This window comes from Cupriavidus sp. 01T418 (assembly GCF_056398885.1).
Genome location: NZ_JBFTQG010000015.1, coordinates 57,672 through 115,342, shown reverse-complemented (window position 1 = coordinate 115,342; position 57,671 = coordinate 57,672). Strand labels below are relative to the sequence as shown.

The 57,671-nt window shown below is 62.1% G+C and carries 36 protein-coding genes and 2 pseudogenes (2 of these 38 cut by a window edge); 17 read left to right on the top strand and 21 right to left on the bottom strand.

Annotation, left to right across the window (positions count from 1 at the left end):
- Positions 1–1,053 carry the 3' portion of an acyl-CoA dehydrogenase family protein gene (locus tag AC1DQ3_RS17195; protein WP_477121374.1) on the top strand. It extends 744 nt beyond the left edge of the window, so only the last 1,053 of its 1,797 coding nucleotides appear in the window; the start codon falls outside the window, past its left edge; the stop codon is at positions 1,051–1,053.
- A 99-nt stretch (positions 1,054–1,152) separates the two neighbouring features.
- Here the strand turns inward: AC1DQ3_RS17195 and AC1DQ3_RS17190 are convergent, their stop codons facing one another.
- Entirely contained in the window at positions 1,153–2,337 is a 1,185-nt protein-coding gene (locus AC1DQ3_RS17190) for an acetyl-CoA C-acyltransferase (RefSeq protein WP_477121373.1), read from the bottom strand.
- Positions 2,338–2,568: 231 nt separating this feature from the next.
- On the opposite strand from AC1DQ3_RS17190, the gene AC1DQ3_RS17185 reads away from it, so the two are divergent.
- On the top strand, positions 2,569–3,165 hold the full coding sequence (locus AC1DQ3_RS17185; protein WP_477121372.1) for a flavin reductase family protein: 597 nt from the start codon (positions 2,569–2,571) through the stop codon (positions 3,163–3,165).
- A gap of 121 nt (positions 3,166–3,286) precedes the next feature.
- Here the strand turns inward: AC1DQ3_RS17185 and AC1DQ3_RS17180 are convergent, their stop codons facing one another.
- From AC1DQ3_RS17180 to AC1DQ3_RS17160, 5 genes are all read right to left on the bottom strand, one after another.
- The gene (locus tag AC1DQ3_RS17180) at positions 3,287–4,075 is read right to left on the bottom strand and encodes an enoyl-CoA hydratase-related protein (protein ID WP_477121371.1); all 789 of its coding nucleotides are present in this window, start codon (positions 4,073–4,075) and stop codon (positions 3,287–3,289) included.
- Positions 4,072–4,755 (bottom strand): 3-oxoacid CoA-transferase subunit B, encoded by a 684-nt coding sequence (locus AC1DQ3_RS17175; RefSeq protein WP_477121370.1) that lies wholly within the window; start codon positions 4,753–4,755, stop codon positions 4,072–4,074. Before AC1DQ3_RS17175 ends, AC1DQ3_RS17180 begins: the two co-directional genes overlap by 4 nt.
- Entirely contained in the window at positions 4,752–5,414 is a 663-nt protein-coding gene (locus tag AC1DQ3_RS17170; RefSeq protein WP_477121369.1) for a 3-oxoacid CoA-transferase subunit A, read from the bottom strand. Before AC1DQ3_RS17170 ends, AC1DQ3_RS17175 begins: the two co-directional genes overlap by 4 nt.
- 165 nt (positions 5,415–5,579) lie before the next feature.
- Positions 5,580–6,227, bottom strand: coding sequence for a glutathione S-transferase family protein (locus tag AC1DQ3_RS17165; RefSeq protein ID WP_477121368.1), 648 nt, complete (start codon positions 6,225–6,227; stop codon positions 5,580–5,582).
- Positions 6,228–6,235: 8 nt separating this feature from the next.
- A complete protein-coding gene (locus tag AC1DQ3_RS17160; protein ID WP_477121367.1) occupies positions 6,236–7,879 on the bottom strand; it encodes a class I adenylate-forming enzyme family protein in 1,644 nt (547 codons plus the stop codon).
- A gap of 565 nt (positions 7,880–8,444) precedes the next feature.
- Here AC1DQ3_RS17160 and AC1DQ3_RS17155 point away from each other — a divergent pair.
- Positions 8,445–9,458, top strand: coding sequence for a Bug family tripartite tricarboxylate transporter substrate binding protein (locus tag AC1DQ3_RS17155; protein ID WP_477121384.1), 1,014 nt, complete (start codon positions 8,445–8,447; stop codon positions 9,456–9,458).
- 132 nt (positions 9,459–9,590) lie between these two features.
- Here the strand turns inward: AC1DQ3_RS17155 and AC1DQ3_RS17150 are convergent, their stop codons facing one another.
- From AC1DQ3_RS17150 to AC1DQ3_RS17135, 4 genes and pseudogenes are all read right to left on the bottom strand, one after another.
- A complete protein-coding gene (locus AC1DQ3_RS17150; RefSeq protein ID WP_477121366.1) occupies positions 9,591–13,079 on the bottom strand; it encodes an SNF2-related protein in 3,489 nt (1,162 codons plus the stop codon).
- Positions 13,080–13,646: 567 nt separating this feature from the next.
- A complete protein-coding gene (gene hfq, locus AC1DQ3_RS17145; protein ID WP_477121365.1) occupies positions 13,647–13,994 on the bottom strand; it encodes an RNA chaperone Hfq in 348 nt (115 codons plus the stop codon).
- Between the two features lie 825 nt (positions 13,995–14,819).
- Complete coding sequence (locus tag AC1DQ3_RS17140) at positions 14,820–14,999, bottom strand: hypothetical protein (RefSeq protein WP_477121364.1); 180 nt, start codon at positions 14,997–14,999, stop codon at positions 14,820–14,822.
- Between the two features lie 306 nt (positions 15,000–15,305).
- Positions 15,306–15,458: pseudogene (locus AC1DQ3_RS17135) on the bottom strand (IS6 family transposase); the annotation flags it as partial.
- Between AC1DQ3_RS17135 and AC1DQ3_RS17130 the strand changes: the two are divergent.
- Complete coding sequence (locus AC1DQ3_RS17130) at positions 15,414–15,791, top strand: hypothetical protein (RefSeq protein ID WP_477121387.1); 378 nt, start codon at positions 15,414–15,416, stop codon at positions 15,789–15,791. The pseudogene AC1DQ3_RS17135 and the gene AC1DQ3_RS17130 sit on opposite strands and share 45 nt — an antisense overlap.
- Positions 15,792–16,083: 292 nt before the next feature.
- Here AC1DQ3_RS17130 and AC1DQ3_RS17125 read toward each other — a convergent pair.
- A pseudogene (locus AC1DQ3_RS17125) lies at positions 16,084–16,242 on the bottom strand (IS110 family RNA-guided transposase); the annotation flags it as partial.
- A gap of 153 nt (positions 16,243–16,395) precedes the next feature.
- On the opposite strand from AC1DQ3_RS17125, the gene AC1DQ3_RS17120 reads away from it, so the two are divergent.
- Positions 16,396–17,313, top strand: coding sequence for a DUF1120 domain-containing protein (locus AC1DQ3_RS17120; protein ID WP_477121363.1), 918 nt, complete (start codon positions 16,396–16,398; stop codon positions 17,311–17,313).
- Positions 17,314–17,397: 84 nt separating this feature from the next.
- Here the strand turns inward: AC1DQ3_RS17120 and AC1DQ3_RS17115 are convergent, their stop codons facing one another.
- The gene (locus AC1DQ3_RS17115) at positions 17,398–18,054 is read right to left on the bottom strand and encodes a response regulator (RefSeq protein ID WP_477121362.1); all 657 of its coding nucleotides are present in this window, start codon (positions 18,052–18,054) and stop codon (positions 17,398–17,400) included.
- A gap of 832 nt (positions 18,055–18,886) precedes the next feature.
- Here AC1DQ3_RS17115 and AC1DQ3_RS17110 point away from each other — a divergent pair.
- From AC1DQ3_RS17110 to AC1DQ3_RS17085, 6 genes are all read left to right on the top strand, one after another.
- Positions 18,887–19,666 (top strand): DUF1120 domain-containing protein, encoded by a 780-nt coding sequence (locus AC1DQ3_RS17110; protein ID WP_477121361.1) that lies wholly within the window; start codon positions 18,887–18,889, stop codon positions 19,664–19,666.
- 156 nt (positions 19,667–19,822) lie between these two features.
- A complete protein-coding gene (locus AC1DQ3_RS17105) occupies positions 19,823–20,698 on the top strand; it encodes a fimbria/pilus chaperone family protein (RefSeq protein WP_477121360.1) in 876 nt (291 codons plus the stop codon).
- Positions 20,699–20,830: 132 nt separating this feature from the next.
- Positions 20,831–23,386, top strand: coding sequence for a fimbria/pilus outer membrane usher protein (locus tag AC1DQ3_RS17100; protein WP_477121359.1), 2,556 nt, complete (start codon positions 20,831–20,833; stop codon positions 23,384–23,386).
- 65 nt (positions 23,387–23,451) lie between these two features.
- On the top strand, positions 23,452–23,976 hold the full coding sequence (locus AC1DQ3_RS17095; protein ID WP_477121358.1) for a hypothetical protein: 525 nt from the start codon (positions 23,452–23,454) through the stop codon (positions 23,974–23,976).
- 543 nt (positions 23,977–24,519) lie between these two features.
- Positions 24,520–25,848: a FliC/FljB family flagellin gene (locus AC1DQ3_RS17090; protein WP_477121357.1), complete on the top strand. Its 1,329-nt coding sequence runs from the start codon at positions 24,520–24,522 to the stop codon at positions 25,846–25,848.
- 118 nt (positions 25,849–25,966) lie between these two features.
- Positions 25,967–26,656, top strand: coding sequence for a DUF1120 domain-containing protein (locus tag AC1DQ3_RS17085; protein WP_477121356.1), 690 nt, complete (start codon positions 25,967–25,969; stop codon positions 26,654–26,656).
- A gap of 274 nt (positions 26,657–26,930) precedes the next feature.
- Here AC1DQ3_RS17085 and AC1DQ3_RS17080 read toward each other — a convergent pair whose 3' ends face one another.
- The 9 genes from AC1DQ3_RS17080 to AC1DQ3_RS17040 form a co-directional block, all read right to left on the bottom strand.
- Complete coding sequence (locus tag AC1DQ3_RS17080) at positions 26,931–27,155, bottom strand: DUF1653 domain-containing protein (protein WP_477121355.1); 225 nt, start codon at positions 27,153–27,155, stop codon at positions 26,931–26,933.
- A gap of 50 nt (positions 27,156–27,205) precedes the next feature.
- Entirely contained in the window at positions 27,206–27,841 is a 636-nt protein-coding gene (locus tag AC1DQ3_RS17075) for a peroxiredoxin (protein ID WP_477121354.1), read from the bottom strand.
- Positions 27,842–27,871: 30 nt separating this feature from the next.
- Positions 27,872–28,522 carry a GTP cyclohydrolase I FolE gene (gene folE, locus AC1DQ3_RS17070; RefSeq protein ID WP_477121353.1) on the bottom strand — a complete coding sequence of 217 codons (651 nt, stop codon included), beginning with the start codon at positions 28,520–28,522 and terminating at the stop codon, positions 27,872–27,874.
- A gap of 682 nt (positions 28,523–29,204) precedes the next feature.
- Positions 29,205–30,230, bottom strand: a complete 1,026-nt coding sequence (locus tag AC1DQ3_RS17065; protein WP_477121352.1) for a glycerophosphodiester phosphodiesterase family protein — start codon at positions 30,228–30,230, stop codon at positions 29,205–29,207.
- Between the two features lie 86 nt (positions 30,231–30,316).
- Complete coding sequence (locus tag AC1DQ3_RS17060; protein WP_477121351.1) at positions 30,317–31,510, bottom strand: MFS transporter; 1,194 nt, start codon at positions 31,508–31,510, stop codon at positions 30,317–30,319.
- Between the two features lie 80 nt (positions 31,511–31,590).
- Entirely contained in the window at positions 31,591–35,985 is a 4,395-nt protein-coding gene (locus AC1DQ3_RS17055; protein ID WP_477121350.1) for a thioester reductase domain-containing protein, read from the bottom strand.
- Entirely contained in the window at positions 35,982–39,086 is a 3,105-nt protein-coding gene (locus AC1DQ3_RS17050; protein WP_477121383.1) for a type I polyketide synthase, read from the bottom strand. The genes AC1DQ3_RS17055 and AC1DQ3_RS17050 overlap by 4 nt, the downstream gene beginning before the upstream one ends.
- 17 nt (positions 39,087–39,103) lie before the next feature.
- The gene (locus AC1DQ3_RS17045; protein WP_477121349.1) at positions 39,104–45,580 is read right to left on the bottom strand and encodes an amino acid adenylation domain-containing protein; all 6,477 of its coding nucleotides are present in this window, start codon (positions 45,578–45,580) and stop codon (positions 39,104–39,106) included.
- A 156-nt stretch (positions 45,581–45,736) separates the two neighbouring features.
- Positions 45,737–46,600: a helix-turn-helix transcriptional regulator gene (locus AC1DQ3_RS17040; RefSeq protein WP_477121348.1), complete on the bottom strand. Its 864-nt coding sequence runs from the start codon at positions 46,598–46,600 to the stop codon at positions 45,737–45,739.
- Between the two features lie 317 nt (positions 46,601–46,917).
- Here AC1DQ3_RS17040 and AC1DQ3_RS17035 point away from each other — a divergent pair, with 317 nt between their 5' ends.
- The 6 genes in view from AC1DQ3_RS17035 to AC1DQ3_RS17010 are tightly spaced (at most 11 nt apart) and all read left to right on the top strand, a layout consistent with a single transcriptional unit that may run on beyond the window.
- Complete coding sequence (locus AC1DQ3_RS17035; RefSeq protein ID WP_477121347.1) at positions 46,918–49,011, top strand: TonB-dependent receptor; 2,094 nt, start codon at positions 46,918–46,920, stop codon at positions 49,009–49,011.
- Positions 49,012–49,022: 11 nt separating this feature from the next.
- Positions 49,023–50,786, top strand: coding sequence for an ABC transporter ATP-binding protein (locus tag AC1DQ3_RS17030; protein ID WP_477121346.1), 1,764 nt, complete (start codon positions 49,023–49,025; stop codon positions 50,784–50,786).
- Entirely contained in the window at positions 50,783–52,627 is a 1,845-nt protein-coding gene (locus tag AC1DQ3_RS17025; RefSeq protein WP_477121345.1) for an ABC transporter ATP-binding protein, read from the top strand. The genes AC1DQ3_RS17030 and AC1DQ3_RS17025 overlap by 4 nt, the downstream gene beginning before the upstream one ends.
- A complete protein-coding gene (locus AC1DQ3_RS17020) occupies positions 52,578–54,623 on the top strand; it encodes an AMP-binding protein (RefSeq protein WP_477121344.1) in 2,046 nt (681 codons plus the stop codon). The genes AC1DQ3_RS17025 and AC1DQ3_RS17020 overlap by 50 nt, the downstream gene beginning before the upstream one ends.
- The gene (locus AC1DQ3_RS17015; protein ID WP_477121343.1) at positions 54,620–57,565 is read left to right on the top strand and encodes a type I polyketide synthase; all 2,946 of its coding nucleotides are present in this window, start codon (positions 54,620–54,622) and stop codon (positions 57,563–57,565) included. Before AC1DQ3_RS17020 ends, AC1DQ3_RS17015 begins: the two co-directional genes overlap by 4 nt.
- A protein-coding gene (locus AC1DQ3_RS17010) for an amino acid adenylation domain-containing protein (protein ID WP_477121342.1) crosses the window boundary here: on the top strand, positions 57,562–57,671 show its start. The gene runs 6,355 nt beyond the window's last position; only the first 110 of its 6,465 coding nucleotides appear in the window; its start codon is at positions 57,562–57,564; its stop codon lies beyond the right edge, outside the window. The genes AC1DQ3_RS17015 and AC1DQ3_RS17010 overlap by 4 nt, the downstream gene beginning before the upstream one ends.

Below are 57,671 nucleotides of genomic sequence, written 5' to 3'. Positions count from 1 at the left end.
GACAACGGCGTCTCCTGCACGTCCATCGAGCACAAGATGGGCATCCGTGCGTCCGCCACAGCCGCGCTCGCCTTCGACGATGCGCTGGGCTGGCTGGTGGGCGAGCCGAACGGCGGCCTGAAGGCGATGTTCACGATGATGAATTCGTCCCGCATCGGCGTGGCCGTGCAGAGCATCGGCGTCGCCGAACTCTCACTGCAGAATGCGCGCCTCTACGCGCTGGAGCGCCGCCAGGGCCGGGCACCGGGCGGCGTGCGCACGGCGGGCGAAGGCGCCGACCCCATCGTGCAACACCCCGACGTGCGCAAGAACCTGTTGACGATGAAGGCCCTCACCGAAGGCGCGCGTGCCCTGTACACGAACGCGGCGATCGGGCTGGACATTCGCAGCCGCCATCCCGATCCGCAAGTGCGGGCACGTGCGGAGAACCGCCTCGCGCTGCTCACGCCGGTGATCAAAAGCTTTCTCAGCGATAGCGCGGTGGAGGTGACCCGTCTCGGTATGACGATCTTCGGCGGGCATGGCTACATCCACGAAAACGGGATGGAGCAACTGTTGCGCGACGCGCAGATCGTGCCTCTCTACGAAGGAACCAACGCGATCCAGGCACTGGATCTGGTGCACCGCAAGCTGTCCCTCGAGGAAGGCAAGGTGGTCGCAGACTGGCTGGAAGAAGCCATTGCGCTGGTGAGCCAACATGAGAAGCAGGCCGAGTTGCGATCGCTCTGCGAGGCCTTGGCCATCTCGGCGCGCCACCTGGAGGATTCGACCGTGCTGATGCAGCGGCGCAGCCGCGAGGACGCCGTAGCCGCCGCTGCGGCCGCGAGCGACTACCTCCGCCTGTTTGGCCTGGTGGCACTCGGCGTTGCCTGGTTGCAGATGGGTGCCGCCGCCCTCGCTGCCAAGGGCGACGAATCCCCTGCCTTCTATGCCGGCAAGATCAAGACAGCGCAATTCTATGGTGAATACCTGCTTGCGCAGACCGGCTCGCTGCGCCTGGGCATCCACGCGAATGCCTCGGTGCTGATGGGCCACACCACCGAGGAATTGTGAGGACCGGAAGCTCCGGCCAGCCGCTTGCCTGAGGTCTCGAAGCTGAGAGACCGGCGGCCCGCGCCGTCGGTCTTCCTGGCCTGCCTGAGTCGATGGATCTCAGTAGATCTCGAACAGGCCTGCAGCACCCATGCCGCCGGCGATGCACATCGTCACGACGGCATACTTCACGCCGCGGCGCTTGCCCTCGATCAGGACATGGCCCGCCAGGCGAGCGCCCGTCATGCCAAAAGGATGGCCAATCGAAATCGCGCCACCGTTGACATTCAGGATTTCGTCGGGAATACCCAATCTGTCACGGCAGTAGATGGACTGCGAAGCAAAGGCTTCATTGAGCTCCCACAGGCCGATGTCCTGCACCTTGAGGCCGTGCCGCGCCAGCAGCTTGGGCACCGCGTAGACCGGGCCTATGCCCATCTCGTCAGGCTCCAGGCCCGCCACCGCCATGCCGCGGAAGGCGCCCAGCGGGGTGATGCCAGCGCGCGCAGCCTCGCCCGCCTCCATCATCACGCAGGCCGAGGCACCGTCGGATAGCTGCGATGCATTGCCGGCGGTGATGAAGTGCTCCTTGCCGCGCACCGGTTCGAGCTTGGCCAAGCCTTCGTAAGCGGTACCGGGGCGGTTGCAATTGTCGGCTTCCACCGTCACTTCACGGCGAGTCACGGCGCCGGTCGCCTTGTCGGTGACGGACATGACGGTTGTGCACGGCACGATTTCCGCCTTGTAGCGGCCTTCGGCCTGCGCTGCAGCAGTCCGCCGCTGGCTTTCCAGCGAGAAGCGGTCCTGCGCCTCCCGGCTGATGCCATAGCGTTTCGCGACGATGTCGGCGGTCTCGATCATCGACATGTAGAGATCGGGCTTGTACTCGGAGATCCAGCCGTCTATGCCATTCTCGCCATCCTCGCGGGTGCGGATGCGTGAGATGCTTTCCACGCCGCCGGCGATCATGGCTGGCACACCCTCGCTGACGATGCGGCCCGCCGCGATGCTGATCGCATTCAAGCCCGAAGCGCAGAACCGGCTGATGGTAGTACCGGCGATGCCGATCGGCAGGCCTGCGCGAACCACGGTCTGGCGCGCCACATTACGGCCCGTGGTGCCCTCAGGATAGCCGCAGCCCATGACCAGGTCCTCGATCATTGCCGGATCGATGCCGGCGCGATCCACCGCCGCGCGCACGGCGAAGGCGGCCAGCGTCGGGCCATCGGTGATGTTGAACTCGCCTCGGTGCGATTTGGCAAGGGGCGTACGTGCAGTGGAGACGAAGACGGCTTCTCGGGTCATTTCAGTTTTTCCTTTCCGGCAGGAGGTTGAATGCCGATGTTAACGCTAGTAACATAACTTCCGCAAGTTACGAAAGATGGCCTGCGAACCGAGGTATCCCTCAAGCCTCAAAGGCCAGGGCGCAGACAGCACGGTCTATCGAGCACTAGCGTAAATCCTTATTTTTCTATAAATTAACACCGTTAATATATAGTACGACATGGTCACCGGACCAGCATGAAGGAACTTCGAATGGAACAGTCAGTGTCGGAACTGTCGAGGGCTGAGATCTACAAGCTCATGAACTGCATGATCGTGCCCCGACCCATTGCATGGGTTACGACGATTTCGGACGAGGGTCTTGTCAACCTCGCTCCCTTCAGCACCTTCAACATCATTTGCTACAACCCGCCGCTGCTGGGCATCAACATGGCCTTCAACGTGGACGGGTCACGCAAGGACTCCGCGCGCAACGCCATCGCCAACCGCGAACTGGTGGTACACATCGCCGACGAAACCCAGGTCGATGCGCTGCACGCCAGCGCTTTCCCGCATCCGCCGCACATCAGCGAGGCCGACCTGCTCGGCCTGCCCCTGCTGCCCAGCGTGGACATCTCGGTGCCGCGGCTGCGCGATGCACCGCTGGCCCTGGAGTGCAGGTTGTCGCAGACCATCCAGTTCGGCCCCACCTCGGACTTCATCGTGGCCGAATTGGTCCGCATCCATTCGCGCGACGGGCTGATTAACGAAAACAAAATCGACAGCAAGGTGTTGCGTCCCTTGTCCCGGCTGGCCGGCCCGGTCTACGGCGCCATTGGCCCTGTGATCGTCAAGGCCCCCGCCGGCTGAGGCCGCGCAGGCAGCAATGACGCGACATGGCCGCAATGGGGGTGCAGCCGTTTGACGAAATCAAGTCAGATGGCATCGCACCCGTCCGTCGGTCATTGAACCCCTTGCAGCCGCGCAGCGCTCATGGCTTGCTCGCGAACACGGGCTTGCGCTTTTCCGCGAAGGCCAAACGGGCCTCGGCGTGGTCTGCGCTGCGGATGCAGGTGCGCTGGTACTCAACCTCGCGCTGCATCTGCACGCCGATATCGTTCTGGAAGGCCTGGCGCAACAGCTGCTTGATGAGCGTGTGGCTGAGCTGCGCGCCGCCCGCGAACTTCTCTGCCACGGCCTTGACCTCGGTGGACAGCGCATCGTCGCTGACGCACTTCCAGACCAGCCCCCATTCGGCCGCGGTCTTCGCAGGCAGCCGCTCGCCCAGCAGCATGAGCCCCGCCGCCCGCGACTTGCCAACCATGTGCGGCAGGAACCAGCTCGAGCCCAGGTCAGGCACGAGACCGATGTTGGCGAAGGGCTGCAGGAAGTAGGAGGACTCAGCCGCGATGACGATGTCACAGGTCAGCGCCAGGCTCATGCCGGCACCGGCCGCGGGGCCATTTACAGCGGCGATGGTGGGAATGCCGAGCGACGCGAGCAACTGGTAGGGAGGGATGAAATAGTCGCGCAGGAACTCGTCAGGGTCGCCCGGGTTGAGGCCGACGCGCTCGGCTGTCAGGTCGACACCCGTGCAGAAGCCGCGCCCCGCGCCGGTGAGAACGAGGCAGCGGACATCGGGCGAGCCCGCTACCAGCTTGAGCGCCGCGCGCAGTTCGACCAGCATTTGCATCGAGAGCGCGTTGAGCGCGGCCGGCCGGTTGAGGGTCAGTGCGGCGATGCCGTCGGCGACAGTGAGGGAAAGGGTGTCGTAGTTCATGCGCTTGCTTGCTCCATTGGCGATAGGCCGTGTGTATCCGCCGCGCCCAGGCGCAGCGGCGCGCCGGTCAGGCTCTGGAGCCGCTCGAAGCTGACGCCCCGCGCGAGTTCGCGCACCGTCAGTCCGTGCGGGCCGACGTCAATCACCGCGAGCTCGGTGTAGATGCGCTTGACTACGCCCGCCGCGGTGAGCGGATAGCTGCAGCGCGGCACGATGCGCGGCTTGCCGTCCTTGGTGCAATGTTCCATCAGCACCCATACAGCGCTCGCGCCGGCGGCCAGGTCCATCGCCCCGCCGACTGCCGGCAGCTTGGTGTCGTTGCCGGTCGACCAGTTGGCGAGGTCGCCGTTGGCGGCGACTTCGAACGCCCCAAGCAATGCGTAGTCGATATGGCCCCCGCGGATCATCATGAACGAGTCGTTGTGATGAAATATCGACGCGCCCGGCAGCAGCGTGACGGGCAACTTGCCGGCGTTGATCAGATCCGGGTCTTCCTGTCCGGGTGCTGGTGCGGGGCCCACTCCCAGCAGGCCGTTCTCGCTGTGAAAGATGATCTCGCGCCCGGCCGGGATGTGGTCGGCCACCATGGTGGGCAGGCCGATCCCGAGATTCACGCATGCGCCTTCGGGAAGGTCGGCGGCGACCCGCTTCGCGATTTGCTGACGAAGGTCCGAGCTCATGCTTGGCTCCATACGCGGCTGACGAAAATGCCCGGCGTGACGACCTCTTCGGGCCCGATCTCCCCGAGCGCGACTACCTCACGCACCTGCGCGATGGTCAGCGGCGCAGCGGGCGCCATCACCGGCGCGAAGTTGCGCGCCGACAGGCGATAGGTCAGGTTGCCCCAGCGGTCCGCGCGATCGGCCCGGATCAGGGCCACGTCACACTTGAAGGGCTCTTCATAGACATGGGTCTGCCCGTCGATCTGGCGCGTTTCCTTGCCCTCGCTGAGTTGCGTGCCGGCGCCTGTCTTCACGAAAAACCCGCCAATGCCCGCCGCGGCGGCGCGGATGCGCTCGCTCAGCGTGCCCTGCGGCACCAGTTCCAGCTCGACCTTGCCCTCCGCGTAAAGCGTGTCGAATACCGATACACCAAGGGTACGTGGAAAGGAACACACGAGCTTGCGGACCCGGCCAGCCGCCAGCAGCGCACCAAGTCCCGTGTTGCCGCCGCCGGCGTTATTCGTGATGATGATGAGGTCCCGGGCACCCTGCGTCACCAGCGCGTCGAGCAGCGCATGCGGCGTGCCGGCATCGCCGAATCCGCTGACGAGGATGGTGGCGCCATCGCGGATGCCCTGCACCGCGGCTTGCGCATGGTGGACGATCTTGTCGATCATTCTCTTGTCTCGTTGAATGTGGAGAGTACCCGGCGCCATCGACATCCGAGCGGCAAGTTTTATCTTAACACCGTTATTTTTTATGCACATCATGTCCGGCCAACCGAGCGGCCCGTTTTGCGCAGCGGCGGCTCGCGGCAGGGCTCCTTGCGCACTACCGGCGCCTCAAGGCTGCTCCTTCCCTTCCTGATTTTCCGCCGTGGCTTCGACAAGCAGTGCGCGTTGGTACCCAGCCCTGGTTTTCAGGCGCGCATGATAACGGGCGACGGATTCCGGGAATTCATCCTGCAGCCCATTCATGGCGGCGAACTGGAGGGCATATGCGATCGATATGTCCGCAGCCGTGAAGCGGTCGCCACAGACATACTCCTCATTGGCGACAACGGCATCAACACCTCGCAATCTCCCCAGGAAGAAGCGCTTGTAGTCAGTCGCGGCCTGCGGCAGCTTCCGTTCATCCGGCTCCAGGCGGGAGTAGCGCATGAAGATGGCCACGGGAAAGGTGAGCGTTGCTTCTCCGAAACTCAGAAAATTGAGATACCGTGAGTACGTGGCTTCCTGAGGACGAATGCTGAACTGTCCCGGTGCATAGACCTCCGCCAGGTACTGGCAGATTGCACTCGACTCAGTCATTCTGGCACTACCGTCGATGAGGTACGGCACCGTTCCGAGCGGGTTGATAGCAAGATACTCCCTGGCCCGAATGCGCGGTGGAAAGGGAAGCAGATGAAGCGCATAGGGGAGCTGCAGCTCCTCAAGCATCCACAGGGGCCGAAAGGACCGGGATCTCGCGCAGTGATAGAGTTCGATCATGCTGGCGCTCACTCGCTTTCAAGCGCCGATTGCGGGGCGCCGTGCCCGGATCTCTCGGCCCCGCTCGACGATGCCCACTCCCTCAAGGTAGCCTTGGCAAGCTTGCCAATGCCGATACGCGGTAGCTTCGCAACCAGATGGATTTCAGTGGGGATCTTGAACTGAGCGAGATTGCGAGCACAGTGCTCGCGAATGGCCTCAGGTAGTGCTTCCATCTGTTGATCCGAAAGCGCCGACAAATGGCCAACGAATGCCACCACGACCTCGCCTTGCATTGGGCACGGCTTGCCAACCACTGCAACCTCCCGGACACCCGGGACCTTCAAGACGGCAGCTTCCACTTCGGCTGCTGAAACGTTCTCACCACGAACCTTGATCACATCCTTGACACGGTCGGTGAACGCAAACCACCCATCCTCATGGAGGCGAATGCGGTCTCCCGTCATAAAGAAGCCCTGGTCGTCAAACGATGCATCGGTCGCTGCGATATCGCCATCGTATTCACTGAAGATCGACATCCCGCGAAGACCCTTCACCAGCAGGTTTCCGGCTTCGCCTGGCCGAACCGGGCGCCCATCATCATCGACTACCTTGACATCATAGTAGAGGCTCGGTCGCCCAATTCCTCCCGCAAGCGTACCCTGCTCTGGCCGAGATACGAGGACTTGGGTAAGCACCTCTGTCATCCCCCAGCCTGCGACCAGATCGACCCCATAGTGGGCCGCCGCGGCGTGATCATGCATGGCGGTGACCCAGCGGCGAAAAGAGTGCGCCGCCACTTGCTCGCTTCGCAGGGCCGCGAGCGTAAAGTGAACATGCGAGCCGACCGTAGCCTTGTGTTTCAGTGCCACCGGCCAGTATCTGCTGCGGGAGAAGCGTGGTTGAAGAACGATCGTCCCGCCTGCCCACATGGTGGAGAAGAAGCACCACGAGAGCCCAACGACATGGAACAAGGGAAGAAACAGCAAGTGCGTGTCGTCTTCTCGAAGCGCTTGCTGCCGGGCATTCACTTCGGCCGCCCAGAGCACGTTGGCGTGCGTCCACACGACGCCTTTAGGCCGGGACGTTGAACCCGTAGTGAACATCACTGAGGCCGGAGCAGACGGATCTGCCGCTCGCTGCGGCAGCGCTTCGCCAATCAGCGAGGAAAAGGTCGCGTACCAATCCGTTGAGCCATGGGACGCCAGACTCACCGGTTCGTCATCGACAATGGCGACCCACGACAGACCGGGGCAGTGCTCCGCGAACATTTCCGCGAACTTCAACTGCGTTACGGCGCATACCGCTCCGGAGGACCGCGCAAAATACGCCAGCTCCGGTCCTGCAGCGAGAGGATTTGTGGCAACACATACTGCTCCCGCCCAAGCACAGGCAAAGCGCATGAGAATGGACTCTGGACAGTTCTCCATATGCACGATGACCCGGTCTCCGGGCTTCACGCCACGACGCGCGAGGCCGCCAGCGAGCTTACGGACCAGGTCAAGGAAAGACTGATAAGTGTAGATTCGCGGCTGTCCCTCGAACGGCTCCCAGACAAGAAAGGGATGCGCGCCGCGGCGACGCGCAAGTTCAACTATCCAGGTCGCAATGTCGTAGCCGTGGTATGGATTTGCCAAATCCGCCGCCGGCTGACCGACCGCCAATGACGCCATGATGATCTCCTCGTGCTTCCAGTAGGTACTGGGCGGGTGTTTCAGTCTCTGCTACTTCGTCTCGCGGCCCATCTCATTTAGTAGGGGCTTGCGCATCTTTGCCGTTACCGCTGCCGGGCACGCGTCGACGCGGCGGCATTTCCGCGAGGCCGTAGCTGTTCTGTAGAAGCACGCCAGACGGTGACCCAATAAACGCCGCCCGCTCTAGTGCGGGCGGCGAGCCAACCGAGAAACACGCGCCTGTCCCGATGAACAGTTGGTCACATGGCATTGGCCGGTTCCCAGTGCGCGCAACAAGACTGCAATGCAGTTCAATATACTGCGTGGCGGTCTTCATGACAAGCATGTATCGCGCTGCCAATCCGGGGATCAAATCCGGCGGCTGCAGGTCACGCACGGTGGAAGGGAGGCCGATGAGACAAAGCTGCGCCAGGGGTCGCGCACATTGAACCGCAGTGCGGTTCAATCACACACAATTTGCGGTTTGATATCGGGTAAACGCGAATGCAACGGACTGCATAGCAGTATATTGTTCCATAACTCAGAGGCGTGGTACGGCCTCTTGATGGCGGAACAACGATGGAGACATGAAATGCTCAGGAAAGCATGCATCAGCTGCATGGGAGTCGCAGTCTTTGGACTCCTTTCACACCCTCTACTGGCAGCTGACAAGAACTACCCCAATAAGCCTATTCGGCTTGTTGTTCCTTTCTCCGCGGGAGGCGCGCTTGACACGACGGCGCGAGTGCTGGCGGAACGCATGTCCTCCCACATGGGCCAACCCGTTGTCGTGGACAACCGCACAGGCGCAGGGGGCATCATCGGCGTGGATAACGTTGCAAAGGCTGCGCCCGACGGCTATACCCTGTCCATCTCTCAAAGCTCCCAGTTGCTGATCAATCAGTTCCTCTACAAGAAGCTTCCCTACAACCCGAAGCGAGACCTCGTCCTTGTAGCAAAGATCGCAGACTCTCCGCTTGTACTGCTGGTCAACGAGAAGATCCCCGCCAAGGACGGCAAGGAGTTGCGCGCATACCTGAAAGCAAACCAGGGCAAACTCTCATACGGCTCCTGGGGTGTTGGAACGGTTGGCCATCTGAGCGGCAACAAGCTCAATGAGGTGACTGGCGCGCAAATGACGCATGTCTCCTATCGAGGCGAAGCACCGATGGTGCAGGACCTTGTCGCTGGAAACGTGCAATTGGGCTTCGCGACAGGGCTGCAAGCGGGCATGTTTCTCTCCAGTGGCAAGGTCAAGGCCATCGGCGTAACCGGCACATCCCGCCTGCCGACATTGCCCAACGTGCCTACCCTGGCGGAGCAAGGCTTCGACGATAAGGTGTTCAAGACTGTAGGTTGGTCGGGCATTGCCGCCCCGGCCGGTACTCCCAAGCAGGTTGTTCAACGCTTGGCAGAGGAGGTCCAGCTTGCAGCCAACCTGCCAGAATTCAAGAACCGAGTCAGCAATCTTGGCTTTACGGCGAACTACGCGGATTCTGCCGAATTTGCTGCCATCTACCAGAGAGACCTGCCGGTATGGCAGGCCGTCGTGAAGGAATCGGGTGCCACACTGGATTGAGCGCATGCTCGCCGGCTTGAATCACTGCCCGGAGGACCGGTGCCGGCGGCTTGACCAATGCATGGCCGACGCCCGCAACCAGGGCGAAGGGCAGTGCCCCGCAATATCAACCCCAGTCCCCTGCACTCGGCGTTACGCCAGGCTGAACAGTGTCTTGAGTTCATCCCCGCTGAGATTGCCGATCCACTGTTCGCCGGTGCCAACCGTCAAGTCGGCCAGCTCCCGCTTGGCGCGAATCATGTCGTTGATACGCTCTTCAAACGTTGCGCGGGTGATGAATCGGTGGACCTGAACGTTGCGCTGTTGGCCAATGCGATAGGCCCGGTCCGTTGCCTGCGCTTCCACGGCGGGATTCCACCATAGATCGTAGTGGATGACGTTGGAGGCTGCGGTCAGATTCAGCCCGGTCCCGCCGGCTTTGAGCGACAGTATGAAAACGCGCTCGGTACGATCGTTCTGGAAACGCTCGACCATCGCATCTCGCTTGGTTCGCGCGACACTCCCATGCAGAAATAGCGGATCGCGGCCATATCGTTGTCGCGTCCAACGGCAGAGCAGATCCCCCATCTCCCGGAACTGGGTGAATACCAGCACCTTTTCGTGGCTGGCGTGGATATCGTCGATGAGTTCAAAGAAACGCTCCGCTTTGCCAGATGCCGCCACGTCGGCCAGCCCCTGTTTCAAATATTGCGCCGGATGGTTGCAGATCTGCTTCAATGCCAGAATCATCTGCAGCACCAGCCCTTGGCGCTTGAACGTGTCGGATTCTCCCGAAATGGCTCGCAATCCTTCCTGAACCACCGATTCGTACAGCGCCGTCTGGGCCTTGGTCAGCGTGCAGTATTGATCCTGTTCGATCTTGTCGGGCAGATCCGCGATGATGGCTTTGTCGGATTTCAGGCGTCGCAGCAGGAAAGGGGCCGTCACCCGCTTGAAGCGCTGCACGACGTGCTGATCGCGCTGGATCTGAATAGGCGTTGCATATTCCCGCGCGAATTGGCTGAGGTTTCCAAGATATCCCCGGTTGGCAAAATCCAGGATGCTCCAGTACTCGGACAAGCGGTTCTCCACCGGGGTGCCACTCATGGCGATAAAACAGGTGGCCGGGATCGCCTTCACGGCCTTGGTCTGGGCGGCAGCCGGATTCTTGATATTCTGGGCCTCATCCAGCACGACCACACGCCACGCCAATGCATGGAGGGCAGCGGCAGCCGTACGCGCGATGCCGTAGGTCGTCAGCAGGACATCGGGCCGAACGGCCGCGAGTTCCCGCTTGCTTCCGTGGAAGATACCAACGCTCAGGGTGGCCGCGAAACGGCCAATTTCCTTTTGCCAGTTGGTCAACAGACTGGTGGGCACGATCACAAGGGCCTTGCCGTTGTCAAGCGCACCTTCCTCCTTGAGCTTTTGCAGTGTAGCAATGACCTGCAATGTCTTGCCCAACCCCATGTCATCTGCGATCACGCTGCCCAAACCGATGCGCGCGTTGCGATACAGCCAGGCGTAGCCGCGCTGCTGGTAAGGGCGTAAGGTGGCGTTGATACCACGCGGCAATGGCACCTTGCCCGCTTTCACCAGGTCCTGAATGACCTTCCGGGCCTTCGCATCAAGGCCCACGGTCGTCCCCGCGAACTCGCCCGCGAGGGCGACCCGCAACAACTCGGCGCCGGAAGGCGCCGATGGATTAGCCAATTGGGCACGCAGGCGCTCAATCTCGTTTGGATCCAGATAGACGTACGCCCCCTTGAAACGTATGGCGCCCGTGGCATCCTTGACCAATCTTTCGAACTCCGCGCGTGTCAGCAGATGATCGCCGACGGCCACTTTCCAGTCGAAGGCAAGAATATCGTCAGCGTGAAAGAATCCTCCGGCGTCAGCCGCCTTGCCTCTGATCTGCATGGACAGGCGGGGCCGCAGCAGATGGTCGAGCGCCTTCGGTAACAGCGCACGAATTCCCAGCAAACGGATCACCGGCAGCGTGTCAAACAGCAAGGCCGGCAGCTCATTCGCAGCAATCTTGATGGAAGCCTTGGCCCCCGCTCGGATATAGGCATTGAGCGGTGGGAAAAACTCGGCCAGGAGAGCGATCGTTTGCAGAATGCCAAAACGGGCCTTCGACCAGGCCTGATCGGTGAGAACGGAGACCAGCGGTACTGGTTTCTCCAGCGCCGCCGAACGATGCTCGACCGCGAGCGCCAGTCCGAAATGGCCCGCTTTCGCCTCCTCGATGCACAGCACCGGTGCAAGTTCCCGCTGCGCCAGATGGAATCGGGATAGCCAGGTGTGAATGCCAGCGGCAATCTCCCCCTCTCCCGGACCGTCGTAGCGTGCCCGCCCGATGCAAAAGAACAAAGCCAGCGTTTTATTTCCGATGGGATTTTCCCTGGCGCCATCTGACAATTCGTGGATGAAGTGATTCAGAAACAGGGAGCATAGGAATGTTGCCTGAGCCTCCCTGGCGAGCACCACCCGTTTTCTGCCCTTCCCCATCTCGACCAGGCCGGACGGCAATCCAGCGGCGAGGCGCTGCATCAGATCGCTTACGACACCATCGAGTGTGGCCGGAAGCCAGCGCAGCACGACGGTGTCGGTATCCTCCAGGAGGATCTGGGGGACCACCGCGCCACGTGCGATCAACTGCAGCGCCATCAGCCTCACGTGGAAAAGCGCAGCCACCTCGGGCTGCAGGTCCGGCAAGCGGCTGGCTTCCACGTGAGCCAGTGCTGTTTCCAGAGCATCGACGGTGGTGATGTCCTCCGTACCAGACACCGAAGCGTGAAATCTCGTGTCCAGCGTAATCGTCGGCCGATCATCGGCAGAAAACGTGACGCTCCCAGCGCCGACGGCGCCGGCATCCATTGCCTGTCGCGCCCCCTTGCCCACCCGGACTAACAGACGCCGCAACGTCTCGCGAAAATCTCCATTGGGGAAGAACGTGGGTTGGGCCGGCAGCACATGCAGAAGTGGACCGGTCAGGTCCGGAATCCCGGACAGATCGAGCTGATCAAGCGCAGCAAGATCCCCCGCATCAACGGATGTGTCAGCTTCTGTGGGGAGCAGCTCGGTCAATGTGGGCAACGCAGCCCCAGCTTCCGGATCCAGATGGATGTCTCGCGATTTCAGGGCTTCGACCAGATCGAGACCCCGCAATGCAAACACCAGGAACGGATTGCCATCGATTTCCCGGCTCAAGAGATAGATCGCCGCAGCCAGGTGTTTGCAAGGCACCGCCCAGTCTGGGCAGGAGCATTGCATATCGAGGTCCTTCCATTGTGCGGGAAAGACGGCAATGCCCAGTCTGCTTGCGTGATCCAGCACCGCTGAATCCAGTTCCCGGTTGAGCATCCGGGCGATCAGGGCGGGTTCGGTCGCGATTTCATCCAGAAGCCGTGCCGAATCCCCGGCGGAGAGCGGCGGCACCGCAATCGTGACCGCGTAGGGGCGCGGCCTGGAGCCCTGTACCCGGGCGTGAATCGTTCCATCCCTGACGACCAGATCCTTGACCGCCCCTTTGTTCGCATAGGTCCGTCCGCGCGGCAAGCGATTGTCGTGGTCGATATGTGTCAGGGCATTGAGCCACTGCTCGCCCCACCATGTTCTGCCGAAAGATTGTCTTGCCACTGTGCCCAAACTCCATCAACGCTGCGCGGATTCTCTCAGGTTCCGGGCATTGGGGAAATGGGGTCGGTCGGAAACGGTCCACGCCGATCCGAACACTTGATGCTCGGTTCCCGGTTGGCTGGATGACTGAGGCGACATCTACCTTGACGCACGCCGATCCTCTGGAGGTGGCATCGGTTGCCAAGCCCCGATTTAGTGTTGGGGCGGGATCTGGGCGATTAATTGCATTTTTACTTGCCTGGAGAACGGCTTCCTCCGGAATTTCGCTCTTCCAAGATGGAAGAGCCCGACCGGATCGGATCGCTAAGCGCGAACTGCCCCGTTGGCAAACCGCTGCAGGCGGTGGTTCTCAGCACGCTCTTCGGCCAACAACCGATTCCAATCGTCTGGAGATTGGACGTTTCCGGCATCGTGCGAAGCACCCCGTAGGCATCATCGCTGCTTTCCTATGCGCGCCTCGGGATTCGGGATTCGTGGTACGGGGAGCAATGGAATAGCCAACCGACTTAAGTCTCCGCTTCCATTGGTCCAAGTATTTGGAGGTGGATCAATGTAGCGTACCGACTTTCAGCTGTCCGGGTTGAACTTTCCGCCATCGGCCCCTAAGACACGGCGCCTTCGCGTGACAACAAGACAACCCGTCGATTCACTGCCGAACTTCGTGCGCCCTTCGCGAGGAGCGCCTGAACGCACCTGACGGACACCGGTCGGCTCCTGGATGGTCGATATTGCTTGCTTGTAGACAACTTGCATGCCGCCGGGCCCTCTTAGCATCACCACAAACTGGTCGAATGACGCGATCGAACCGATCAGCCTGATTCCGCTTACGAGGTACACCTCGACGCGCTTCTGCTCCTTGCGTGCTGCGGTTAGGAAATCGTTCTGCGAATTGGAGAAAGAGAGTGATGACTGCATGTGATGTGAGTAGAGGGACGAGGTCGGATGGACTAATGTTTCGATGACGCCACAGTATGATCCTGGGGACCGTTCGCCAAAATAGGAATTCTCCGATATTGAGCGACAACGTGCCCAGCTCGTGGATACCTCGGGGTCGTCGCCGCAACAAGCTAGTGCGGGCGTGACGAGATGCCTATCGCACGAGGCAGTTCGCTCGGTCAGGTACGGCCTTCACAATCCTGACACCGGATGCTGATTCCTAAGCGCTTACCATCGAATGTGACTGCCTATCAGAAAAAAACCCCTCGCAAAGGAGGGGAAAGTCGATGCCCGTGAGCAAAGCCAATTATCCGTAAACTGAACACAAGCAAAGCCGGAAAATAACGCCATAGACGCATTCATTTCGCTCTCAAGCTCGCTTCGCAGTCAATTTATCACCGATCAGCGATAGCGCTCTTTCCACCGAATTCAGTTCGACTGGCATAACAAAGAAAGACGGCCCGCGCTAAGACGGGCCGTGATAGGTAGACGACAACCTAATGTTGCCAGGTAGAAGGATACTGCCGCGAGCCCAACCCATTCTCGATGAATAGAGTGGGATTTCCCATGTTATTCAGCAGCCCGACGATGTCGATTCCAATCTGCTCGCGCAGATTTGTTACTACAAATTCAAATGCGACGGCATTGAACGCACGTGTGCGTCGAATACCCGTTGCGTGCCACTCTCCAAGGGGAGAAGGAATATGATCACGCCGATTTGAAGAAGACATAGGGAGTACCGATTGTGATGCGTGGCTGAGGATCGTCGTTCCCCTCGGCCGTCCTGCGCACGATCTGTCCATTTCATTCCGTGCCCGCTTCGAGCACCGAGACCGCGACTATCACGCCAATCACCGTGCCAATCACTGCGCCAATCAGCATGCCTTCCGGGATGTGCTCGGCGCCGGCAAAAAAACCTCCGATAGCGGCTGCCACGAGCAGGCAGGCACCGATCAGGCCGAGGTGAAAGCGCTCGAATGGCATTGCTTACTCGACGCGCACGGTAGAGAAACGTGGCTTGGCGACGCCATGGCTGGGTTCCCTCACGATAGGCCTGCTGGACAATGCGCTCCATAGAACGCACGATTTATGAAGCCGGCGAATTGAATTTCCGCGCGGCGAACAAGGGGATTCCTTTGGAGCATTTCATCTGTCCCCTGGAAATCACGTGCATGATCTCAATTCCACCGACAGTAATGCGTGCGCACCGAAGAGCATTGAACCACCTATGGGCCGCGGTACTTGCCTTAAGGATTGCCGATAGGGATCTCGCGTTGCGAGCTCACCGCGTGTATCAGGCCGCCAGAATGGCGCCGACTTTGTCCACGGTGACAGTCTCCGGTGCACCGTTGCGTGCGATCGTCTTTCGAAGCAGCGACGGGATGCGGTGTTTCCGCGGTGCGCTCGCAGCAGGAAGTCGGCAGTGTTCCCGGCCTTTTTCAGGACGAAATATACCGCGGCGCCTTGCTGCCGAAGAAGCTATTTATAGCTAACGACGACATTTTAGAATTATTTCTATTTTGCATCGCTATCGTGGTTATCCACGAGGCAATGCACTTCCGCCTCCCGATCAAGAAGGGCTGCCTCGCCTTCCCTCGAGGGTTGTTGTCCACCTGGCCCAGGCCCCATTCTCAACGAAACGCACAGCATTCGGCCATTGCCCGCACAGGTAGTGCAGCGGCTTGCCTGGCTGCTCAACGCATTGCTGCTGGCGAAACCGCCAACGATTACGATACTGTGCATCCGTGGAAAATGGCCCTGCCTTCGCAATCCTGACGCAAACACCGGACGCTGATTCTTGAGCGCTTATCATCGAATGTGACTGCCTCTTAAAAAAATCCCCCTCGCGACGGAGGGGGAATCTGATGCCGGGGAGAGTGGCATGCAGGGGCCAGCAAGACCAATTATCCGGAAACCGAGCACAAGCAAAGCCGGAAAATAGAGCCCTAGATGGTTTCATTTCGCTTGCAATCCGGCTTTGCAGCCGATCTATCACCGCTCAACGATAGCGCGCTTTCCGCCGGATGCTGCATCGACTCGTATAACGGAAAGTCAAACGGGCTCCGCTGAGGCCGGCCGCGGCTTGGGGCTGCGTGACCGTATGCACGGCCCGGTGGTCGCGCAGGCCATCATGCAGCGCAACTTTCCATTTGCTGGCGGCCAGTTCCAGTGACGCCGCCAGCACGACCTCTTCGGAATGCGTCCGGTATGCCTGCTCAAGGCCCACACGCTCATTTTAGGCCTCAGTTCGCCGACCGCCTGGAGGCCTCATAGGATCTTGACCCGCGTAGGACGAATCTTGCCAATAGTCCGCCCCCGTAAAATGGAATTTTTACGATCTCAATGGCGCGGCGGTGCGTCTAATATCTTTTTATAGGTAGTGCATGCCACCCGCTCGGGGTGGCGCTTTCCTAAGGCCGGGCATGCGGTGCTATCACATCCACGCCAAAAAATTCATGGCATTTCCAGCGCTGCAACGAAATTAAATGGAAGCCTGTGTTTGGTATTCCCGTACTTTATAGCCGCAGCCGCCGAACTTCGAGTATTTTTTACGCTTCCTGAATACAAAATATATTATTTCATAATTTTCTCAGGAGATTTACTCATGGTAAAAAAGATCCTTACTGGTGTACTGTATTGCGTTGCGACCGTCAACGCGCAGGCACAGCCGTCTGCCGGCTTTACCATCAACGGCACGGTCAGCCCACCTCCCTGCACTATCGTCCTCGGGGATGGTGGAGTTATTGATTTTGGCACGTTACAGGTCTCGGATATGACTAGCTCGGATTCCTGGTATCAAATTACTGTGCCAAAGCAGATATCTTTGGCAATGAACTGCCCTGGCCCGACCAGGATTGCATTGTCGCTTGTCGACAATCAAGGTGCCCCGGCCAGAACCTTGGACGCCACACCTCAGGACATGCTGTTCGGCATGGGAACAGCCCATGGCCAGAATATCGGACACGTGACCTATGGTATCGCTGGCGTGAGTGGCCTGAAAATCAAGACAACGCCCGCCGGAATGGCTCAAACGCCTGCCACCACGTTGATCACGAGAGGTCAGGCGGACTCCAGCAGCATCTGGGCAAACGCGCCCAACAAATGGCTTAAAAATCACCTAACCAAGACCCACTCAATCACGTTCTCAGATATGACGAACGCCGCCGCACCAGCATCATTGGTCCAGCTCTCCGGGAATTTGGATATGGTTATTCGCGTTGATAAATCCATGGTGAATCACGCCACATCTGCCATCAACCTGAATGGTTCCAGCACCCTGACGCTGACGCTACTATAGAGCGGTCTCGATGTATGCGGGAAAGTGATTCAGTATTCGCAGCGTCGTATGCAACTGGTGCTGTCGGCTACAACGTGGCCCCGCCTATACAAGCCCAACATCGTATGCATACTTTATCAGATCAGTGTTTGTGGCAATCTTAAGCTTTCTCATGGCGGATATCTTTTGAGTAGCAACAGTGGTGATTGATCGTTTCTCCTGCTGAGCGATCTCCGTCAGAGACATTCCTGACGCATAAAGACGAACTACCTCAAGCTCTCTGGCGCTCAGGCAGCCTATGCTCTTTTCCCCACCTTCACCACACAATGCATGATCGATCAGAACACGAATGGCCGGTGAATGGTAACAAGCGGCGTTCATGGAATTTAGGATATGGGAGCAAGCTTCGATCACGAATCTTGGCGACTCGTCCTTGGATACAATGCCATCGACGCCAATCGACGACAACCGGCAGAGAATGCCGGTATTTGACACCATCGTGAACACGATGATCGGTAGTTTCGGGAACTCTCGTTTGATGCGCGATATCAAGCGCAAACCATCTTCGCTATCGACGCCATCCTCCCGCATTGAATAGTCACTTATGAGGATATCCCATGATGAGTTACGCAGTGCCGAAAGGACTTCGTTGCCATTTTTGGCATCGGCGGTGACGGAGAACATGTTCGAGGCCTCCAATGCCGCCTGCAGGGCTTCTCTGACAATAGGGTGATCGTCCGCAACCAGTATTTTTCTTCGCATCGTCTATCCTTGATTTTTCGCCGTTCAATGCAATACCACAGAAGAGAAAATAGGCATCGAATCTCCCAATACTGCTTGGACTATCGAACTCCATACATCACATGACCTTCCTCGCGGGAATCATTAACTTAATATAGAATTTTTCAATCCTCGAAAATTCACGAATTATTCGTAATCCCCCTTGGCGCGGTATTCTCCGTGCGTGGCGTAAATAAAGGGACAGTGCCAAAGTCGACTTTGGCGGATAGCGCTTCGCACAGCCGATTCTGCCAGTGGCATAGCCTCTGACAACAGTGGCCTGCGCACCATATCGGCATACTGGATGCCCATTTACGAAGAGCTTACCACGAGAAGGGCCGGCATTGATCCAGCACGCCAAACCGCCGGATGATGACCGTCACCCGAATGTCACCGCAGCCCACCACAACATTGCCGCGATACGCTCAAGAAGCCGCTGCCTCTTCGTGGCCGTAATTACCGGAGCAAATTGCTATAGGAAGGTCCGCGCTGTCTCCGCTTATTTCCTTTATCTCAGCCGCTACGCAAACCAGTGGATCGACTCGAGTGGCCGAGCTATCAGCCGAGATCGTCCGGGAGTTCGTTGCCGACATCGAGGCCTCCGGACACTGCCGCATCCCTACCCGGGGCCACCACATTGGATGCCCGAGTTGGGCCCGCCGGCATCTGTGCGGGGTGTCCGGAAAGGGGCTCCCATCCGCGATCACGTACCGGCCTCGCCAGGGTAATCTCCGACACGATGAAATAGAGTTATTACTATGTCAATGGCACGGCGTTTTGCCTACGATATCGTCATCGTGGCTGTGGATAGTTGATGTTACGTTTTTCTGCGGCGTATCGTGAGCACCAACGTCTTCTGACTTTTACTATTAATTATTCAATCCGCTTTCCAAAGAAGAACATCATGATAAAGAAAATTGCACTCACCACCATCGCACTTGGTTTCGCAGCCGGCGTACACGCGCAATCGGCCACCTTTAGCATTACTGGACGGATCGTTCCTGCGCCATGCACGATCACGTTGGGGAATGGCGGTTTGAATGACTGGGGAAACCTTACACGCGGGGACCTGGTTTCCATGGGTGCGGCCTATACCATGCCTAATACCAAGCAAATGACGCTCGCCGTGAATTGCCCGAACCCGACCAAGTTGTCGCTGTCGGTTACCGACAACCGGGCTGCCACGGTCACCGGGGGGCACCCATTGCACCCGACTCTTGGTGCGGACAAGCTGTTCGGCTTGGGTACGCAGAATGGTTCCGGGATCGGCGCGGCGGTCCTGAACATTGACCAGTTACAAATCAAGACTTCCATCGCAGGCACGGCCACGAATCCGGCGACAAGACTCGTGACGAACGGGGTTGCGACCTCGTCAAGTACCTGGGCATCCGCGACTTCGTACGACGCAAGAAACTTCTCGACAAGCAAGTCGATCACGTTCTCCGACACAGCGAATGCGACCACTCCAGGGGCGCTGACCGACATTTTGGGCCCCGTTTCTGTAGGTGTGTTTCTAGACAAGAGCCTGGTAGACAACGCCACGTCAGATATTGTTTTGGATGGTTCCGGCACGGTCACCTTGACGATCCTGTAAAGCTGTTTGAGTTTTTTCATTCACGGCCATACGATCATTGGGGCGTGTACATGGCAACGCAGGTAAGTGGTTGCTACTGTACATTCATTCCTCAAGTGAAGCCCTGCTTGATCAGACCGGTACGCGCAAACCTATCCTGGACTGGGAAAGTCGGCAGTGCCGCGGATCAACTTTCCCACTTTGCGTATTACCGGTCAAAAGGCGTCTTTGAGATGTGCCGCTCTGCGCTTTCTTCCTGCTCACCCCTTCGGCTTTCGCTCATACAATTTGATCCTGATAAAAATCCTCTTCGTCGCTTGCCATCGTCCCAAAGGGATCCTGGCTGCATGGGCCCTGTGTTCCTTCTCCGTGATGGCGCAGGCGCCTTCGGACAGCGCGAGCGGAATCCAGCCCGAGTTGTCGGTGCTTCTGCTCTCGGAGGATGAGGGCCAAGCCCAGATGGCGCTGAAGAACCTCGACTCTACGCCGCTACTGCTGCATACGCGCATCATCGACGTGCCTGAAGACAAGAGCCTGGTGGTTATCCCCCTGCCGCCGGTCATCCGCATGGAACCGAAGTCACGCCAGATTGTGCGCTTCGTGCTCGAGAAGTCCGCTGAGCCGATGACCGTGCAACACTACAAGCGCGTCACATTCGAGGGCATCCCGGCGGTTAGCAAGAATAGGGGGACGTCAGTCGTGCGCGTCAATGTACGCTACGACCTCCCAGTGATCATTTCCCCCAAGGGGCTCGCGCAGGTCGAGAACCCTTGGGAACAGCTTCAGTGGAAGCTGGAGGGCAGGACCCTCACGGTGCACAACCCTAGTCCCTTCGTGGTGCGTATGTCACGCGAGGTGGATCTGATGCCACAAGTCAAACGCGTTGAAGCGCTCCAACGCACCTTCCTGCTGCCCGGAGACACAATGAGTACGGAATTGCCGGGGGATATGGTGCCGGAGGAACTGACAGCTGTTCGTTCGTTCCCTGCATCGTTGTACGGCGCAGCAGTCGCTCCCTATGACGCAGTCCTGGTCAGGCCATCGATCCGCTGAAGATCCGTGCCGTGGCTATTCCCTAACGCATATGGTGCGCAAGCTGTGTTTCCCTGTGCTGCCCAAGCGCGAGAGCACCGCACTCGGAAGCCCTTCCCACCGTTTACCGCTGTAGAAGCGGGCGGCTCCGTCGTGCGCACCCTAAGCCAGTGGTCAACGAAGCGCACCAACAGCGCGGCGATGGTAGCACTCTTTGCCGCGCTGCCCTTGCATGCGCAGCAAGCTGCGCCGACAACCTCGGCCGGGCAGGAGGCTCCGACTTCGCCGCCCCCGGGCCAGTCGAATCAGGATGTGCAGTTCGACATGGAAATCCTGCGCGAGCGCGGGCTGAGTCCCGGAATCTCCAACTACTTCCGCAGCGCACCGCGCTTCATACCTGGGGCCCAACCCGTACAGGTCAGCGTCAACGGTAACCCCCTGGGGCGCAAGCAGGCTCTGTTCGATGCTCGCGGTCAACTATGCTTCACGGCGGAGTTCGTGCGTCTGATTGGGCTGCGGCCCATTGCGCCAATTCCTGCGTCCCAGGAAGTCTGCCCCGACTACCGCAGCTTCTCACCCCGCACGGTGGTACAACTGCAGCCGTCGCTATCCGCAGTCGACATCGTAGTGCCGCCTGAAGAACTGGTAACAGTGCCGCGCGCCGTGCGCACGGACTCTGGCGGCTTGGGTGCACTGCTCAACTACCGCGCGAATGTACAGCAGACGCAACCGAGCGGCGGCGCCCCCGGCAACCGCTACCAATCCCTGAACACCACGCTCGGATTCAACGCTGGTGACTGGATCCTGCGATCCGAGCAGTACTACTCAGGCTCAAGCACCCGGGGTATCACCAGTAATCAGATGCGCTGGGGCGCTGCCTATCTGCAAAAAACCTTCGAAGACCAGCGCCAGGTACTGCAGGTCGGACGGATCACCTCGCAGAACCCGCTCTTCGCCGCCATCCCGATCCTGGGCGCGCAGTGGTTCCCGGAAGGAGCCCTGTGGATCCAGCAGGCCAGCTTCGCCATCACCGGTGTGGCGTCCACGCGCGCGCGGGTGGAGATCCGCCAGAACGATATGCTGCTATACACCACCGTGGTCCCGCCGGGGCCCTTCGCCATCAGCGACTATCCGCTACAGAACCGGGGCGCGGATCTGCAGGTCAAGGTGATAGAGGCCACCGGCATTGAGCAGGCCTTTACAATTCCCGCCGCCTCGCTGCTGCTGACCACGAGAAACAGCCTACAGAAAGGCTGGAATATCACCGGTGGCCAGCTCTGGGACCAGACATACAACCATACCTACCGCAATGTGCCGGTGTTCATCGCCTCACGCGGCTGGGCGCCCGCCTCTCTACCATGGTTGTCAGGCACCGCAGGCGGCTTGATTTCCAGCCGATATACCTCCGTCGGGATCGCGATGAATGCACAGGTCATCGATCGCGATGTCTCGCTGTTCGGTCAGATGCTTGCCTCCCACGACACCGCACGCAACCTGAGCGGTACGCAGATGAATCTCGCCAGCAGCGTTCAGGTTAGCAAGGACCTGATGCTGGGCCTATCGGGAAGCCTGCGCACGGCGGGCTACCGCCAGTTGCAGGAGGCCGTGGCCTACGCCCAGCCGGCGACCCTGATCCCCTCGGGCTATCGCAACCAGATCGGAGCCAATCTGAGCTGGAATGCTGGAGCGCTGGGCGCCCTATCGACCAGCGTGGTGCGGGAGATCTACTTCCAGGGCGCGCCGGGCGACAGCATCACGCTCGGCTGGAACAAGTCGTGGCACGGCATTACGGTCAACGTCGGGCTGGCGCACCGCAGAAGTCGCCTCACGCCGTTGAATATTCAGAACCCGCAGGCGGGACTGGTACAAGTGCCAGGCAGCAACTATGCCTATATAAATCTCACCGTTCCGCTCGGGGTCAACACCAACAGCCGCACCTTCATGGAAACCAACGACAAGGTGACGCGTATGGGCACATCGGTTGATCAGCGTGTGAATGAATTCATGGGTTATCGCATCGCGGTGCAGGGAGGCGGCAGTCCCGGAAGCAGCCGCACGAGCACTGTGTCAGCCTACGCGACCCCTCTCTACACAAGCCTGTCTCTGGGATGGAGCCACTCGCACAGCTATGACAGCTACTACGGCGAAGCTAGCGGATCGGTCGTGGCGACCGGCGACGGGGTGGGGCTAACGCCTTATACCGCGCAGGACAGCTTTGCCACGGTCAGGACCGGCAATGTGACGGGCGCACGCGTCGAGACGCCACAGGGCCCCGTGTGGTCGGGCCCGAACGGGTTGGCGGCGATCCCGGCGCTCCCCCCATACCGAGAGTCGCGCATCGAAGTGTCGGGCCACACATTGCCGCTGAACGTGGACATCAACAATGGCCTGCAGGTGGTGCAGGTCAGCCGCGGCGCGGTGCTGAAGCTGGATGCCGGCATGAAGCGGGTGCAGCGCCTGATGCTGACCGTGCGGCTGCCCGACGGTACCCTCCTGCCAGCTGGATCGACGGTGTTCAGAGGCGACGAATTCTTTACCGCCGCGGCAGCTGAGGGCAAGGTGCTGGTGACTGGACTCGAGCCTGGGGACGAACTATCGATCGAGCTGGCCGACGGCAAGCGCTGCACGATCGGTTCCATCCAAGCCGCGCCAGCGACCGGCGACAATGTATTTGAAGCCGCCTCGGCGCGGTGCAACTGGAGCCAATGATGGTGCGAAGGAATAACCTGCGGCAATTTGCCCGACCGGCAGGCGGCTGGCAAGGAGCCGTGGTGATGACTTGCGCGCTCGGGCTTCCCGGATTGGCAAGCGCGACATGCACAGTCACTTTTGTGCCGGTCTACGTCGACTTCGGTACGGTGAACTACACCGAGTTGGGCGCGCCGGGTGTGAGCGCCCCAGGCTATCAACAGGTCGGTCAGCCACACAACGGCACGCTCACTGTGAACTGCAATCCCGCGATCGTAACAGCCCGCTTCCAGTTCTCCGGTGTCGTGAGCGCAGGTAACAAGCTGCTCCGGTGGGATGCGAACGGCAAGGCCGGCGCCATGCGCCTGCGAATTGCCAAGGCCACGGTCGGCGCGACTCCGGTCGACATGATCTCCAATGTGCAGAACACACCAGCGCCGGTAGTGGACGTGACTGAGGCGAACGAAGTCGTGCAACTGGATCTATCCAAAGCGGGAGCATCCGCCTCGCTCATCGTGCTGAGCGTTCAGGCAACGGGCTTCGTGCCCAGCGGATTCATGCCAGACAGCAAGATCACTTTCACCGTCACTCCAAGAGTGACGTTGCAATAGACTTTCGTTTCGACTTCTCCCCCTGCGCTCCCCGGCGGGGGGAGCGATCTTCCGCTCTGGTGTGACCTGATAGCGTTCAGGTGTCCACCAGAATTTTAGGTGGATGTCATGCTTCCTTGTCTATTGCCTTCGCTCGAAAATGGTTCACCGTGTTCTGCTTATCTTCTATGGCATGAATCAGACAATTCGCAGACTGCAGAAGCTAATCAGACACCGAGCAACTCATTGCATTCGTTCAATCCAATGATGGCGAGCCCTGGCGTGATCGGAAGAACGGGCACAACAAGTCCGACATGCCTGATTTAATAGGAACGTTGCTTCAAAACTTGAATCAAGAAAATTTGACCACGCCTTCATAGGCTTGTTCACATCTCAGCGAATCCAACCCAGTTTCAATTCATCGAATAATTCGCTACAAATCTAAATATTTTCCGGATCCCAGCCGATATCTCACTCAGCGGCGGCACTTTCCGTCAAGCATGGCGGAGCGGCCAACGTTGCAGCAACATCAGATCATTCAACTTTCTTTAAAGGAGTCAGACCATGTCCATGGTAATCAATACCAATACGGTGTCCCTGATGACGCAGAACAGCCTGAACTCGTCGCAAGCGTCGCTGAACTCCGCGATCCAGCGACTGTCCTCGGGCATGCGTATCAACAGCGCCAAGGATGACGCCGCCGGCCAGGCGATCGCCAACCGTTTCACCTCCAACATCAACGGCCTGGCACAAGCACAGCGCAACGCCAACGACGGTATCTCGCTCGCCCAAACCACGGAAGGCGCGCTGAACGAAGTCAACAACAACCTGCAAGCGATCCGTACCCTGTCAGTGCAAGCCGCTACGGGCAGCAACTCGGTGAGCGATCTACAATCGATCCAGGACGAAATCACCCAGCGTCTGGCTGAAATCGACCGTACTTCGCAACAGACCGACTTCAACGGCGTCAAGGTGCTCTCGTCCAGTGCTACCGCGCTGAACGTGCAAGTTGGCGCGCAAGACGGTCAGCGAATCTCGATCGACTTGCAGGAAATCAGCTCGAGGACCCTGGGCATGACCGGTTTCACGGTGGCCAAGAACGCGCTGAGCACCAGCGGCGCTATCACCACGGTTGCCGCTGCCACCGGCACCGCACCGGTTGCCGTCAACCTGACCTCGGCTGCCAACACGCTGTCCGCCGTCGTCGGCTCGACCGTCAGCGCCAGCTCCCTGACGCTGAACAACGTGCTGGATTCCGCTGGCAACGCCACCAACAACTACGTGGTCAAGTACGGCAACGACAGCTACGCTGCCTCGATTGACGACGCCACCGGCGCCGTCACGCTGAACACGGTCAATCTGACGGTAGGCGATGCCGCCAATGGTAACACCGGCAACACCGTCACCGGCCAGCTGATCAAGGTCGGTGCTGACACCAACGGCACTGCTGTCGCCTACGTCAGCCAGGGAGGCAACAACTACGCGCTTTCGGCAGGTACGCAAACCGGCGCCCAGGCCAACGGCGGCGCGACGACCACGGCCGTCACCGACGCAACCGCCATCGAACTGAGCACCAGCGGCACCACCACTGCCACCGCCCAGTTCACCGGTTCGGGCAGCACCAACCCACTATCCACGATCGACAATGCGCTGGCCACGGTCGACAAGCTGCGCAGCTTGCTGGGTGCCGTACAGAACCGCTTCGACTCGGCCATCACAAACCTGGGCTCGGCGGTGACGAACCTGTCGGCTTCGCGCTCGCGCATCCAGGACGCTGACTACGCGCTGGAAGTCTCGGCCATGTCGCGCGCCCAGATCCTGCAACAAGCGGGCACCTCTGTGCTGGCTCAGGCCAACCAGTCGAGCCAAGGCGTGCTGTCGCTGCTGCGTTAATCCCGCAAGGAGTCGTCATACCGTAAGACGACTAAACTCGCCCGCGATCAGATTTCCTCTGATCGCAGGCACCCTCTTTTCTACCGTAAAAAGCCGTCGTCGCAGGAATCGTTTTTTCATGATCCGAGAAATGCTCTTCGCTGCAATGTTCTCCGGGGCGGCATTCGCTGCGCAGGCACAGTCCGCCAGCTTCTCCATGGCGGCGACCATTGCGCCGTCCCCTTGCACCATTTCTTTCGGCGGCGGTGGGGTGATTGACTTTGGAAGCCTTTCCAGAGAGTCCCTCACGATATTCACAACCGACTTCTACTCCGTCGCCAGACAGCAGATGTCAATGGCAGTGACCTGTCCAGCGCCTACCAAATTCGCATTGGCCTTTACCGACAACCGGGATGGCACTGCCACCGGCACTCCTGGAACTATTCTCGATGCGGCCTTTGGTCTAGGAACCTATCACGGCCAAAACATTGGCAGCGTGAGCTTCCACACAGGGCGGCTTCAGATCAGAACAACTGCAGGGGGAGTGCTTCAGGCCCCGGCTACTAGCTTGCTGGGGGTCGGCGCACGCTCGACCAGTACCTGGCTGGAAAGGGTGACCACCTCCCGCAATTACTTTCGGCAGACCATGTTTCGGAAGGGCGCGTCCCTCGCCTACGCCGCAAGTGCCAACGCGAGGGCCCCTGACGCCCTAACTGAAGTCTCTGGTGACGTGATCGTGGATGTGTATCTAAGCAGGCCCGTGGTGGATACCGCCACGTCCAGCATCCCGTTGGACGGATCGGGGACGATGACGCTGATTCTGTTGTGAGCCCAGATAGCGCTGAAGAACCTGGACATCAAGCCGCTGCCGCTGCACACGCGCATCTGAGACGTGCCCTCTGCCGCCGCTCATTCGCATGGAGCCCAAGTCGCGCAAATTCGCGGTTGCTGCAGGTTCCCTGAGATACGCTGAAGCACCTGGAGGACTAGCAGCCCGAAGGCAAGCAGAGGTATCTCCACCTCAATGGCTTCGAACGCCGGACATTCTCGATATGACCAGAGGCGCGCGCTCCAGTACCTGCAGGCACCGGACACCGAACCGTTCAACGGCTATTGTCAGCTGAGACCTGTGGCGACGCCCGGCCGACGTAGGAAAATCGCTTCACGAGTGTATGCCCGACAGGCACCGATTCGTTCCAGACCTTCAATGTCCGCGTGCTCAGTGGCAGGTCGTCCCGCTCGTAAAGCCGCGTGTAGACCACCACCGGTTCATTCGATTCGTCCTCTCGCGCGAGCCCAAGTGCTCTCCCGCATTGCCTCAACAACATACATTGTTTCGCTCTTTGATGTTGTGTACGCATCGAACCGATATCGCCTCTCAGTCCGGCTGCGGCGTCATGCGAAGATACGGACGCGGCGCCGTGTAGCCCTTCGGGAATTTCTGCCTGATCACTTCCTCGTCCATCAGCGACGGCACGATCACCACATCGTCGCCGTGCTTCCAGTTGCCCGGAGTGGCGACCTGATAGTTATCGGTGAGTTGCAGCGAATCGATCACGCGCAGCACTTCGTCGAAGTTACGGCCGGTGCTTGCCGGATACGTAATCATCAGACGCACCTTCTTCTTCGGATCGATAACGAAGAGCGAGCGGACCGTGAGCGTCTCCTCCGCGTTCACGTGGATCATGTCGTAAAGCTCCGACACCTTGCGATCGCCATCGGCCAGAATCGGAAAGTCGACGTTTGCGGCCTGCGTCTCATTGATATCCTTGATCCATTCCTTGTGCGACTCGGCGCTATCGACCGACAGCGCAATCGTCTTTACATTGCGCTTTTCGAATTGACCCGCGAGCCTGGCCGTCAGACCCAGCTCGGTCGTGCAGACAGGCGTGAAGTCCGCCGGATGGGAGAACAGCACGCCCCAGCTGTCGCCCAGCCATTCGTGGAAACCAATGCGGCCGATACTCGAATCCTGCTCGAAGTCAGGGGCCATGTCGCCAAGACGAAGACTCATGATGCAACTCCTAGAGGAGGAAGTAGAAGACTACTTCCGGTTTTCTATGACATGCAGGAATTCATTGCGCGGCTGCATGTTGTGGCTGAATTCGCCCGCGTAGCACTGGGTGACGACCCGCTCGTCACCGCGCCGGTTCTCGCCCAACAGCAGGCATAGTTGCTCGGTTTCAATCAGGCAGGCAGCACCGCGAGCGAGGCCATGTGTGATGAGCGTGTTCGTGATCTCATTCGTTATCCATTCCTGATAAGTGTAGCGATGACTGATGGTATCGATCATCCGCGCGATGCGGCCAAAGCCGTGCAGTCGCCCGTTAGGAAGATAGGCGACATGCGCCACACCACGGAACGGCAGCAGGTGATGCGGGCACACGCCGTGCACCGCAATGTTGCGAATGACTACCATATCGCGACGGGGGTCTTCGAAGCCCGCGCCGAGTACTTCCGCTGGGTCTGCATCGTAACCATCAAGCATGCGCCTTTGCCATAGTTCACGTACGCGCTGCGAGGTCCTGAGCGTATGTACCGGGTCGATGGAGATACCGCTGGCTTCCAGCAGATCTGTCACCGCCCGCTCGAACGCGACCGCATTGAATTCCCGCACGCGCCGAAGGCCAGGGCCAGTTTCGGGAGACTCGGAAGGAAACGGATGAATGGGGTCATACTGATCTGCGAAAGACATCAAGCCTCCAGAGTGCGACGGGGAGCGCTCTACTTTCCAGGCGTCTGGCGCACGATATGCCTACTACCCACACGCTCGGCCATGCCGTTTGACTCCCTTGCGTCCCGCGCGGGATTTACCAGTTCGGCCCAAAAAAAATATTAACGTATCTAGAATAAGCAGAGGCTCGCCACATGGGTATAGAACGCACTCGAATTTGTGGGAAATTTCCGCCCGACGTTGGGCGCTCCGTATGCCGACTTCATCAACAAGAGTCGCCCCCTGATCTGGCGATCGCTCACGGCGGGATGGCACGACGATCGCGGCGAAGCATGGCCACGGACCAACTCAGGCAACCGATCTCGGCGCGATGGAGTCGGCGCTGCCGTCAGAAAGTCATTTTTCTAGACCTTCTATACCATTTATATTTTCTACTATAAGAGCTGGTAAACTCCAAACCTACCAGACGTGCGTACCCATGAAAATGGTAAGAATTCGATTTTAATGCAAAGATTTCCGTCGACTTTGTCACGTTGACTGGTGCGCAGCGGAAGATCTAGCGATGCAAAATACGAAAACGCTCTATCACGGTCATCTGCTCCCGGCTGCGCCCATCAGCCAGGCAGTGCAGCCGGTAATCATCCTGATGCGAGACGTGCGGCTCGATTCCGATCTGGTGTTCGACGCTGAGGTGGCTGGCACTCTACCGTGCCTGAGTCTCTGTTGCGCAATTCAATGGCCTCACTGTCCTTGCCCGGATTGACGTCATGTCCCGGGGGGAATCCGACAGCACTGCGTTGACGCCCAGGCAAGCCGCGGCGTGGTAGTCCTCAGCGCCATTCACGCCAATGGCTACGATGTTGACCGCGCCTTTCGAACGAACGCATTTGACGGCGAATGGCGTCCACAATTTCGCAGTGACAGTGGAGAGTCCTTCACCGAGCGTAAAGGTCTCAACGAGTTGGACATTGCGGCGGTACTCAAACGCGACCCAGCTTCCGGGCTCTGGCGGCGCATGGCATTCCCCTGCCAGTGCTCCGGCTGCAAGGCGCTGGCGCGTGTCATCGCGTGACTCAAAAAGGCGCGCCCGCTTGTAAGCGGAGAATGCAGTTTGGTATGCCGCGTCGGTGGAATAAATCAGCACGCGATTCCAGGCATTGAGCTCGTCCAGTGTCTTGGCGACCGCCTGTGCCTGTGCCTTGGCAGGCAAGGCCTTCATATCAAGGATGACCGGCATTGTCTCAGGGATGACTGTCAGAGCCTGTCTCAGAGAGGGGATCGGCTGCGGTTGACTCCGATAGGGGAACGTCTTGGTTCCATCCGCCCTGACGTACTCGAAGCGCCACCCCGCATTCAGCTGACTCAACTCAATGAATGTCTTCGATGCGACCGAACCGGCGGACTCAGTATTCGTCGACAGGTCGGCCGGCCGGTACAAGACTGGAACGCGATCCCGACTAAGCTGGACCGTTAGCCAGATCATATCCACGTTGTGACGGATCGATGCATCGATAGCAAGGATCGTGTTCTCTGGAAAGTCCGCTGCGCCTGCGCGATGAGCGATGACGAGTGGCAATCCATCGGGCGGTGCGTTAGCCGAAGGCACCAGCGCGTGGCTGCCTGGCTCTGCGCAGCCAATTGTGACAAGCATTGCTGCAACCACACTCATAGAAGCAGCACGGCGGAAGAATGGCACTTGTCTGGACTTGTTGCTGGAGGCTGCCGGCATGTGGTTTTCCCATCGCCATCAGATAGCATCGGAGAGTTGTAAGTGTAAGGACAAACTCCCCCGCCCGATAGGCAGGGGCTCCTTGCTCAGGACAACTCGCTCACGGGCTCGGTGCTGAGACCCGCTTGCTGTTTGAGAGCCATCACCGAGAGTACGCATAGCAGCAAGCCAGCCAGGAGATACGGCAGCACCCAGTGCCATTGATAGAGCAGCGTGAACGTCAGAGGCGAGACAACACTGGCCAGGCCTTGTGCCGCCGAGAGGGTTCCGGCAGCCAGGCCTTGTTCCTCGGCCTGGACCGAGTTGGCAGCCAGTGCCTGGGCCGCGGGAAACACCATGCCCAGGCCGGCCGCGGCAAGGCAGTAGCTGCCGATCAGACCGAAGACGGACGTGGTCAACAGCAATGGCGCGAAGCCTGTCGCCGCCAGCAGCGCACCAAAACAGATCAGTTGCCGTGGCGAGAACCGGGACAAGCGTGCCACGGTCGACTGGATCACGATGAGCGTGACGCCAACCGCTGCCATCGTCTTGCCAGCCGCCTTGGCGCCCCCCTGGGCATCAAGTGCGAGCCGATCCATGGCAAAGTAGCCCACGCACAACTGGGCTGCCAGGACTGCGCTTGTGGCCAGGAACAACGCAATCACCGACAGGCGCACCCGGGGGTCGGTGAAGGCCAGCATCGGTTTTGCCTGCTGTGGCATGGCCGCGGTGGTCGGCACCCTCCACCACAGCAGACCACCGGCGAGAAGCGGCAGCAGCGCGGCGACGTACAACGGCAGCCCCAGGCTCTGGGTGGCCAGCAGCCCCGCCGTCAGGGGGCCGATCACCATGCCGATGGCGTTGACGGCCCCGAGCTTGGCCATGGCCGCCTGGCGCGCCTGCGGCGGAAAGTGGTCGGCCAGCCAGGCGGCGCTGACGACCGGCACGGCCGCGAAAAACAACCCCATCAATCCGCGCAACACCACCAGCAGAACCAACACGATCAGCAGCGGCAGTGTTACGCGCTGCGCCCAATCGATATAGAGCGCTAGCACGAGATAGGTGAGGCTGAGGCCTAGCAGTGCCCAGGCAATCACCGGCTTGCGGCCCCGCGCATCGCTCAACCTGCCCCAGCCGCGGGCGCTGAGCAGCCAGAGCACGCCGGCGACAGTCACCGCCACGCCGCCATGCCACTCCGCGAGGCCAAGCGTACGCACCAGCGGGCCAATCACGGCCGCAAAGGACATCAACGCGGCCATGCAAAGCCCGTTGATGACGAGAAGATACTTGAACGCGCGCATGGCAAGGGCTCCACTTTGCGGGAAAAAGGACGCCTGGAACAAACCGGTGTTTACAGCCGAATACGATTCGTGGCCTCCGGTCAACCGAAGGGCTTCTCCCCGCCCGCGCGCGGAAGAAAGCCGACTTCATGGAAGCGCACCACGGTCTGCCATAACAGTGGCTCGTCCATTGGGGGCAAGATCACGCCAAGTTGGCGGAGATGGTCGAGTGTCTTGTGCTTATCCAGTGCGAAGAAGTGCCGGAACTCCTGCCAGGTGTCGCCGAGCAAGGGCAGCACCTTCTGCCAGTCCGACTGCTGTCCTAGCTCGACGGCGAGCTGACCAAACCGTTGCGACCACGCTTCGCCGGATAGGACCTGTGCCGGATAGCCCTTGCTGCGAAGCACGGCAGCAAGCTCCCTCCATGTCCAAATCCGAGGGTTGGAAATGTGCCAGGCCTGCCCCAGGGTATGCGGCGACCGGGCAAGGGCAATAACCGCCTCCACCGCGCGATCGACGGGCACAAGGTCAACCGGGCGTGGGCTGTCGGGAACAATGCCCACCGTCATCGCCAGCTTGATCAACTGCCACATCATGTCCTGGCTGTTGGCACGGTGCCCGTGGGTGTCGCCGCTGACCGTTGTCATGCGGACCACCGAGCATGGCACCCCTCGTCCCATCGCCCGACGGATCATGGTATCGCTGACCCAGCGCGCCTGCAGATACCCGTTCGGCAGCCCCTTCCAATGCGGCAAGGCATCGCCTTCGCACACCGGCGGACTGTCTTCCTCTGCATGAGAATGGTCGATGACCCCAAGGCTGCCGATGTAGTGCAGCGGCTTCGGACGCGCCGTGGTAGCCAACTCCAGCATGGTGGCAGTGGATAACGCATTGGTCGCCCTCAGCTGCGCGTATGGAGCGACGAAGTTGATCACGACCCCCGTGTGAAAAAGCACATCACACTCTTCGGCGAGCGTCCGCCAGTCCTGCTCGGCGAGACCGAAGCGGGTTTCGCCGAGCATGCCGGCCACCGCACGAAGTCGCGCGCCGCGCGCTGCGTTCCACAGCCCGAACTGATGCAGATGCTCTGCCAGCCAGGTCCACGCGCCTTGCTGGTCGGGACCAGGCGCCAGGCAACTGACGGTGAGCTCGGGGTCATCCAGCAATCGCGCCAGCAGCCAGGCATTGATAAAGCCCTGCGCACCTGAAAGAAATACGTGGGCTCGACCGCGGGGCCAGGCCTCCACCGTACCTGCCAGGGGAAGAACGCCGTCCGCACTTGCCGCATCCACCGCCAGATCGCGCTGATGGGCCGATCTGCCGTCGCCCGCAACCGGCTGTGCTCCTCGCTGATACTGCTCGATGAGGCTGGCTTGCTGACGGATGCTAGGGGCATCAAACGCAGCCCTGATCGGAAATGGAACCTGAAAATCCTTGCGCACGGCGAAGCAGAGCTGCGTCATGCTGATCGAGTTCCCGCCGACGTCGAAGAAGTCGTCGTCAACGCCAAAGCCATCCCGTCCCAGCACTTGCTGCCAGATGGCATGAAGTCGCCTTTGTTCATCCGTGTGCGGAGCAACCCGCCCGACGGTATCCGCCGCAGCGGGTGCCGGCAGGTAACGCAGGGCGCGGCGGTCGAGCTTGCCACTCGCGTTGTTCGGGAGGTCGCGCGTGACCTGCCAGTGACGTGGCACCTGCCCGGCCGGCAAATGCCGCGAGAGCCAGACCTGCAGTTCGGCCACCAGAGCGCCCGGGGACTCATGATGGTCCTGGCTGGCGAGGTGGGCGGTGAGTATCGCCTGTCCTGCCGCGTCGCGGTGGCAGGCCAACGCGGCATCGTCGATCTCTTCTCTCCCCTTGAGCAGGGCCTCGATCTCGCCGGGTTCGATTCGCATGCCGTTGAGTTTGATCTGGTGGTCGGTGCGGCCGTGGTAGTGCAGTTCTCCGTCCTCGCCGATGGCCACCAGGTCACCAGTGGCAAACATCCTCCATTTGCCGGGCAAACCGTCTAACTCACGGAACTTTGCCTCGGTCGCATCGAGGTCGCCGTGATACCCGATGGCCAGGCACTCTCCGCCCAGGAACAACTCGCCGATGGCGCCCGAGGGCAGCGCGTGCGACCCTTCGTCCAGGATGGCGCCCCGTACCCCGGGGAGCAGCCTGCCAAGCGGGACGGTTGCACACTGCCCCGGCGGCCACGCGCCGCACTCGAACGCGCAGGCATCTGCCATCACTTCGGAGGACCCATAGAGATTCAGGATCCGCGCCTGCGGAAACCAATGTTTGGCCCGCTCAAGCAAAGCGCTCGGAAAGCGCTCGCCACTCACCTGCAACACGCGCAGGGTCAGAACGGGCTCCGAGAGCACACGGACCAGACCATTCAGGACGGAAGGCGTGGTGACCAGGCGCGTGACAGCGTGTTCGGTCAACAGACCGTGCCACTGACCCAGATCAAGGCTTTGCTCCGGCGTGGGCGCCACCATTCGATAGCCGGAGATCAAGGGCCCGAGCACTTCGCAAACGGCATCCACGAAGGCTGGCGACGTCTTCAACAGCATGCAGTCATCCGAGCGCGTGGGCAAAAAGTCCTGCATCCAGTCGAGCCGCTGACGCAGGGCGCGCAACGGCAGGCCGACGCATTTGGGCTGGCCGGTGGAACCGGAGGTCAGGACCATGCAGACGCAATCCTCCTCATCCACGTCCGCGGGTGGCATGGTGACGTCAACGGAAACGGCCGCGGTGGCGCTCAGGTCGACGATCGTTGTCCCGTCCCAACGCTGCAGTTCCGGGCATAGGCCGGGCTCGGTCAGTAAAGCGGCCGGCCGGATATGCCTGAGTTGCTCGCGCAGACCCTCGACAGGCCTGCGTGGATCCAGCGCCAGCCACGGCCTGCCGAGGTAGATGGCAGCCAGCATGGCGCTGACGTAGTCCACGCCGGGCCACAACAGAAGCGCAAGCGGGCTGCTTCGCTCGGGCGGCAGATCCGGCGCCAGACGCATGGCCAGGGACTGGGCGCGGGACAGCAGTTCCTGCCTGGTCAGCGCCAGTGCCGGCTCGGCCTGGACGAGTTGAAGTGCTGCTGGATCGGCCTGGGCAAGTTCGCTCACTCGCTGCCACAAACCTGAACCTGGCGCGATCGGGGCCGCTGGCGCGTCGCGGGAGAGCGTTGGCAGTTCCTGGGCAGGTACTTCAGCCACCAGATCGCCCAGGCGTCGCGCGCCGCCCTCGGCCAGCGCCAGCATGACTGCCGACATCTGCCGCAGCAGATCCATGGCGCGCGCGTGCGACAGCGCTTGCTCGCGCAGCGTGAGCCGAAGCCGGAGCGTGTCGCCGGGATATCCCGCCAGCATCAACGGATAGTGATTCAGCTCGTAGCTCTCGTCGTGCACCACCCGTAGCGCATTTGTCGGCGCCTCCCCCACCGCGCCGCCCGGTTGGTTTTCCCATACCAGCAGGGTCTGGAACAAGCCCTGCGCAGTGGCAGTACCGGCGAGTCGTTGCAACTCGTTGAGCGGCATGAAGTCGTACTGGCGATCGGCAATCAACTGGCGCTGCAGTTCCTGCAGCCATGGCGATATCGCTTGCTGCGGATCGAGTTCAAGCGCCACCGGGAGTACGTTGAGAAGGAGGCCGAGCATCCGGTCGATGCCCGGGATCTCCGCTGGACGCGTAGACACGGCGTAGCCGAAGACAAGCCGGTCCTGTCGCAGATAGCGGCGAAGCACGATCGCCCAGGCCGCGTTGAAGACGGTGCTCTCGGTCAGCCCCTGCTGTCGGCATCCTTGCTGCCAACGCGCGCTGTCCGCTTCGCCCAGCCGGTAGTCGATGGCAATGCTTCCGCCGGTGCGGCCCCGCGCTGCCAAGGGGGCCTCCCCGGTGAACCCGCCAGCCCCCAGGCGAGCTTGCCACCATTGGCGGGCGGCTTCCTGGTCTTGCGCTTGCAACCATTCGCAGTAGCGCCGGAACGGGATGGCTGGCGCAACGGGAACCCGCGGATACTGGTAGCGCTGCCCGACCTCCGCCAGCAGCATGGATAGCGACCACCCGTCCGCCAGCAGGTGGTGCAGGGTCAGCCAGACCTTATGGTGATTGGGTGCCAGCGTGACGACGGTGATGACAAACAGGGGCGCGCGGCTCATCCGGAAGCCAGCGGCGCTACGCGCCGCCCGAAGCGTGTCCAGTTCGGCAGCTTGCTCGGAAGCGCAGAGATGGCTCAGGTCGATCTGCTCGAATGGCGCGTCCAGCCGAATGTGCACAACCTGATAGGCTTTTCCCAGCCCCTCCCAATGAAAGCTGGTCCGGAGCATGGGCTGATGGTCGATGGCTTGCTGCCAGGCGGCCCGGTAGCGCCTGAGGTCCAGTTCGCCATGAACGCTGAATGCATACTGCTCCAGGTACATGGCTGGGTCTTCGGCGGCCAATGCGTGATAGATCATGCCCTGTTGCAACGGGGTGGCCGGGAGCACATCGGCGACATTGTGTTTGTCCGGATTCATCGAGCTTCCTGCCTATCCAGCATGTGCATGAGCGCTTGAAGGTCTTGCGGATCGACGTCATCCATCACTTGCGCAACGGGTGTGTCCGCCGTCGCTCCCTGTACGGCGCAAAGCGCCGCGATGTCGCGGTGCTGGAAGACCTGCTGCGGGGTGAGCGTCCAACCGCACTCGCGTCCTTGCTGGCACAGACGCAAAGCCAGAATGGAGTTGCCGCCCAGGGCGAAGAAGTCGTCGTGCCGGCCGACATCGGCGATGAATAGCAGGTCCTGCCAGGCGCCCGCCATTCGCTGTTCCATACCGGGGTTCGGCGCCACATACGGCGTCTCCAACGCAGGGCGAGGCTGATAGGCGATCCCCGCATTGATAGCCGGCGGCCCAGCGGCGATGGTGTTGCCGGCAGGCGTCTGGATCGGCGCCAACGTGGCGTTGCCTTTCCGCAGAGCCTGCAGTACCGGCAAGCTCGACGGTAGCCAGTGCCGCTCCCGGGTGAACGGATACGGCGGCAGCGCGACCCGTCTTCGGGGTAGCCAAGGCTGATTGAAGGCCAGCCAGTCCACGGCATCGCCAGCTTGCCAGAGACGTGCAATTCCCTGGACAAGGCACCCGTGCCGGGCCGAAGCGTCCTGGTGTCGACTCCCTCCGATGCTGAGCATCACTGCCGGCATGCGGCCCGCATCGCGGGCGAACGCGAGCAGGCCGCCGACCGGGCCAACCTCGACCACGGCGGAGGGCCAAGTCGAGGCCAGGGCTTGGTCAAAGCGGACGGTGTGCCGTAGCTGCTGGACCCAGTATTCGGGATCCATCGCACGCTCACCCGACAACCGTTGCCCGTCTTGCCCACTTAGCAACGGCCAGCGCGGCTCACTCAGCACCCGCTCGCGAATGGCCTGCCGATACCGGGATAGAGCGGGATCCATCATTCGCGTATGGAAGGCGTGTGAGGTACGGAGCTGGCGAGATTGCCAGCCAAGCGCATCGGCGGCGCGCGTGAACGCATCGATGGCGTCCCGCGGTCCGCCAACCACGCAGCAGGCAGGTGAATTCACCACGGCCAAGTCCAGTGCGGGATGCTCGACGGCCAGCCGCGCCTGCACCGACTCGGCATCACAATGAACCAGCACCATGCCGCCCGGCGGCAAATCGGCCATCAGCGCGCCACGCAGGCAGACCAGCGAGCAAGCTTGCTCCAGCTCGAAGACGCCGGCCAGGCAGGCCGCGCTCAGCTCGCCCAGGCTGTGCCCGAGCAACGCCGATGGCACCAGTCCAAGCGCAAGCAGAGTTTGTCCCAGGGCGACTTCGTAGATGAACAGTGCCGGCTGCACGATAGCCGTGTCGTCGATCTGCGCGCCGCCGGCATCAAGCAGCAATCCGCGGATCGCGTCGACCGGCGCGTTCTTCGGCAGCATCAGCAGCATCCGGCTCAGCGCGTCTCGAAACGCCGGTTCGGCTGCGTACAACGCCGAAGCCATGCCCGGGTAATGTGCGCCCTGCCCCGGGAACAGCCACAATGGCGAAGTCACGGATTGGCTTTGCACGCCGGTGATCCGCCGCAGGCCGGCCACGGCTTGCATGGCGTCGCGCGCCAGCAGCGCGCCGCGCCAGGGTAGGGCCCGCCGTCCCACCTGCAAGGTGTAGCCGATGTCCGCGAGATCGGCACCGGGATGGTTCTCGATCCAGTCGGCCAGTGCGCTGGCCTGGCGTTGCAGCGCCGGTTCGTCGGCTGCGCTTAGGACCAGGCAATGCCAATTGCGTGCCGACGCGGCCTCCGACGCAGCCGGGGCCGCTGGGGCCGCCGGAGCCGCCTCAAGCACGGCATGGGCATTGGTGCCACCAAAGCCGAAGGCGCTGACTCCCGCCAGCCGCTTGCGATGGGCTGGCCACGGTTGGCGTTGGTCCGCGACCTGGAACGGCGTCCTCGCCAGCCCGATCTCGGGATTTGGCGACGCATAGTGCAGGGTCGGTGGAATCTCGCCATGATGCAGGCAATAGGCGGTCTTGATCAGCCCCGCCAAACCGGCAACGGTGTCGAGGTGGCCGATGTTGCTCTTGACGGAGCCGACCAGGCAGTGCCGGGGCGGCAAGTCGTGGGTACTATTGGCGCGCCACGCTTGATCGAGCGCGCCGACCTCGATGGGATCACCCAAACGCGTCCCAGTGCCATGACACTCCACATAGGCAAGGTCGGCCGCATCGACCTGCGCGACCTGCAGCGCTTCACTGATGACGTCCACCTGCCCCTGCAGCCCTGGCGCGGTGAACCCGACGCGGGCGCTCCCATCGTTGTTGATCGCAGTGGCGCGGATCACCGCGAGGATGCTGTCGCCACTTGCGATGGCGTCGTCCAGCCGCCGCAACAGCACGCCAGCGACGCCGGAGGCGAACACCGTGCCATTGCTGTTCGCGTCGAACGGGCGGCAGTGCCCATCGGGCGACCGGATACCGGATTCTTCCGCCAGATAGCCCACCTCGGTCGGCACGCTCAGCGAGGCGGCGGCCACCAGCGCGCGGTCGGCTTCGTGGTTCAGCAGGGCCTGAACGGCGAGATGCACCGCCACCAACGACGATGAGCATGCGGTCTGTACGCTGATGGCGGCACCGCTGAGATTCAGCTTGTAGGCGAGGCGGCTGGCGCAGTAGTCCTTGTCGTTGCCGACGATGCAGTCGAGCATATCGGCGTTCCCGGCCAGCGCCTGCGGCAGGGCGTGCAAGGCCGAGTAGCCATTCGCCCCCACGCTGGCAAACACGGYGGTGCGCAGCCCATCGCAATCGCCTGGCGGATGGCCGGCGTTCTCGAAGACATGCCAGGCACACTCCAGTAACAAGCGCTGCTGCGGATCCATGAAGGCCGCCTCGCGGGGCGAGTATCCGAAGAATGCGGCATCGAAGCAATCATAGTGCTCCGGTATGCGCGCCTGCGGCACGTACCTCGCCATGCGGGCGAGATCACCATGACCGGCCGCCGAAAGCTGCTCCGGCGTCAAGATGCGGTAAGGCTCGCGCCCCGTCAGCAGGATTTGCCAGAGCGCGTCGACCGAATCGGCGCCGGGAAATCGGCCGGCAGCTCCGACGATCGCCACGTCGCACGCACGCAGAGCCACCATTGGCAGATTCTTCTGATTCATGAGCGGAACCCCCGTGCCGCCAGTCTTGCGGCCGCCCGCCTGTTGGTCGAAAGCGAACCGCGGGCGCTGGCCTCCCCTACATCTCCCAGGCGCTCCGCCAAGGCATGGATATTGGGGTACTGGAACAGGAAGGTCAGCGGAAGTTCGCGCTGCAGGGCATGAGAAAGCTGCCGATGCAACTGCGTGAGCAGCAAGGAGTTACCACCCATGTCGAAGAAATTGTCATGAATGCCGACGCGCTCGATGCCAAGCAGGTCTTTCCAGGCTTGCGCGATGGTCTGTTGCAAAGGGGTTGCGGCTGGAACAAAGGGGTTTTCGCGGCCGGCAACAGTTAGATCCTCGAAGCGGAGGCGCCGCCGGTCCACCTTGCCGGTGGCCGTGACGGGCCACTCACGCTGCAGACTCCAGTGACTCGGTATCAACGCTTGAGGCAACGCGTCCGCGAGGTGTCTGCGCAGCGCCACGGCATCGACTTCGCCCTGGGGTTCAAGCAGCACATGTGCGACCAGCCGTTGCTGCGCGTCACCCTCCCACAGTGCGATGATGGCGTCGCGTACTGCCGGATGCCGACGCAAGAGAGTCTCGATCTCGCCCGCCTCTACCCGCATGCCACGCAGCTTGAGTTGATGATCGCGACGGCCAAGACACCGCAAGCGACCTTGCCCATCGCGAACAGCGATGTCCCCGGTGGCGTAAAGCCGCACGCTGCGCCCATCAGGTGTTCGCCAATTGCGGAACGTGTCGGCGGACAACTCGGGCGCATGGCGATAGCCATGCGCCAGGTTCTGGCCGCTGACGTGAATCTGCCCCGGGCAACCGGGTGCCGCCAGCCGGCCTTGCCGGTCGAGGAGCCACAACGTGGTACCGGGCAAAGGCTGCCCGATCGAGACGTGGCTGGTGCCCAAGGACAGATCGGCCCGGGTGATGGGATGCCAGGCCCCATCGGAGGTCAGTTCGGTGGCTCCGTAATAGTTGAGCACGGTAGCGCCCTCCGGGAGTGCGTCGAGGCATCGCTGCGCCAGACTGGTACGCACATTCTCGCCACCGAGGATGAGGGCGCGCAGTGGCAGGCCCATGGCCTCCGGCAATGCGAACACCGCATCCGCCAGCGAGGGCGTCAACATCAGCCGCGTAACGCCATGGCGCCGGATCAGTTGAACCAACTCCGAGGGGCTGCGCGCCTGATCGGGCGATGCAACGATCAACGTCATGCCGGCAAGGAGACTGTCCAGCAGTTCGCCGACGGCATCGACAAACGCTGGGGATGTCTTGAGGCAAGCGATATCATCGACTCCCATCGACGCCGTCAACTGGCCCCAGGTCAAACGCCGTCGGAGATTGCCATACGTGATCTCGACCCCTTTGGGCTGCCCCTCGGAGCCCGAAGTGTGCTGAATGAGGGCGATGGCCTCTTCCGGTGCGGCAGAATAGGCGGCAAGCGACGCCGGCTCTGCCGGCGCATCCTGGTCGGTAAGCAACAACGGAACCGACACCTGCGCCGTGTCCCAGAGCGCCCGTTCGCTGATCAGGCACCCCGCACCGACGCGGGTGAGCATGTCGGCGACCACCGGCGCCGGGCGACGCGGGTCCAAGGGTGCCCAGGCCCGCCCTAGCCGCAAGACAGCAAGGATCGCGGCGACGTAGTCGAACCCGGGATGCAAGCGCACGGCGACAGGACTCGCCGGTGCGGCATGCCCGGCTATCCACCCGGCCAGCTGCTCCACGCGCGTTATGAGTTGCGCCCAGGTGTATGCGCTGCCGCCGTCGTACCGCAGGACTTCGCGCTCCGGCAGGCGCGCCGCATAGGCCTGCAGCACAGGCCAGGGGTCGGTGCCGGCCAGGGCCGGCCCGCCGTCGACCCACGCCCAGGCGCGCGAATGCGCGTCGCTGGCCAGGGGGAGGTCATGCACGCCGGTGTCCGGCGCATCCACCGCGGCGCTCAAGACATGGGTGAAGGCCAGATGCCAACGCTCGATGCTGGCGGCGTCATACAGGTCGCTCGCGTAGAGCCAGGCCACGATCAGTTCATCGCCGTCGGGAATCGCGATGATCTCCAGATCCATGTGTGTCGTCTCGGGCACGATGGAGCGCCCTGTCACACTGAGCTGCCCGAAGCGCCCGTGCGCCAGACCGGCGGGCTGGTAGGTGAATGACACCTGATACAGCGGATTGCGGCTGAGGTCCGCACCGGCAGACATGCTCTGCACCAATTGCTGCAGGGGATAGTGTTGCCGCGCCTGGGCACCAAGGAACTCGTCGCGCACGCGCCCCAGTTGCTGCGTGAACGGCACGTTCTCAGCAAGATTCCCGCGCAGCAGCAGGTTGTTGATAAAGAAACCGATCATCGACTCTGTCGCCGGATGATCGCGCCCGGACACGACGCTGCCCATGACGAATTGTTCCTGGCCGGCCATTCGTCCCAGCGCGACCTGCATGGCAGTCAGCAGCGTCACGAACGGTGTGACGCCGTGGCTGGCCGACAGCGCACCCAGCTTTCGGGTCAGCATGCTGTCGAGTCGATGGCGGCTGACGGCGCCACGGAAACTCTGCACCGGCGGCCGAGGATGGTCCCCCGGCAGGTTAAGCGCCGCAAGCTCGCCGAGGCGCTCCTGCCAGAACGCCAGGGTCTCGCTGACGTGCGCGACAGGGGTGTCGTGCTGGCTCTGGGCGAAGTCGGTGTAGCGCGCGATGTCGGGCAGCGTCGCGGTCGCCACGCCGCTCTCCTCGAGATACAAGCTGAACAATTCCTGGTTGAACAGGTCTGCCGACCATCCGTCGAAGGCGATGTGGTGAAGGCTGTAGAACAGCACGTGGCGGGAGTCGCTCAGGCTGAATAGATGTGCGCGAAGCAGTGGCCCATGCTCCAGATCGAATCCCTTGCCCCGCTCCTGTTCGGCCCAGGCTGCGAGCCGTGCCTCCTGGGCAGTCGCATCCTGGCACCGCAGATCCTCGTGGCTCAGCAAGTCTTCAACCCCGGGGTCGACCACACAGGTGCCGACCGGCGCACTGGCCGGGAAACGGCAGCGCAGCGGCTCGTGGCGCTCGACGAGGCGCCGCAAGGCCCGCGCGAAGGCATCCGCGTCGGCAGGGCCATCCAGCTCCAGTCTGTAGCACAGGTTGAAGAACGGGTTGCCGGGCGCCAATTGCGCCATGAACCACAAGCGCTGCTGAGCCCAGGACTGCCGGGGTTGCTGGAGGTCTGCCACCGGCCAGGCCGCGACTTCGGCAACGGAGGGGCGCGCGCCCAGCCAGAGCGCCATCGCCTGTACCGTCGGGTGCGAGAAGACCATCGCCAGCGGCGGACGAATGCCGAATGTCTTTTCGATCTGCAGTAGTAGCCGCGTGGCACTGAGGGAGTCGCCGCCGGAAGCGAAGAAGCCCGTTTCGACGTTTGCAAGTTCTACGCCGAGCACGGCGCGCCAGATATCAAGCAACTGTTCTTCGATGCGGTTCTCTGGCGGGCGCCCGTCCCGCGTCGGCTCCGGGTATTGCACGGCTAGCTCGGCGAGCGCGCGGCGGTCGACTTTTCCGTTGGCAGTCAGCGGGAACTGTCCGAGAGGCAGGAAGATCCTCGGGATGGCGACGGCCGGCAGGCGCTGCGCGCAGAGATGGCGCAAATCGGCTTCGTCGCAAGCCTGATCGCCGGGCTCGTAGCAGACGGCCAGCATGGAACCGCTGTCACCCCGGGCAACGTCGAGCGCTACCGCCCGGCGAACCCCTGCGTGCGCCAGAACGGCCGACTCGATCTCCAAAGGGTCGCAGCGATAGCCCCCGGCATTGATCTGAAAGTCCGTACGCCCGAGTATCAGGAGGCTGCCATCCGGGCGATACGCACCACGGTCGCCGGTGCGATAGATCCGCTCCCCCGTCCGTGGATGGACCAGGAAGCGCTCCGCCGTCTGCTGCGCATCGCCCAGATAGCCCACGGCCAGGCCCGCACCGCCGCAGAACATTTCGCCGGGAACATGATCGGGGCAGTCGTCGAGCTGGTCGTCCAGAACGTAGTAGCGGCAGTTGTCGATCGGTTTGCCATAGGGAATGCTCGGCAACGCGGTATCCGCGGCGCTCACTTCGTGCGTGATGTTGCAGACGACGGTTTCAGTGGGACCACCAATGCTGCGCAGCCGAAGACCTGGGTATTGCAGTAATTGCGCGGCTACGTCCGGGGCAATCCAGTCCCCACCCAGAAGGACTTGACGCAAGCTGGCGGGTAACCGCATTTCGGCTGCTTGCGCTGAGGCGAGCAGCATCTCCATGAAACGCGGAACGCTGTTCCAGACGGTAACGCTGTGCGCCTGCATCAGATCGAGCCAGTGACTCGGATCCGTGTCGGGGGAGGCGCCGGGAACCACGAGCGCCGCTCCCGCGCAAAAGGTGGCCAACTGATCGAACAGCGCCAGGTCGTGATGTTGCGCAGTGACGGAGAGAACGCGGTCGCTCGCCCGCAGATGGAAGGTGCGCAGGCTGTATTGCAGAACATTCGCCAAGGCGCCCTGTGGTATTTCCACGCCTTTCGGCAGGCCGGTCGAGCCTGACGTGAAGATGACGCAGCACACCGCGTCTGCCTCAAAGCTCACCGGCGCCAGCGGTGCGGCCGCGACACTCGGCGGATGCTCGGGCAATGCCAGAACCGGCAGCTCGGCAAGACGCCGGGCAGATGCCCACGCATTGACCAGGACCAGCTTCGGTTTCGCGTTCCTTGCTATCGCCATCAAGCGCGATTCGGGCTGATGAACGTCCAGCGGCACCGCCACGGCTCCCAGCCACTGGCAGGCGAGCAACCCCACGGTTTGCTGCCAGCCGCGTTGCAGCAGCAAGATCACGCGATCGCCTTGGTCGACCTGGGCTTGCTGTAGCGTGCTGGCCAAGGTGGAGACCTGCGCGGCAAGCGCCTGATATGACAATGGCTCGCCCCGCGCAGGAATCAGGGCCGCGGCCTGAGGAGAGCCTCGGGCGTGTGCTGCCAGCGCTTGCGCGGGTGTCCGTGGCTCGCACGGCATCTCTCGCCACAATGCGGCCCGCGTGGCGGCCTGCGTCGGCGGCAACGCAAGCGCCAAGGGCGCGTCCCAGGCTTCGTCCCGTTCCGCCAGGTACTGCAGCGCTCTGGAGAAGACGCCGAACATATCGTCCAGCATGCCCTCGGGGAAGGCGCCCGGCATCGCATCCCAGTTGTACAGCAGACTGCCGCCGTCCACGAGATACTGGCAATCGATCAGCACTTGCGGCGTGCGGCTGACAATGTGAAGAGGTTCGCCAAAGACGGCACCGATCTGCCGCGGCGTCAGCGCCGCGCCTGCGCGCAGCCCGGGGGTCGTGGTGAACACGATGGGCATCGCCGCCGCTGTCCCCAACTGCTGCAACCGCGCCAGTTCGCGCAACTGGCGTACGCCCGATACTTCCTGGTGGTCCAGGTCATCCCAGAGCCGCGTTTGAAGCCGCATGGCGTGCTCGCCGAAGGACGCGGACTCTCGCAGATCCACTTCGAGCAGACTGAAGGAAGCGAACTCCCCGATCACGTTGCCGATATCCGGATGCCAGTCCGGCCGGTTGAAGCGTGGCACGTTGAGCGTGAAGTGACGCGACGCGCTCCAGCGTGCCAAGGTGCTGGCGTAGACGGTCAGGATCACGGCCGCCAGGGAAAGGCCGCGCCGCCTCGCACTGTCGTTCAACCTGCTCAACCGTTCCGGTGGCAAGGTCTCGGACCAGCGCAGGAACCGGTGGCCCGCACTCTCGGCCCGTCGCGGCAGCACCGGCGCAGGCGGCAAGGTCTGCAGCCTTTTCTGCCACCATGCCAGTGCGCGCTGATAGCGCGTACTCGCCTCCTGCTCCTTCAACGCGGCAACGTAGTCGCAGAACTGCATCTGCAACTCTGGCAGCGCCCGATCGGGCCATTGATAGAGCTGCGCCAGTTCATCGAACAGGATATGCAGACTGCGGCCGTCCACGTTCCACAGGTCCAGCTTGACGTGCAGATGCCCGTCGCCCTCCTCCAGCGCATCGAAGTGCAGCCGCGACTGCGGCCAGTTTTCCAGCGGCACGCATTCGTCCTGCATGCCGCGCCAGGTGGCGTCGAGCACCTCTTGCTGCTGGCTCGGGGAAAGGCCGGCGAGGCTGCCGCGCGTGATCGACTGGCGGGGCACGCTGGGGGCAACCTGCTGCAGGCCGTCCGTCGTGACGGTAGCACGCAACATGTCGTGCCGGGCAATCAGCTGGTTCCAGGCGTCCTCAAGCCGCGTCAGTTCGAGCGACCGGCAACGGTACTGCGCGTAGAACTGGATGGCGCCAGCGTGGGAGAAGGTCGCCTGACGGCCCATCCAGTACGCGTGCTGCATATCCGCCAAAGCGAACGGCCGATAGCGTCGAGCCGGATCGGGCTCGACGCGGATCTGCTGCGCGCGAACTGCGGTCAATCGCGCGTGGAGACGGTTCGCCCGGCTTGCCGATCGCGACAAGCGATCATTCTCTGAGGCCATGCTGACTCCTGAATTTCCAACGCAGGATTGCGCGACACAGCCCAAAGATGTAACCCAAACGCAAATGCGAGTCAATCGCGTTATCGCAGTGTGGCATCCATTCAGACAGCGCCACTGCAACCTTCGGCGCGCTCTGACGCGCTGATCGAAGCCGAACTAGCGCCAGCGCAGGTTGCTAGGCGGGTAGCCAAACTGGCGCTTGAAAGCCGTCGCGAAGTTCGCCGGCGAGTCATATCCGCACTGGCTCGCCACCTGCGCGACGCCTTGGCCGCGCTCCAGACGCAGGTGTGCCTGCTCCAGCCGTCGTCGGCGCAAGTAGGCGGCTACCGGCAGGCCAAACGCGCTCTTGAAATCCTTGCGCAGGGCGCTGACGCTGGTCCCCGCCAGGCGGGCCAGTTCCTCGAGCCCTGGCGGGTCGTCCAGGCTTGCCTCCAGTACATCGCGCGCACGCGCCATCCGCCGCAGTCCGGGCAAGGCTGGCAGCAGTGGGATGCCCGGTTTGCTGCGGTGACTATCGATCAATCCCAACAGCAAATCATGGGCACGCGCGGCGAGAAACAGCCGGCCCATCTCGCCAGGGTAACTGCTGTACAGCAGGCGCATGGCGTGGCTGCGCAGCGTCGGCATCAATGCCACCTTGCGTGGATCGCAATGTCCGAAATACGCGAGCAGTTGTTGCATCACCTCGTCACCCGCTTCGCGTGCAAGCAACCAGGCGCGGGTCAGGAAAAAGAAAATCCCCGCAATACGGGTGCCAGCGGCGTATCGCCCCTCGAGCAGGCTGCCCTCGCGCGCTGCCAGCGCCCAGCAATGATCGGGCGGCACGGCGAAGTCGTACTGCGGCTGGCCTACATGCCCCGACTGCGCTTCACCGAACAGGGTAAGACCGAGCAGGAGGCCGTCTTCCGGGATGGGATTGGGCAGCACGACGTCCGTCGTGGCCAGCAATTCGCTGCCGATCATGAAGATGCCATCGCCGCTTTGCCAGCGGACCTGACGCAGAATTTTCAACGCGGTCATAAGGAACACTCCACTCCCCCCGTCACGCCGGGCAATTCGCGCCAGGCATTCCGCCTTGCGCTCTGGTGCCAGATTTTTCCTGGCCCTACCTCAAACGTCTTCTGGGCATCTTGCAAAGCCCGTCACGTGGCGAGAAAAAGACAAATCCACAATAATGCGAATGATTATCACTTAGGCTTAAATTAACCTGGAACTCCAACCGCGGGCAAGCGTTATCACGGCGCCTGATCGCAGGAGTCCCAAGGTCTAGCACTGCGCCGTTCGCCGTCACGCCATCCTGGCGTAGCCCACCGAAGGCGCATACAGGGGAGCAAAGGATGAACAGAAGAAAGCGCGAAGCGCCCGCCACGATGTTGGCGTGCCTTTTGTCAGGCACTGCCATGGCGGATGCCACGCCGCGGCAGGCTGCGGAACTGGAACCGTTGGTAGTCACCGCCCAGAAGATGGCGCAGAACATCCTCGATGTGCCGGCCACGGTCGACGCGGTGACCGCCCAGGACCTGGCCTTGCACCAGATCGACAGCCTGGAGGGCATCGACAAGCTGATCGATGGCCTGAGCATCTCCAGCTATACCGGCGGCCAACCGCGCATCTACCTGCGCGGCATGGGTGATGCCTTCGACCTCAGGAACAAGCGGATCGCCGTATACATTGACGGCGTGCCGCAGCTGGACTCGGTACTGCAGGATCCGCTATTGCTGAACAACGTCGAACGCGTCGAAGTCCTCAAGGGGCCGCAAGGTACCCTGTATGGCCGTAATGCCGCAGCCGGCGTGATCAACATCGTCAGCACGCGCCCCGCGGGCAACGCGGTCGGTGGCTTTGCAGGGATAGGCAACCACAACGAGCGCCGTGCCGGCGTCGCGCTGTCGACCGGGCTCRCCAACGACATCGTGATGCTTGGCCTGAATGCCAACTGGCTCAAACGGGACGGCGTCCTGACCAACGTGGCAACCGGCTCACGCGGCAAACTCGATGCGCAGGAACGACGCGGTCTCACGCTGAAGGCCGACATCTTCCCGACCGCTCGGACGGCTGTCTCGATGACGTTCAATCATTTCGAAGACGACAGCGCCCCCTACCTGCAGACATTCGTCGACCCGAAGACGCTGGGACCGATCCGAAGGGAGCGCCTGGGCACGGGCTTCACGCCTGTTGGCTTCTATCAGGTGGACCGGGACACCGAGGGCTACACCAGGACGCGCGGCGACGGCGCCACGCTCAAGCTGAGCCACGACTTCGACGGGTTCCAGATCAACGCCATCACCGGCTACCAGCGAGACAAGCTGCATACCGTCACCGACGCCGACTTCAGCAGCAATCCCTTCTTCAAGTGGGATTTTGACCCGTATACCAACAACCACAAGCAATTGAGCCAGGAAGTGCAGCTGGTAGGCGCGTTCCGTGCCTTGCGCTGGCAGACCGGGGTATTCGCCTACGGCGACCAGACCGACAACAGCAATGTGTTCAAGACCAGCTACGGCAACGTGTTGAGCAATTCGCAGTACCGCACATCCGGCGCCGCCTGGTATGGCCAGACGGACTACGTGTTTGCGAAGGACTGGACTGCGACTCTGGGCGGACGCGTCCAGCGTGACCGACAGCGCTTACGCAACATACAGAACGGCGGCCAGGAGCAATCGAGCGCAGCCTCCTCCGGTACCTACAAGCTCGCTCTCGCGTACGCCTTCCTGCCCACCAATCTGGCTTTCCTGAGCTATGCCACCGGCTACACCCCGGGCGGCGTCAACACCAATCCACAGATGATTGGCGGCCTGCCCGTGGGCCCGTACTTGAGCTACGCGCCGGAGAAGACCAGCAGCATAGAGTTCGGACTCAAAGGGCGTCTGGCCGGCAATCGCCTGGGCTACGCGCTCTCGCTCTACCACACGCTGCTTCGCGACCAGCAGGTGCTGGATTTGACCGATACCCAGGTCAAGAACATCGGTGAAACGCGCTATCAGGGCATCGAACTGGGCACCGACTACCAGTTCGCCGGGCCCTGGAGCGTACACGCAAGCTATGCACTGAACACGACCCGGATCCAGAAAAGCAACGACCCGGCGGCCGTGGGCAAGTCGGTCCCCTTTGTGCCGCGCGACACCGGGCGCATCGGTGTCCAGTATCGCGACCGCATCGCCAATGCCGGCGTGACGCTTCGATTGGACATGAACCATGTCGGCCGGATCCAGGCCGACAGCATCAACAGTTTCGGACAGCCCGGCTACCAGACCTTCAGCTTGAGCGGCAAGGCCGACTTCAAGCGTTGGTGGGTAGGCCTGAATGTCAACAATCTGTTCGACAAACGGTACTACAGCAACGTGATCGCCAACTCGCCGTTCGCAGGCACGCACACGGCACTGTACGGCCAGCCGCGGACAATCCTGCTGACGGCCGGCGCCGCCATCTGATGGCGGCAGCGATGATCGACTTCGCCAGCCTGCCGCGCGGCGGCGGCATCGGCACCAGCTTCGCGCTGGTCCGTGCCTGGCCCTGGCCCCTGGGTCTCGCCTGCCTGGGCACCGCTATCGCCGGCCTGCTGGGCCTGCTGCCGTATCTGGTGGCCTGGATGCTGCTCACATCCGTGCTCGGCAGCCCGGTGTCGCCGTCGTTGTCCGCGTGGCTGATCCCCTCGCTGGTGGCGGGATGGGCGCTACGGCACGTACTCGCTTGCGCCAGCAAGAGCATCGCGCACCGGCTGGCGTTCTCCGCTATCGCGCAACTCAAGCTTTGCCTGCTCGCGAAGCTCGACCGCGTGCGATTGACGTACCTTGACCAGGTGCCGGCGGTACAGCAGAGCCAACTGATCGGTCAGCAGGCTGAGGAGTTGGAAGACGCCGTTGCCCACCTTCTGCCCGAACTGAGCACGGCGACGCTCGTACCGGCGGTACTGGCTGGTCTGCTGCTTTGGGTGGATTGGCGGATGGGACTTGCCTGCCTGCTGCCGTACGTCCTTGCCACCGCGTGCAGCCTGTACTCGATGTCAGTCGGAAAAGCTGCCGGCCAACGCATGATGCAGGCGTGGGGTGTGCTGGTGCAACACCTGCACACGCTCCTGCATCACCAACTGCTCTTGCGTACGTACAACCAGGCTGACACGGCGCAACATCGAGTCGACGATGCGCTGGGCGTTTTCGAGCTGCAATCGACAGCGGCGGTCCGTCAACCGTTGAGCCTCGCTGTGCTGTTCATGGTGCTGGGTACCAGCTCGCTCTCCGCCGCGCTGGCGGTCGGTGGCGCATTGTATGCAAGCGACGCCCTGAGCCTGTCTTCGTTGGCGTTCTTCTGCATCGTTTCCGTTGGCCTGGGCACGCTGTACAGCGATGTCTTCAGCTTCTTTCTTCGCCTGGGCAAGCTCAAAGCCATCTGGAAGGCGGTGTTCGGCCTGCTCGATGCCCCGGAGCAAGTCTGGGGCACGCTGGATACGGTCGAAGCGCCGGCCGGTATCGAGTGGCGGCAGGTCGGCAAACAACACGGCGAACGACATATCTTGTCCGATATCAGCCTGACGGTCGGCCCCGGTCGTTCGCTGGCCCTGGTCGGTCACAGTGGCGCGGGCAAATCCACCCTGGCCAGGCTCCTGCTGCGCTTCGACGACGCTGACACAGGGCAGATCCTCCTCGGCGGCCGCCCCTTGCAGGCGTACAGCGAAACGGCGCTGCGGCGGTCGGTCGCCTTCGTCAGCCAGCAGACCGAGTTGTTCGCCGTCAGCGTGGCCGACAACATCCGACTGGGGCGGCCCGATGCCGACCTGGCGGCGGTGGAGACAGCAGCTCGACTGACGCTTTGCCATGACTTCATCCGCGCCTTGCCACAAGGCTATGACACGGTCCTCGCGCCAGACGGTCGCGACCTCTCCGGCGGCCAGCGCCAACGCCTGGCGCTGGCGCGCGCGCTGATGCTCGACGCGCCAGTCCTGGTACTGGACGAGGCGCTCGCGTTCAGCGACATCGAGAATCAGGTGCAGATTCAGCAGGCGATCTCCCGGCTGGCGCAGGGACGAACCTTGATCGTGATCGCCCATCGGCTGCCAACCGTGCGCGAGCTCGACACCATCGCCGTGATGGCCCAGGGCCGCATCGTCGAGACGGGGCGTCACGAGAGCCTGATCGAGGCTGATGGGGCCTACGCGCTGCTGTGGCGGCAGATCGAACAGGTGCCGCGGGACACGGAGCAAGCCTTATGACGAACTGGTTCCTACGCTTGCTCGACGACTGCGGCATGCGCGCCCAATTTTCGCGTTACATGCTGCTCACGTGGTTCGACATCCTGCTCACCGCCCTGCCCCCGCTGGCCGCCGCCGAATTCATCCGGACAGCCTGGCTTGCGAGCGGCTGGCCGCCGGCCGGCGGCCTGTATCTGGGCGTCGCCGCGCTGGCGCCAGCCATTCGTCTGCTCGTGCAGTGGCGAGCCCGGATGCTGGGGGCGCAAACCGTGTTCAGCGCGGTCACGCTCTATCGGCGGCAACTGGTCCGGCGCGCTCTGGCGGCCCCGCTCTGGCAGCTACGCCGATGGCCGGAAAGCCAGATACTCGAGCGTCTGACCAGCGACGTCCGCCTGGTACAGGAAGGCGTCTTCATCGTGCTGGTGAGGCTCCAGGCCAACCTGCTGCTGGCCGCCATCCTGTTGCTGTACATCGGTTACCACCGGCCGCACCTGCTCGGCGGCTTTCTGCTGGCACTTCTGCCATGCGCGTTGGCGGGGCGCCGCCTGCTGGCTGCGCTCGACCATCGCATGGACAGGCTCACCGAGCACAACGACGCGGTGCAGGACGCCTTGGCGGCCACGCTTGGAGGGATTCGCACGCTCCGTTTGTTTCAGGCGACACGCGTTCCCGGCCTGCAGTTGGATGCCCGTCTGCGCGCGCAACGGGAAGTGCAGCAGCGCAGCGTACCGGCGTTCGCCATTCGCGATCAGATCGTCCATGGTCTGCTTGAGCTGTGCCTCGTGGCTGCCTTGCTGGCGGCGTGGCGGTCGCAGCCGGATGCCAGCCTGGTGGCGGTGCTGCTCGCGCTACCGCTCGCCTACCACAACCTCTGCTGCGCCTGGCAGGAATGGGCGCTGGTGAAATGGACGCGCAAGGCCTGGCAACGTATCCAGCCGGTGGCCGAACTGCAGGGCCAGCCGCAGGGCGATGCGCGTTCCCGCCCGACCGGGTCCGCGGCGCTGACGCTCGACAGCGTGAGCTTCGACTACAGCAGCCGGTCCGTACTGAAAGCGGTCAGCGCCCGCTTCGCGGCAGGCACGCACAACGTCGTCGTGGGACGCAATGGCGCTGGAAAGTCCACGCTGTTGATGGTGCTCGCCCGGCTCTACGACCACGACAGTGGGCGTATTTTACTGGGCGATACCGCGTGCCGGGACGTCCCACTGGAGGCCTGGCGCAGCCACGTTGCCATGGTCCTGCAAGAGACCGCCCTGTTGCCCGGAACCCTGCGTGACAACCTTCTGCTGGGACGTGCGGACGCCGACGATGCGCAGATGCACAGCGCGCTGCGCCTTGCCTGCTGCGATGACCTCCTCAGCCAGTGGCCGCATGGGCTCGACACGATACTGGGGGACGGCGGAACATACGTCTCCGGCGGAGAACGGCAACGCATCGCGATTGCGCGGGCGCTGCTCAAGGATGCACCCGTGGTACTGCTGGACGAGGTCACGTCCGGCCTCGATAGCGTCAACGCCCAACGGGTTCAACAGGCGATCACGGCATTGGCACGCCATCGCACGGTCATCCAGGTCACGCACTCCTTGCAGCAGGCGGTTCACGCCGATCAGGTGCTGGTACTCGTCGACGGCAAGTTCATCGAGACAGGCGTTCACGCCGCACTGCTGCATGCGCAAGGCACCTACGCTGCGCTCTGGGCCGTGTTCCAGCAAAGCCTGAACTGGCGGGTCGCACACCAACACGGCGGTATCGGCACAGCGCTGCGTCCGATTACCTGGCAGCTTCACGAGGACCAGCAATGGAAGGTGAGCAATGAAGACGCTACAGGAAGTGATCCAAGAGCACGCGGAGCAGCAGGCTGAGTTGGTCGTCTATCGGGAGCTGGACAGCCGTGGCATGGAAATCGGCCGAATCACCTTCGCCGAACTCCGCCGACGCGCCACGGCGGTAGCACACTATCTGCTGGCGGAACCGGACCTGGGGCCATCTGTGCTTCTGCTGTTCCCTCCAGGTATCGAATTCATGGTCGCTTTCATCGGCACCATCATGGCCGGCAAGTTAGCCGTGCCTGCCGCCCGACCCGGCGCGGTCGGGTTGAAGCGAGCGCTGCCTCGTCTGGAGCGTATTGCAGGCGACTGTTGCGCCCGCGCCATTCTGGCTGACGCCCGTTTCGTCGATGACATACACGCGCAGGGAGAAGGCCATTGGCTTGTCGAACATCGGTATCGGGCTCTGCCGTGGCCCGTCGCCTCGGTAGACGCTCCACCCCGGCTTCCTGCCTCTTCCCTGGATGCCGTTGCCTACCTGCAGTACAGCTCCGGCTCGACCGGATCGCCCAAAGGGGTGATGATTACCCATCGCAATATCGCAGCCAACACCGCAGCCATCGAGCAACGGATGGGAAATCCCGGCCGCGTGGTTTCGGTGGAATGGATGCCGCATTTTCACGACTACTCCTTGGTCCAGGGCTTGCTGCTCGCCCTCTATGTCGGTGCCGAGCACGTGATCCTGCCGCCGATGACACTGCTGCGGGCGCCGCTGGTGTGGTTGAAGACGGTTTCCACCTATCGCGCATGGCGCAGCGGCGGCCCCAACTTCGCCTACCAGCACTGCATCGACCGGATCGGCGATGCAGACATTGCCGACTTGGATCTGTCGCATTGGAAATGCGCTCATTGCGGCGCCGAGCCGATCAAGGCCGCCACCGTCGAGGCCTTCCTGCGACGCTTTTCTCCTGCAGGGCTGTCCCCGCTGGCATTCCATCCGGGATACGGCATGGCGGAGGCCACGCTATTCGTTGCGAGCGCGCGCCCGGATGATCCCTGGCGCGCAATGCCGGTACGGCCCACCGACAGCCAGGCGCTGACGGTCTCGTGCGGCGTACCTGCAGCGGGACTCGACCTTCGTATCGTCGACCCCAAAGCCCGCCGGGAGCTACCCGAAGGCCAGGTCGGGGAAGTCTGGCTCTCGACGGACAACCCAAGCGTATCCCCTGGCTACTGGCAAGCGGAGGACCTCAATCACGAGGTATTCCGGGCTCGCCTGGGAGGTGGCCACGGGGAATACCTGCGCACCGGCGATCTCGGATATCTGCGTGACGGGGAACTCACTATCAGCGGACGCCTGAAGGATCTCATCATCGTCCAGGGGCGCAACATCGTGCCCACCGATATCGAATGGCTGGCCCAAGCGGAATGCCCAGGGCTGCGTACGGACTGCGGTGCCGCCTTCGCGATGGATGACGCCATGTCGACACAGCTGGTGCTGGTGCAAGAAGCGGACAAACGCTGCCCGGCGGAATGCCTGCCCGGGTACGCGCACGCCATTCAGCGGGTACTCGCCCAGCACCTGGGCCTGACCCTGGACGAGATGGTGTTCATCCGCACCGGCAGTCTGCCAAAAACCTCCAGCGGCAAGATCCAGCGGCGAGCGTGCCGAACGCTGTTCGAACAAGGGGCGTTGCCCATCCTCTTCCGCTACCGGTGCGACGGCTGCGCCGCAGTGCAGTCCCGTCTTGCCGCGCGAAGCGATCCACTGGATGTGCTGCGCGAGCTCCTGGCGACCCAGCTCGACCGTGAACTGGAGCCGTCCGAGTTGGAGCGCAGTCTGTTCGACATCGGAATGGACTCGCCGGCCATCGTGCTATTCCACGAACGAATCCGGCACCGGCACCCCGACTGGTCCCTGGACGTTACCGATCTTTTTCAGTGCGCCTCCCTGACGAACCTCGCTGACCATATCGGTAGAAGCCCGGCTGCCGGCGTCGACGTGAGCCATGGAGAACGTGCCAGATTGACCCAGCAGCGCAACCGGCGGCGCATGACCGGCATGCATGACAACGGACTGGAGCTGAAATGAATGCCACCGAGGATCTCCTGGCAAAACACCCCGATGCGATCGCGATCGTTGGCATGTCCGGACGCTTCTCGGCCGCACCAGACCTTGCGGTCTTCTGGGAAAACCTGTGCGCGGGCCGGGAAAGCCGGGAAGTCTACAGTCGCGAGATGCTCGAAGCCCAAGGCGTGAGCGCGGCGTTGCTCGACGACCCCGCTTATGTCAGCGCCGGCATGCCGATGGCCGATATCGACTGCTTTGACGCCGAGTTCTTCTCGATCAGTGCCAAGCAGGCGACCTGGATGGATCCACAGATACGCTTGTTCCTGGAAGTCTGCTGGCACGCAATGGAAGATGCCGGCTACGACGTGAGCCGGCTTGGCACCCAGCGTGTCGGGGTCTTCGCAGGCTCCAACCCGGCGGTCTACCTGTGGCAATACCATCTGGGAAAACTAAGAGACCCCAACCTCGCGCAGTGGCTGGAGATCCTCACCGGCAATGACAAGGACTATCTGAGCACTTGGGTAGCCTACAAGCTGGGGTTGCGCGGTCCCAGCTTGAATATTCAGACCGCATGCTCGACATCCTTGGTCAGCGTCGCGACGGCCTGCCACAATTTGCTGGCCTATCAATGCGACATGGCGCTGGCAGGAGCCGCCGGGTTGACGCTGCCGCACGGCCAAGGCTATCTCTATCAAGCCAACACCATATTGTCGCCGGATGGACGTTGCCGCCCTTTCGATGCCGATGCCACGGGCACGGTCATGGGAAGCGGCGTGGCCGCTGTCGTACTGAAACGATTCGAGGACGCCGTGCGCGACGGCGACCACATCGATGCGCTTGTACTGAGCGCTGCCGTCAACAATGACGCGCAACGCAAGATGGATTTCATGGCGCCGGGAGTCGACGGCCAGGCCGAGGTGATCCGCATGGCGCATCGCCTGGCCGAAGTCGCCCCGGACAGCATCGACTACGTGGAGGCGCACGGTACCGGTACGCGCCTGGGTGACCCCATCGAGGTTCGGGCGCTGCAACTGGCCTTCGGCACAGGCGATCACCGCCTGCGTCCATGCGCCATCGGCGCCGTCAAAAGCAACCTCGGGCATCTCAATACCGCCGCAGGTATGGCCGGACTGATCAAGACGGTCCTCGCGCTGCGCCACGAAATACTGCCACCAACCCTGCACTACCGCAGCCCCAATCCGCAATTGGCCTTGGAGGAAAGCCCATTCTTCATCAATGATCGACTGCGGCCATGGCCGCGTGAGTCCGGCCGCGCTCGCCGCGCCGGGGTCAGCACCTTTGGCTTTGGCGGCACCAACGCGCACGTCGTGCTGCAGGAGGCGCCAGCCACGGATCGAATGAACGAATGCACAACGCCGCAACTGTTTACACTGAGCGCGCGCGATCCGGCGGCCCTGGAACGCTATCGGCAACAAGTCGGCGCCTGGCTGGCAGACCGGGGCCGGACCGCCAGCCTCGATCAGCTCTGCTTCACCGCGGCGAGGGGACGCAGGCTGCTTTCCCACCGCCTCGCCGTGGTCGCGAGCAATACCGGCGAGCTCGCTGTTGCTCTCTCCACCGCGTCTGGCACGCAAGCCAGGTCAGGTGGCAAGACGGCCTGGGTCTTCACGGGCCAGGGGGCGCAATACGAGGGCATGGCGAGCGGACTGTACGACCATGAGCCAGCGTTCCGCGAAGCGGTCGACAATTGCTGCCGCGCCCTTCCGGACGGCAATGCGCTGCCGATCGCCGATTGGCTGTCCGGGCGCCTGCCGGTGGCCGAGGCATTGATGCGCGCCGCAAGCTTGCAGCCGCTCCTGTTCACTGTCCAGTACGCATTGGCTGCGGCATGGCGTCGGGCCGGCGGCGAACCGGACGTCCTGCTTGGCCATAGCCTGGGCGAATATGTTGCCGCCAGCCTGGCAGGGGTGATGCCGTTGGACACCGCCATGGCGATGGTTTGCCTGCGCGCACGCTTGCTCGACAGCCTGCCTGCCGGTGGCGGCATGCTCGCCGTGCGAGCGCCTGCGGCGACCGTCCATGGGTATCTGCGCGATGGCTTTGCGCTGGACGTGGCGGCCGACAACGGCCCCCAGCAGGTCGTGGTGTCCGGCGGCGTCGAAGAGCTTGCCAGGCTGAGTCAGGCCTTGGCACAGGCACAGGTCGAGTCCGTTGCCTTACCCGTCACGCACGCTTTCCACTCGCGCCTCCTCGACCCCATCCTGGACGCATTCGAGTCCGGTCTGCGCCACTTCGCCTATCGGCCGCCGGCCATTCCGATGCTCAGCAATCTGAGCGGCAAGCTGCTCGAGCAGGCACCGGATGCGCGCTATTGGCGCGATCACCTGCGGCAGTCCGTGCAATTCTGCGCCATGACAGAGCAGTTGCCGGGGCTGGGCGTCGCGCGGGCGCTGGAGATCGGCCCCAAGCCTTTGCTCTGCACAATGATCGGTCGTGTGCTGCCGCATGGATGTGTCCCCGGTCTGGTGGAAGATGCGTCCGGCCATACTGCATGGCTACGGCAGGTCGGGCATGCGTTCTGCACCGGCATGCTGGCCAACGTCGAGGGGCTGTTTACCGAGGGACGGCGTATCTCCTTCCCGGGGTACCCGTTTGCGAAGTCGCGTTTCTGGGCTGCCGAAGAAGCAGGCCATACCGCTGTCTCCCCGCCCGTCTCTGCCGATCAGCCCGCCGCAAGCGCGCCGCGGAGTGATCCGCTGTTCGACCTCGTAGCCGATTACTGGCGTGTGGCACTGGGTAGCGCTTCGCTCAGCAGGCAGAGCGACTTCTTCATGCTCGGCGGCAACTCCCTGGCTGCCATTCAGATCCGCGCGGCCGTCCAGCGCGACCTTGCGATCGATCTGCCGATGGCCCGGATGATGAAGATGCGCACCTTGGGAGAGGTGGTCGACGCCATTGCCGCAGTGCTGGAAGCGGAAGTGGAAAACGAGGAGGACGTATGAATGACAATCTCTCCGTCCAGGCGCGCGCCCTGCTCGATCGACGCCTCGCCGGACGGCACGCCGACTCGGCAACGACGCGCCTGCCCGTACTGCGCCCCGATCCGCG

Excerpts from the sequence above, each read along its gene's own strand:
- AC1DQ3_RS17190 (WP_477121373.1), bottom strand. The coding sequence starts at position 2,337 with ATGACCCGAGAAGCCGTCTTCGTCTCCACTGCACGTACGCCCCTTGCC.
- AC1DQ3_RS17185 (WP_477121372.1), top strand. The coding sequence starts at position 2,569 with ATGGAACAGTCAGTGTCGGAACTGTCGAGGGCTGAGATCTACAAGCTC.
- AC1DQ3_RS17180 (WP_477121371.1), bottom strand. The coding sequence starts at position 4,075 with ATGAACTACGACACCCTTTCCCTCACTGTCGCCGACGGCATCGCCGCA.
- AC1DQ3_RS17175 (WP_477121370.1), bottom strand. The coding sequence starts at position 4,755 with ATGAGCTCGGACCTTCGTCAGCAAATCGCGAAGCGGGTCGCCGCCGAC.
- AC1DQ3_RS17170 (WP_477121369.1), bottom strand. The coding sequence starts at position 5,414 with ATGATCGACAAGATCGTCCACCATGCGCAAGCCGCGGTGCAGGGCATC.
- AC1DQ3_RS17165 (WP_477121368.1), bottom strand. The coding sequence starts at position 6,227 with ATGATCGAACTCTATCACTGCGCGAGATCCCGGTCCTTTCGGCCCCTG.
- AC1DQ3_RS17160 (WP_477121367.1), bottom strand. The coding sequence starts at position 7,879 with ATGGCGTCATTGGCGGTCGGTCAGCCGGCGGCGGATTTGGCAAATCCA.
- AC1DQ3_RS17155 (WP_477121384.1), top strand. The coding sequence starts at position 8,445 with ATGGCGGAACAACGATGGAGACATGAAATGCTCAGGAAAGCATGCATC.
- hfq (WP_477121365.1), bottom strand. The coding sequence starts at position 13,994 with ATGCAGTCATCACTCTCTTTCTCCAATTCGCAGAACGATTTCCTAACC.
- AC1DQ3_RS17140 (WP_477121364.1), bottom strand. The coding sequence starts at position 14,999 with ATGCCATTCGAGCGCTTTCACCTCGGCCTGATCGGTGCCTGCCTGCTC.
- AC1DQ3_RS17115 (WP_477121362.1), bottom strand. The coding sequence starts at position 18,054 with ATGCGAAGAAAAATACTGGTTGCGGACGATCACCCTATTGTCAGAGAA.
- AC1DQ3_RS17110 (WP_477121361.1), top strand. The coding sequence starts at position 18,887 with ATGTTACGTTTTTCTGCGGCGTATCGTGAGCACCAACGTCTTCTGACT.
- AC1DQ3_RS17095 (WP_477121358.1), top strand. The coding sequence starts at position 23,452 with ATGACTTGCGCGCTCGGGCTTCCCGGATTGGCAAGCGCGACATGCACA.
- AC1DQ3_RS17090 (WP_477121357.1), top strand. The coding sequence starts at position 24,520 with ATGTCCATGGTAATCAATACCAATACGGTGTCCCTGATGACGCAGAAC.
- AC1DQ3_RS17085 (WP_477121356.1), top strand. The coding sequence starts at position 25,967 with ATGATCCGAGAAATGCTCTTCGCTGCAATGTTCTCCGGGGCGGCATTC.
- AC1DQ3_RS17080 (WP_477121355.1), bottom strand. The coding sequence starts at position 27,155 with ATGTTGTTGAGGCAATGCGGGAGAGCACTTGGGCTCGCGCGAGAGGAC.
- AC1DQ3_RS17075 (WP_477121354.1), bottom strand. The coding sequence starts at position 27,841 with ATGAGTCTTCGTCTTGGCGACATGGCCCCTGACTTCGAGCAGGATTCG.
- folE (WP_477121353.1), bottom strand. The coding sequence starts at position 28,522 with ATGTCTTTCGCAGATCAGTATGACCCCATTCATCCGTTTCCTTCCGAG.
- AC1DQ3_RS17065 (WP_477121352.1), bottom strand. The coding sequence starts at position 30,230 with ATGCCGGCAGCCTCCAGCAACAAGTCCAGACAAGTGCCATTCTTCCGC.
- AC1DQ3_RS17060 (WP_477121351.1), bottom strand. The coding sequence starts at position 31,510 with ATGCGCGCGTTCAAGTATCTTCTCGTCATCAACGGGCTTTGCATGGCC.
- AC1DQ3_RS17055 (WP_477121350.1), bottom strand. The coding sequence starts at position 35,985 with ATGAATCCGGACAAACACAATGTCGCCGATGTGCTCCCGGCCACCCCG.
- AC1DQ3_RS17045 (WP_477121349.1), bottom strand. The coding sequence starts at position 45,580 with ATGGCCTCAGAGAATGATCGCTTGTCGCGATCGGCAAGCCGGGCGAAC.
- AC1DQ3_RS17040 (WP_477121348.1), bottom strand. The coding sequence starts at position 46,600 with ATGACCGCGTTGAAAATTCTGCGTCAGGTCCGCTGGCAAAGCGGCGAT.
- AC1DQ3_RS17030 (WP_477121346.1), top strand. The coding sequence starts at position 49,023 with ATGATCGACTTCGCCAGCCTGCCGCGCGGCGGCGGCATCGGCACCAGC.
- AC1DQ3_RS17025 (WP_477121345.1), top strand. The coding sequence starts at position 50,783 with ATGACGAACTGGTTCCTACGCTTGCTCGACGACTGCGGCATGCGCGCC.
- AC1DQ3_RS17020 (WP_477121344.1), top strand. The coding sequence starts at position 52,578 with ATGAAGACGCTACAGGAAGTGATCCAAGAGCACGCGGAGCAGCAGGCT.
- AC1DQ3_RS17015 (WP_477121343.1), top strand. The coding sequence starts at position 54,620 with ATGAATGCCACCGAGGATCTCCTGGCAAAACACCCCGATGCGATCGCG.